The organism is Sporomusa acidovorans, assembly GCF_900101845.1.
Taxonomy (GTDB): Bacteria; Bacillota; Negativicutes; order Sporomusales; family Sporomusaceae; genus Sporomusa; species Sporomusa acidovorans.
Map to the genome: position 1 here is coordinate 1 of NZ_FNAM01000006.1, position 57671 is coordinate 57671.

Consider the following 57671-nt stretch of genomic DNA (forward strand, 5'->3'; position numbering starts at 1 on the left):
GTAAAAAGTATTATGGGGAGTGTTTTCATAAAAAAAGTCCTAGAAAAGGCATTTTCAGGCGATACTCCCCATAATCTAGGACTCCACATAATGCCGTTTATGTTGAGCTCCCCATAAGAGGCATACGCACGCCAGCCATTTATTAGCTAGTGGTGAAGACATTAGCTTTGTATCGCGGCGATTAGGCCATAGGATATCGCTATCACTTACAACACCTACTTCCACTTAATACCACAAGAAAAAAGAAAAGCCCTCGAAGAGTTCGAGAAGCGTCTTAAAAAATAATTTTGTTTTCCTGTATAAACCCCGTGTTTTTACGTGTGTAAAATATGTAAAAACTTTAATTTTACCTTGTTTTGGATACAACTTTGGATACAAGTTAACCATAATTAAGAAAATTAAAGCGGCTCTAGATATGCTTTAGAGCCGCGGTTTCTCTGGCGGAGAGGGTGGGATTCGAACCCACGGTCCCTTTGACAGGACACTTGATTTCGAGTCAAGCACCTTCGACCACTCGGACACCTCTCCGTGGTTTATTTTCTTCGAGATCGAAAAAAGTCTTTCATTAATGTGGTACATTCATCGGCACGTACACCGGCAGTCACTGCCAGACGATGATTAAGCGCCGGGTTCTGAACAATATTAAAGAGCGATTCGACTGCCCCTGCTTTATAATCCGGGCTGCCGTATACCAGCCTGTCAACACGGCTCATAACCAGCGCACCCGCGCACATGGGACACGGTTCTATCGTAACATAAAGTGTAGCTCCCGTCAACCGCCAGCGATTCAGCTTTTGGCAGGCTTCCCGAATGGCGATGACTTCCGCGTGCGCTGTGGAGTCGTGCCAGGTTTCGCGCCTATTATGGCCTCGGGCAACGACCTGGTTGTCCATGATCAGTACAGCCCCAATCGGGACTTCCCCCAATGCAAAGGCTTTTTGCGCCTCAGCCAGCGCCAGACCCATATAGTAGTTATCATCCATTCATCTCACCGTCACAAGGGCCTTAAAAGTTACTTTGATATTATATCCCGCCAACGAAAAAAAATCAACATTTTATCAGGCGGAGATTATTGGTAAAAGACATCTGCAAAACGAGAACCGGCTGACTATCCTATTGGAGCCGCCGCAACTGCTGTCGCGGCTGGAGTTGTTAAACCCGAAACAAAAGTAAAAATCCGCAGACAAAAGACCGTCTACGGATAATGTTCATGAATAACAACTGTTATAACCCAGTGTCACGCCGATAATTAATGATGTCTTCCACAGTCACTACCGGCATATGATTCTTACAGGCAAAATCCACGATTTCCGCAAGCCGGGCCATTGTCCCATCAGGATTTGTGAGTTCGCACAAAACCCCGTAAGGTTTCAAGCCAGCCAGTCGCATTAAATCCACATTGGCTTCCGTATGTCCCCCGCGCTCTAAAACACCGCCGGAACGCGCACGCAAAGGAAATACATGTCCGGGATAACAAAGATGCTCCGGACAAGCTCCATCCGCAGTGGCGGCTTTAACAGTAGTCACCCGGTCGGCAGCCGAAACACCGGTCGTAACTCCGCAGGCAGCCTCAATCGATACTGTAAATGCCGTCTGAAAATGACTGGTATTGTTCTCCACCATCATGGGCAACCCTAACATAGCCACTTTTTCTTCCGGTAAACACAAGCAGACAATCCCGCTTCCTTCGCGAATTAACATGGCCATTTGCTGTTCGGTCAACGATTCTGCCGCAAAGAAAATATCGCCTTCATTTTCTCGCTGCTCATCATCTGTCACCAAAACCCCTTGTCCCTTTCTAAGTGCGGCTAAAGCCTGTTCCACTCTTTCCCGCGAATTGCCAAACTGAGTGAGTAAATTCTGATTCAAAGTAGTCGCCTCCTCATAATAGTCGACTTACAAGAATCAGGGCGTTCGGATAGACAGCGATTGACAACAATGAGTCCAAGAAAGCTTCTGATCAACTGTATTATCCTCTCTCGTCCGGACTATACCGTCGGCTCTGGCATTTCACCAGATCTGCTGACCTCCTGTTAAAAGGAGCGCTCGCGGGCTTCCCGAATGTTCCGGGTTACCGCCGGTGGGGACTTGCACCCCGCCCTGAGAATAAGTCTAGTTATAGAATACTCCTTTACCTATTTTTGTCAAGTAAAATTTTGTAAAATGCCAAGAGCAACATTTTATAACCTTATCCTGCTTCGACCTTTATTCCTCTATATTGCGGGCAAATTTTCCGGCATAGATTGCAGGTATAGACTCCACCGCCGCCTTCGCTATACTTTGCGGAAACCGCACGGCATTGGCGCTGCTCAATAGTGATACCGTCCAGCGCCTTGGCCGGACAAGCCTCAAGACAAATGTTACAATTTGGCAAGCATGCCTGATAGTCGGCGACCTGGTCAGGCTCCAGGTCGGCGTCGGCAAGAACCGCTCCCAGCCACAGCATGTTACCCAACTGGTCATTGATTAACAGCGTATTTTTTCCCATTTTCCCCAGTCCGGCCCGCACGGCAGCATGTTTTAGCGATACTATGCCTTGTCCGTGCCGCCTGCTTTCATCCCAGAACTCATAAGGCTCTGATGAGGGCACGGGAACGGCACAACAGCCAAGTTGCTCCAGCTCTGAAGATATTTGAAAAGTGAGAGTATCAATTTTTCCGCATAATTGATTGCGAACAAAAGTGTAGGCCGCCGGGGACGAACTTGAAAGGGTACTTAACGGAAAACGCAAAGCAACTACAATAATACTTTTGCACTCCTTCAGAACATCAGTTGGCTGAAAGCCTTGCGGCGCATCTTCAAAGCGTGCCGCAGGCGCGATTCCACATAAATCGGCCCCCAGTTCCCGTACCCGCCGTTTTATTTCCATGGCATTAACAGCATTAATCATTCTTCTCCCCCTACCCTATCCATATTTTTCTGGACCTCTGTCAAAAATTATATTATCATAGGATTATTAATAGGTAAAATTGATAATAACGATGATATCTTTCACCAAATTCGATGGATTAGAGGGAAATTATGGAACTCCGTCAATTAAAAACCTTTGCCACAACTGCACAATTTCTCAACTTCACCAAGGCCGCCCATCATCTTGGCTATGCGCAGTCTACCGTAACCAGCCAGATCCAGGGACTTGAAAGCGAATTGGGGACCATGCTGTTTGAACGGTTAGGCAAACAAATAAAGCTAACTAAAGATGGTGAGAATTTAGCTATCTACGCCACACAAATTCTTAAACTGGCCGCTGAAGCCAAAGACGTAATCTCCAGTTCCCTTACTCCCAAAGGAACCCTTACCATCGGCACAGCGGAGTCCCTTTGTACCTACCGCCTGCCTGACGTGTTTAAAGCCTTCCGTTCCCAATATCCAAACGTTGAACTCAACATTCGGTTTGATATCTGCAACGATTATCGCACCCATCTCCGGAAAAATACTGTCGATATTGTTTTTTTCCTTGATGTTCCCTGCAATGAGGCCGACCTCATTACTCATATCCTCAATGATGAACCAATGGCCGTTATTGCAGCACCCAACCATCCTTTGTCGCAAAAACAGTTCATTATGCCCGCAGACTTGAGCGGCCAGGCCCTTATACTCACCGAAACAGGCTGCAGCTATCGCCGGCTTTTCGAAAGCATTCTTACCCAAGCCGGTGTCAAACCGTCATCAGTGTTAGGCGTAAGCAGTAATGAGGTGATCAAAAAATTTGTCAGCGACGGCTGGGGAATCGGCTTTCTGCCTCATATTACAATCAGCAATGAACTGGCCGGCGGTCAATTAGCGGCATTGCCCTGGGGCGGCCCGCCTTTCGTAATTAAGGCGCAATTGATCTATCATAAGGAAAAGTGGCTTTCACCCGCTTTACGGGCTTTCATTGACATAGCTGTTAAAACATTGCAGCATGCCGCAATATAAAAGGGTCTGTGGAAACATAGCGTTGTTTCCCACAGGCCCTTTTTACCATCTTCGAACTTTATTTACTGACACAGTTCCGTCCTTTCTTCTTCGCACGATAGAGCGCTGTGTCGGCAGCTTTGATAACCTCATCGGTTTGCTTATTTTTCTCGCTGCGTTCGGCTACCCCCACGCTAATTGTGACAAAGAGCTTTTTACCGCCTGACGTTTTCTTAGTTCTTCCCCCGTTTTTTCCGCGATAGGCGTAGGGTGTTTGTTCCACGGCCTGCCGTAACTGTTCCAGGCAGGGAATGGCCTCTTCCATTGCAGTGTGGGGAAATAATACGGTAAACTCCTCCCCGCCATAACGAAACGCCTTGCCGCCTCCCGTCACGGTTTTAAGCACAGATGCCACCAGGCGCAGCACCTCATCACCGGTGTCATGTCCATAGGTATCGTTAAACTTTTTGAAAAAGTCAATATCAATCATTGCAATCGTATAATCGCCGCTTAATTTCATTAAATCTTCTTTAAGCGCACGCCGGGCGGGCAAACCTGTCAATTCATCCAGATAGGCCATAGAATAGGAATCCTGCATGACTGCTATGATGAGCATAATCCCGCCGGTCCCCAGAAAAAGCGGCACAGCAGTTAGCTGCGGCTTCAGATAGAAGGCAAACAGAGATGCGAGTAATAAGACGGGTATGGCGTTTTCAAGGTGTGGCTGATTGCTTTTTCGCCGTCTTGCCAATAACAGGCCGGTAATTCCATAGAACAAAACAGCCTGTACGGAGAATGCCGTGCCGGCTGCCCCATTTTCATTATAAAAAAAAGCAAGCAATGAATAGTCGTTGGCTGCAATCGCAAGCGCAAGATAAAACATTTGACCGGCAATAATACTAAAACGGCCTATACCCCAGACGGTAAAAATGCCGCGTTCCTTGAGACGCGAAAAAATAAATAAATTGACCGGAAACAACGTACAAATAACGGGGTATAGAGTTTCAGAAAAGGCCGGAACACCAAAGATAGCGCCTGCCGCTTCACTTAATGCAAACTGGGAACAGGCCAGTATCACCATAATAAAAAAGACCCGGCTGCGGTTAAACCACCAGCTCAATATCATGCCTAAGCCATAGACAGCAAAGGATAAGTACCCGATTATTACGGCAGTTATCGAAAGAGTTGTCGGCAACTGCGTATAGGCCAACCCCGCTGCCAGCAATACCCCAAACGGAATGGTTGTCATGTAGGATTTAAACTGAGACATTAGTTCGGTCAATGTCCTTTCGTCGGTTTGTGAGCGATGATTTTTTCTTTTTCTCATGATTGTAAGGAAAAAGGCTCCTATCCGTCAGGCCAGCCTTCTCGCAAGATATCCCTCCGTATATACTACCAATTATTGTTCATCCGCGTGTTCCCCGAACAGCTTGCTCTATATCAACTTCGGCTATAAGCCTTGAGGCTTAACCTGCATACCTTATTTATTAACAATGCTGCCGATGTTTTTTAGTTGTATGGACAACGTACCATCCTGATTATTAATAAACTCAATATAATCTTTATTTTGGAAGTAATCTACCGGAAATGTAATTTCAATGCCGGTATCGGTTTTGATTTTATGGCTTTTTCCTGTTTTAATAGCTAATGCCTTATCAATTTTTACCGTTTCCGGTATACCGGCTTTTTGTACTTCCTGGATATATTCCTGCTGCATGATTGGCGAAGCTTGAAACACCGCCTTGCCCAATTCGACCGGATCGAGGTATTCTGACACTTCCGTGTTATCAACAATAAAGCTTTTGCTTTTGGAAACAGCTTCTAGCGCACTTTTTCCGTGATTTTCGGCTACTGTACGGGTTATGGAATTAACTAACTCAAGGGTACTCTTGGGAGAAATGACAGAGCTGCATTCCAGAATATGCTCGGCGATCATATAGGTTTCCTGCCCATTCACCGACCGTTTTTTATCAATAAACTTAATGGCCAGCGAGACCGCATCGATGAAGGCATATTCATCAATTTTTTGCGAAACGCCGGGCAGAATGGCATAGTGGTTAATAATATCATTTTTAATCTTCTCATTTTCCTGCACCACTTGATGAATAAAGCCCACCCGGTTGGCACATTTTAAGATGCCAATCACCCGCTCACCGTCAACCGTAAAGTCGCATACCACCACATCGGTAGGGTCTAAGGCATCAGATTGCGAAATGGCTGTATACATTGCTTCCGCCACATAGACCGAAAAACTGATGAAATCCAGTGTTCCCGCAAGGTACTCTTCGATCTGGCTTTTAAATTTGCTGTGAGGATAGAATGCGCCTGTTTTGGCATTTTGGCCGCTATAAGACTTCTCAATATGTTTGGTTAAAAAAGTTATAACACTGTTGCTTTCTCTGTCAAGTTCCTGCTCGGAAAAAACCGTAACGCCGGAATTAAAGTCCAGTATATGTAAGATCGCTCTATTGATTGTTATTACCATGGGTTGATCCTCTTCTCTTTTGATTGGTATTGTAATTGTATTTCGGTTTCCAAAACAAAATCAGTGAGGCAGGTTTACAGCCTTACCCCACTAATTAAAATTCGACAAAAAACTGTTTTATACCTTTCTTGCCGCCAGAGCGATCCAGTCGCTATCTTTGGTATAGGGTTCCCCTGTCAAGCCCTCCCGCATCCTCAGCTTACGGGTGGAAACATCAAAAATAAATAATCCGTTATCCTTCAAAGCTTTATGAATGATGCGCAATAACCGGTTCCTCGCCTGATCGAAAAAAGTGCACAATTCTCCGTAGACCTGCAACACCCGGTCATACTCACGATCATACGCCAGATCAAAGAAATTGCCGCAAATATAAGTAGATGACAACTCCTGTTCCCGGGCTGTCTGCCGGGCATAGGCAATTGACCTGTCCGATATATCGATACCGGTCATCTTCATACCCTGGCGGCACAGCCGGTTGCTGTATAAACCGGGACCACAGCCCAGATCAAGCACGCAGCCGCCTGCTTGCAACAGCGAAGGCCGGATAAGATGAACCACCGTCCGCTCGATGGTCTCCCGGCGTCGGCTGGCACCGTCGGCATCGCAGGCTAAATGAGCGGCAAGCATGCTCTGGGAAATGTGCGGATCATCCCAAAACAAAGGTTCTCCCTGTTCAAATTTCTCAGGCTTCCGGCCAGCGCAAACCAGTTGATCAAACCAAACTCCGGCGCAGTCATTGTTTTTCATGATATCAATCCCCACTTTCCAGCTTCCTTTGTCGTTTCTAAAAATCTTTATTTGCCTACTCAGAGCATTGGTTTTTATTCCCGCTTCTGCCTCTCGGCAAAAGCCAGGCAATCCCGGCCGGAGGATTCCCGCACAACTGCCGATGGGATTTTATACGTCTTAAAACCCATAGCTCTGCAGCCATAAGGAAAGACCTTATCCCAGGTAACATAGTAATGTTCGCATTTTATACATTTGGGTGAATCTTTCATGTTAGCCCCTTAATCATGAATTGTTCCCTATTTAAATTTTACCAAAAATACCTTTTCCCGAAAAGGCAGCGTGCGGCAGACATAACAAAGAGATCTGTAAGCCACCGCCTACAGATCCCTTTATTATCGCTATTTCATTGCCAGCTGTCTGTTATTTAAGGATTTATTCTTTCTTTAAACGTTTGCTTGCCGTTTACATATTCAAGAATGACAACACTTTTGACGGCGTTATGGTTTTCGTCAATCGACAGCTTGCCGGTGGCAAGCTCAATGTCTTTAGTCGCGGCAAGAGCCTGGCGGATTTTCTCCGGGTCCGTACTGTTGGCCCGCTTGATGGCGTCAACAAGGATATAGGCGGCATCATAAGCAAGCACAGCGGTTGAATCCGGCAATATGCCATAAGCCTTTTGGTATGCCTCTACAAAGGACTTGCATCTGGGGCTGGTGTCCTCAACCGTAAAGCTATTTGTAATGTAGGTATGATTTAACGCTTCCGGACCGGCCAGTTCAATCAGTTTAGGTGAATCCCAGCCGTCTCCGCCCAGGAATGGTGCGGTAATACCGAGTTCGCGGGCTTGTTTAATCAGTTTGCCCACTTCTTCATAATAGGCCGGTAGGTAAACCATATCAGGATTGGCTGCTTTTACCTTAGTCAAAATGCTTTTAAAATCTTGGTCTTTTTGCAAAAATGCTTCTTTAGCAATAATGGCGCCGCCGCCTTGGGTAAATGACTCTTCAAACACTTGCGTCAGGCCTTTGCTGTAGTCGGCACTTGAGTCGGTCAAAATAACAACGTTCTTCGCCTTCAGTGTGTTCAGGGCAAAGTTTGCGGCTACCTTCCCTTGGAGGGGATCGATAAAACAGGCGCGAAACACCCAATCCTTGGCCTTGCCTGTGCTTTCATTAAGAGTAACTCTGGGGTTGGTCGTAGAAGCAGCCACTAACGGAATCTTATTGGCTTCCGCTACGGCACCGCCGGCAATACCACAGGAGCTGACACTAAAGCCGGTAACGGCAACAACCTTATCCTGAGTAATCAGTTTTGTCATGGCATTGGCCGCCTCCGACGGCTCGCCTTTATTATCGGCTACAACCAGTTCAATCTGCTTGCCAAGCACACCGCCGTTAGCGTTAATTTCCTTAAAGGCTAATTCGGCTCCATTCATGGAAGTCTTACCATAAGAAGCCGTGTTCCCTGTCAATTCATAAACCACACCGATCTTAAGCTTCTGGCTCGCATTGGAGTTGCTGCTGGTACTGCTGCCGCCACAGCCGGCAAGTAAAATACTCAGCATAAGGACAGCAACAAAAACGCTTACTGTTTTTACATATTTACGCAATTCCCTTCCCCCCCATAATAGTAAATTTGTATTTTGCAACTAGATTCTATTACATTATGGGTTAAATAACAAGCATAAACATGCATGTTTTACAATGTATGTCTGTATACATTAGACTATCGTAAATGTCCATTGTAAAAATACACCTAGAAAACCGTTTGTTCCGTCCTCGCAATAATTTCATCCTGAAGCTCTTTGGACAAATTATGGAAATGGTCGCTATAGCCGGCGACCCGTACAATTAAATCTTTATAATCCTCAGGATGCTGTTGTGCTTGCAGCAGCGTTTTCTTTTCAATAACATTAAATTGAATGTGATGACCATCCAAACTGAAATACGTCCGAATTAAAGCCGCCATATTTTCCAGGCCCTGTTCACCGGCTACGACTGACGGCGTGAACTTCTGATTCAACAGCGTTCCCCCGGTACGTAGGTGGTCCATTTTAGCGGCCGATTTTACAACCGCTGTCGGTCCTTTCCGGTCAGCTCCCTTCTCCGGGGAAATGCCTTCCGATACCGGTTTTTCCGCCAGTCTACCGTTGGCACTGGCTCCCATCACCGAACCAAAGTACACATGGCAGGTAGTCGGCAGCATATCAATGCGGTATTGGCCGCCTTTCATGGTTTTTCTCCCCGTAACTTCATCATGGAAAGCCTCAAAGGCGTCAACCATAAGGCGGTCGGCATACTCATCGTCATTGCCATATTTGGGAGTTTTGTTTCTCACCAGATTGGCGATCTGTTCATGTCCGTCAAAGTTATCGTCAAGGGCTTGTAACAGCGCGGCCATAGTAAATTTTTTATGGTCATAGACATTATATTTAACGGCGGCAAGGCAGTCAGTCAGCGTGCCAATGCCCACACCCTGAATATAATTGGTGTTGTATCTTGCGCCACCGGCATTGTAATCCATACCTTTTTTAATGCAGTCATTGGTTACCACCGACAAAAAGGGGACTGGCATTTGCGTGGCATAGATCTTCTCGATGACGTTATTCCCTTGCACTTTAACATTAACAAAATAATGAAGCTGTTCTCTAAATGCTGCAAATAACTCCTCATAGGTTGCAAACTGAGTGGCGTCACCGGTTTTCAAACCCAATTGCCTGCCGGTATTTTTATCAAAGCCGTTACCAAGCGTAAGTTCGAAAATCTTCGGCAGATTTAAATAACCGGTCAGAATATAAGCTTCATTGCCAAAGGCGCCTGTCTCTACACAGCCGCTGGCGCCGCCTTCACGCGCGTCGGTGATATCCTTACCAGCTCTTAATAATTCCTGAATAATGGCATCCGTATTATAAAACGCCGGCTGCCCCCACCCTTTACGGGAAATTTCGCAGGCCTTCTTCACGAAGAAATGGGGCGTTTTCTTGCTGATTTGCACATTGGAACTTGGCTGAAGCAGCTTTAACTCATCCATTGTTTCTAAAATGAGATAAGAAACATCATTGACTCCATCCGACCCGTCAGGTTTAACCCCGCCGGTGTTGATATTGGCAAAATCGGTATATGTGCCGCTCTCCTTCAGGGTAATACCTACTTTGGGAGGCGCGGGCTGGTTGTTAAACTTAATCCATAGGCACTGCAGCAATTCTTTCGCCTTGTCGCGGGTAAGCGTACCGTCCTCAATCCCTTGCTGATAGAACGGGTACAGATGCTGGTCCAGCCGTCCGGGGCTCAAAGAATCCCAGGGATTGATTTCACTGGTTACACCAATATGGATAAACCAGTACATCTGAATGGCCTGGGCAAAAGTCTCCGGTTTGTGTGCCGGCACAACCTCACAGTTAGCGGCAATGCCAAGCAGGTCCTGTTTTCTGACGGGATCCGGCTGCTGTCCAGCCAATTTTCTGGCATACTCGGCATACCGCCGGCCATAGGCAATAATGGCATCACAGCAAATTTGCATCGCTGTCAATTGGGTCTTTTTCTCGTAGGCCTGTGGATCACTCAAAAAATTCAAAGCAGCAATCGCTTGTTCAATGTCAGCCTTAAAATCAAGAAACCCCTTCTTATAGAATTTTCCGCCTGCCACCGTATGGCCAGGGCCTCTTTGCTCCATAAATTCGGTAAAGATGCCGCTTTCATAACAAGCCAGCCACTCCGGCGTCATTCGGTCCAAAATCAGTTTACGGATCGACCGGTTTTGCCAATAGGGTATAATTTTTTCCGCTTGAATTTTTTTGTCATTGTCGCTTACTTTAAAATAAATTTTGTCACGACGGTCCATGACATCCAAATCTTCCATTGTATGGCAGCATAATTCAGGAAAACTTGGCGAGTATTGCGGCAATTCGCCTTTTTCGCCGACAATGAGTTCCCCTTCATCAATACACAGCGTTTTGTTCTCCATAAGATGCTTAAAGGTCAACGCCCGTAAAATGGGCGTTTCTACTGTACCGGCATATTTTTGATAAGCCTCCGTAACCAGCACCGCTCTTTCCATCGATAAGTGCGGCTCGGCTGTCACACTTTGTTTTCTTAGTTTTTTAATCCTTTCATTCATTCCTCTTGCTTCCATACTGCTACCCCCCTATTTTCACATTAAAATTAGCCTTTTCAAACATCGTTTTGATTTCGTTCATGCGCTGCTCTAACGGCGGCAGCATCTGCCCCTCGTCATACCTCATGCCCAGCTTCGCATATTTTCCCTTGCCAATATCGTGATAGGGCAAAAGGTTCACGGCCTCCAAATGAATAGTTTTAACAAAATCAATCATGTCCCGGATATTGCGGTCATCGGCATTAACCCCTTCAATCAAGGGTACCCGCAGATTAATCCGGGCGTTGTTTTGCGCAAGTTTCTGCAAATTATCCAGAATGACGGCATTATCCTTGCCTGTATACCGCAGGTGCAAGCCAGTATCCATGATTTTAAGGTCATACAGAAACAGATCCACATGATCCATAATTTTTTCGAAACTGCTAAAAGGCGCATACCCGCACGTGTCAACGGCAACCGAAATTCCCCTGTTCTTACAGGCCTGGGCAAGCTCTGCCACAAAATCGATCTGGCTCATCACTTCCCCGCCTGACAACGTAACCCCGCCGCGAGACTGATCATAGAACGGCCGGTCTTTTTCAATTTCAGCCAATAACTGGCTGACCGTGTACTCCGTGCCGGCAATCTCCCGCGCATTGTTGATGCAGGCGTCAATACACGCTTCACATAACACACACTGTTCACAGTCGGTAGTAACACCCCGGCGTCCAACATGAACGGCCTGTTGCGGACACGCTCTTGCGCACAGGCCGCAGCCAGTGCACTTTTCCTGTGTCCATAAGATTTGTTTGGCAAAAGCCTGGCTTTCGGGATTATGGCACCATAAGCAATGCAGCGGGCAGCCTTTAAAAAACAGTGTGGTCCGGATCCCCGGCCCGTCATGCACACAAAATTTCTGGATATTAAATATCAGTGCGGTCTTCACCGTTATCCCCTCGGTTCTGAAACGGATTCGGAACACTTGTTACAATTAAGCGAACCATCTTGTTGGTATAGTTAGCCCAGTTGTGGGTCTGCGAAGAACTGTAATGGGCTGAGTCACCGGGAAACAGCTCAAATTGTTCATTATTGAGAAAAAGTGTTAATGTGCCTTCCAACACATAAACGAACTCTTCCCCTTCATGAGCGTACGGGGAAATATCCTCATCACTGTTAATGGGCAACAGTTCAATCAATCTCGGCAACATCGCCTTATCCCCTGAATTATCTGTCAGGTGGTAATGGATAAAGCGTCCGCTAATAATCTGAAACACTTCTTTTTCATAACTACGAATAATCGAGTTCCGGTTTTTCGTACACCCCGCGAAAAAAAAGGACGAATCGACATCTAATGTCTCAGCGACTTTTTCCAGAGAATCGGTCGCAATTGACGTTAAGCCTCTTTCCAATTGTGATAAAAAGCCAGTTGATAAACCGGTTTTTTCGCTTAAATCCTTTAGCGTCATTTTTTTCCTGGTTCTTAAGTTTTTAACTTTGCTGCCAATATCTTTGTTCACAAAAATCCCTCATGTCTCATCATATTATTAAATATTAATTTAATAATAATCTATATACCCTAAAAAATCCAGTATTATTTTCACCATCATGAACATTTTTTCATTTTTATAAATTTATAGGTATGTCGTAATTAAAAGGCCTATCAGCACTCCGGCTAATAGGCCTACTAGTGGTCTGTAAACTCTAAGGCTATAGGATGAATTACGAGAGGTTTTTCGTCCTGCGAGGCGGAGGAGGTGCGCATATCGGAAATATGTAAGCCGACGACAACAAAGCAGGGCGGAAAAGAGCTCGTAAGAACACTATAGAATTAGGGTTTACAGACCACGAGGTATAGCAAATTCAGTTTAACCTACAATCGTAAGATTTTTCTCGAAACTGTTTAATATTTCACATCCATGTTCTGTCACCAGCACCAAGTCTTCAACCCGCACTCCGACTTCTCCCGGCAAATAGATCCCCGGTTCAATGGAAAATGTCATCCCCGGTTCAACTTGAGCGGTATTCACCGAAGAAACATCACCAAATTCATGTACCTCAAGACCAATAGAGTGCCCTGTACGATGGGTAAAATACTTACCGTAACCAGCAGCTTCAATATGATTTCTGGCCGCGGCATCAATATCACAAAATCTGACACCAGGTTTTACCATATCAATCGCTCGTTTATTAGCCTCAAAAACTATATCATATATTTTTTTTGCAAAATCAGGCGCATATTTATAAAAGACCGTCCGGGTCATATCCGCGCAATAGCCATTCATTTTGCAGCCGATATCAAGGATAACACTTTCACCTTCCTGCAGCATGGAAGCATCCGGTTCATGGTGGGGATCTGTCGCATTGGCACCATAGGCAATAATCGGGGCAAACGAGCAGCCAACTCCTAACTCGTCATAAATAACGGTCAATCGCTGAGCAAGCCTTTGTTCAGAATAGCCACCCGGTATAAGCCGCACCAGTTGTCCCATCGCCACATCATTAACCCGTGAAGCATCCCGCATCAAAGCTCTCTCCTGCCCATCTTTACACATCCTGACCTGATCTAAAATGACTGAGCCGTTTACAAACCGACTGCCGCCAGCTTGCTCCATCAGCCTTAATAAAAAGTGAGCCGGCCAGTTTTTATCAATGCCAACAGGACTTTCCTTATTAATATACTGAGAAAGTATAGCCACCGCATCCTGTGTATCATTGAACCAAACTTTATCTACGCCCAGATCGTCATATACCGGAAAGAGCTCATTAATAAATAGTTTGTGATTTCCTTTTACAGAAAGGTATAACACCAGCATCCGTTCTCCCGGCTGAATCCATTTCCCTGTCAGATAAAAGATAGCGGCCGGATCGGCAATCACCAATTGAGGAATACCTCTCTCAGCCAGTACTTCTAAGATTTTATTCACTCGTTCCTGCTTCATAGCTACTGTCCTCCTATTCACTTATTCCTGCATAGTCTTCCTTTTATTTTCCATATATTTATGCCAGGCATGTAGCAGCAAGGAAATACCGATAATGCCATAGGCAATAAAAACCCGGAAAAATTCGCCGATCTGCGCATCGCCAAACAAATTGTTGCCAGCCTGAGGAGACACAATAAACAACGTATGAAAGAGCAGCGTCCCGATGACAGCATCAGTAATTGTTGCTTTTGCAACAGTGGCGCCACCAATTAACAACGCGGCAATAGCGAACATGCCTACTTGCTCATGACTGTTATAGGTATTTAAGGTACCGATATTCTGTAAAAATATGATCTGCCCCCATGCTGCCAAAACTGTGGAAATCACTATGGCAATCAGGCGGACTTTATCTGTTGGAATTCCTGCGACTTCTGCGATGTGCAAGCCCTGACCCAATGCTCTAAATTCTTGTCCTATTTTTGTCGTGACAATAAACCGGGTAAACCAGCATACGGCAATGACGGTTACAAAAGTCATTACCGGTATGGTAATGCCGCTTATTTTAAAATAAATCAATTTATCCAAAGAATACTGGATAAACTTGAGGTCAATCGCGTTCTTGAGTCCCACCCCGCCTTTCAAAACGATTTCCGGGTTATAAACCGGGATGAGCGTGCCAATAAACAGCAGAAACACCAGCTGCCAAAGACCGTTAGAAAAAAAACCCAGTATCATGCTGGTAATCATTTCACGCCCTTTTGTCTTGTTTAAGGTAACACCAGTCAGATAACCAAACAAAACTGCAAAAGGCGTAGCTACCAATACCGCTGTGGCAAACCCCGCTAGTCCGCCAACGTCCCAGATTTTTACCGCAATCAAGCCAATTTGGCCGGCCATCGCACCGATAACCAAAGCAAAGTTAAGTCCCATACCTGCAAGTACCGGAATAATTAGGGAGATAACTAAAAACAGATTTCTTGACAAGCGAACTACCAATTCATTAATAACAAATTGCAATGATAATTGTGACGCAATCGTTGTGGCAATACACAGCGCCAGGAAAATCAGCGGCACAGTATTGGCCCTGAGAAAATTTTTCAACCAGTCAAGCGAAAATACTTGTTTAACGTTAGTGACTAATCCAGTATTCATGAGTGATTACCTCCCACTTTTGTCAAAGCGTAGAGGATAACTCCGTTGCTGACAATGATGCGGGTTACCTCGGACAGATTTCCTACATTTACCGCTGAATTTATAACCGGCAGGGATATGGTCAAAAGTGTCTGAAACAGGATTGTACCGGCAACAACATGGGAAATAGTTGCTTTTTTATCTGACGCTCCACCGATTAAGATGGCTGCCGTCGCTGCAAACGGCATCATCAGCGGCGCTTGGTATAGCTGCAAAAAGCCAAAGCTTTGGGCATATACCAGCATGCCGATTCCACCGAGTATTGTAGAGATTACCGTTCCAAGCATCCTCTGCCGGTCGACATCGATCCCCGAGGCCACGGCAAAATTAGGATTATCGCCTGCTGCCATCATGGCAATACCGGTCTTTGATCTCATAAACAACCACATGAGCAGACAGAAAACAGCAAAAAACAGGATCGCACCAGTTGGAATCTTCGAGCCAAAAAACGGAATAGCCAGCAAATCATCCAATACTTTAGCATATCTGCCGCTGAGAGCAATGGTAGTCCTCAAACCATGGCCGCCAATTGCCCAGATCATCTCCGGACTTTTAAACGGAATAAGCAGCCAGCCAATAGACATAAGCGATACCATCGCAAAGCCCATATAGGTGCCTACCGTCATTTCATCACCTTTTACCTTATTCAGTATCCAGCCATAGCCATAGCCCATAACCGCCGAAAGCGGAATCGATATAACGACAGCCCAGATAAACGCCGCCATCCCGCGCATGTCCATCTCAATGCTGATACAGCCAGCCAGCAGTCCGGTAATAATACCTAAAGACAAGCCAAAGTTTAGTCCTGTCCCCGACATAATACTTGGCACCATGGCCAATACCAGGATACCGTTCATCGCTGTTCTTACCAGCGAATCGCCAAGCATAGCCGCCACATTCTGTTTTTGCAGAAACGCTGCAATAACCAGAATTACTAAGAAAATTGAAATACAAACTTTAGGATAGCCATATTTATCAGTCATCTTTTGCCAAAGTACCATTATACAGTCTCCTCTCGGTCACTGTATTTACCGGCCATGGCTAAACCGTAATCAACATCGGGTGCCGTCGGACTCAATATAGTTTCAATTTTTCCGCCATAAACAACTGCAATCCGATCACAGATTGATCTGAGTTCACCAAGTTCGCTGGAAGTAACGACAATCGTCATCCCCCACTCCCGGTTCAATTTGACCAGTAAATCCAGCAATAACTTTTTGGCACCAATATCAATCCCTCTTGTTGGCTCAGAAACAAATAAAATATTGGGTTCCAGTGTCAAGGCCCGTGCTACGCATACCTTTTGTTGATTTCCGCCACTAAGCCTTCTAGTGATTTGCGTCGGATCGGTGCAGCGAATATCCAGCTCCTTAATCATCTTGAGAGCATGTTCGCGAATTTTTTTGTTATCGGCCATCTGAATGGCTTTAATTCCTAAGAATGCTTTAAGAAACTTCCCCTGAATCTGCATGCTTGTCATCATAATATTTAATTCAATCGAAGTATCCAAAAGTAAGCCTACGCCTCTTCTATCTTCCGAAACAAAAGCAAGTTTGTTTTGAATGGCTTTTTTAGGATTGTTGAGTTCCAGTCGACTTTCCCCCTTGAAAACTTCCCCGGTGGCAGGATACAACCCCATCACGCCGTTAGCCACGCCAATCTTGCCCTGCCCGGCCAATCCGGCCAGTCCTAAAACTTCACCCTTTTTCACATCCAAATCTATGTTTTTTACCATTTCCCCCGGCATAGTCACACTCAGATTTCTAATAGAAAGGGCTACTTCCTGACTTTGTACGTCCTTGGCGGTTGGCACTAGCCTTTCAACATTTTTACCAATCATCATTTCCGCGATATTTTCGAGATTTGCCTCTTCATGGGTCATACAGCCAACATTTGTCCCATCACGCAAAACGGTAATGGCATCAGCAACCGCTAAAACTTCATCCAAGCGGTGGGTTATAAAGAGAATGGCTATACCTTGGGCGGCGAGTATTTTCATTGTCTCAAGCAACTTGTCAGCTTCACTTTCAGCAAGCACGGCTGTCGGTTCGTCAAACACCAGCAATCTGATATTCTCTTTGTCTATTTCTCTGGCGATTTCAACAAATTGCATATACCCTACCGGCAGCCCGGCGATTGGCAGCCAGTCATCCACGTTCATCCCTAATGTCTTGAGTGCCTTCTGCGCATCTTTTCGCATCGAAAGTATGTCCAAAGATTTGAGACTGTTTCCCAAGACTTTGCTAACCGGATTATGCTTGGTCGTTTCCCTGTTTAATTTGATATTCTCCGTAATAGTAAATCCAGGCAGCAACATAAATTCTTGATGCACCATGCCAATTCCTAAGTTCATCGCCGTTTTGGGAGATTCGATTGTCACCGGTTTTCCCTCCAAAACGACCTCGCCTTTAATCCCGCCAGTACTATAGATAACAGGCATGCCAAACAGAATATTCATCAGTGTGGATTTTCCTGCCCCATTTTCCCCTACCAGCGCATGAATTTCGCCTGCTCTTACCTTGATTGTTACCCCTTTCAACACCTTATTGCCAAAATAGTCTTTGACAATATTATTCATCTCAAGCAAATACTCTGCAGCCATTTGTCATCCCCCTGCGGCTATACATTCAAATCCGTCTTATGCATAGCAAGGTTGCTTATTGAACAGCAACCTTACCATACACAAAACATTCAATTTTTCCACGAATCAGCGGCCGCCACTATTCCCGCTGAATCTTAAGTACCGCTTATAACGTTACATAATCAATAAGAATGAGGTAGAAGTTGTCCAGGGTAGTCTCTTTGCCTGATTTATCAGTAGTCTTAAGAAGTTGTGCTTCAATCTTGGTGCCAGCGGCTTCCGATAACTTCTTCATGAGAACTTCCTTGTTGTTTTTCTCTTTGAATTTACCTTCAGCCCAGTCTTTCGAATATTCTACACCGGCTTCAATGAAAGACATATTAACAGGTACCGGCCAAGTGGAGAATCTGCCTGTTCCGTTTTTCTCAGCAATCTTTGCTTTGATTTGTTCTAAAACATAGGAAACATCGCCGGCCTTTTCTGGAGGAATTTGAATGCCAAGAGCTCCCGGATAGCCGTGGAACGGGCTGGGACAGCACTGCTGCGCGTCAAGGCCGCCGGCATCCAGCGTAGCTTTAATCAACGGCTCCTGCATGGCGCAATTGGTATTAAAGAAGTTAGTATTTTTACCAAATTCGTTAACCTTTCTCGGAACATCTTCCAAGATAAATTGCTGCGCTCCCGGCACACCGGCATCACCTAAAGGATCAGGAGCGGTTGCGTCAATAAACTTTAACCCTAATTTTTCAGATTCAACTCTCATGATATCTCTTCTTTGTGCAAGCAACGGATATGACATATGCCGCGGGAAAGAATAATGCACTAATGTCGTTGCCCCCAGCTTTTTAGCTTGAGCCGGTATGGTTTTGCCCATAGCCAGTTCATCAACATTGAGAATAACGTCCGCTTTTTTCGCAACCATATCCGGATCTTCATTGGGGGCACCGGCAATCAAAAGCATGTCCGGCCTAACTTCTCTTACTTTTTCAAAGGCGGCCGCACAACCCGGAACAGCCGGACACATGATGATGGCTTTACAATCAGGATCGGCAGCAAAAGCCAGCATATTGGCAATGGTCGTCTCTTGCTCTTTCATAAAGTTGTCAGGCGTAGTCTTAAATAAGATTACATCCTTTCCATACTTCTTAACCATTTTTTCTGCGGCACGGTACTCCTCCTCATTTTGAGCAACAGTAGTTGTCATAATACCAATTTTAATCTTTTGGGGAGCATCTGCTTTGGCAGCGTCTCCCGCTGTCGTTGACTTACCACATCCCGTAAACACAACAAGCAGCAGCATTGTGAAAAGTAGTAAGAAACCCTTTTTCACCATCAAATCTCTCCACCTTTTCATATTAAATTTAGTAAAAGAAGTTTCCCCCTTGAACTACCAAGTATTCCATATTTATCCAGTTATTACCTAATATTAACATGGAAATATTAGGTTGGTCAACTATCAATTTTATAACCATGAACAAAAATTGCCATTTTTAGCAATTTTATTTTATATAACGACCGTATTTTTCATATATATAAAATCTTGAATTAATGCATTTTTTTGTTTAATGTATGCTGTATTTATAATAGAAAAGAGCCAGAGCTCCACCTAGGGGATCACTCTGGCTCAGAGAATTGACTTGCTTTAATTATACTCAATTTGTTCTTTGTACACATTCACAAACAACCAATTGGACCTGCCTGCTTCACCACTAATGCTTTATCTTATAGCCAATATATAAAATCAACAGCCATACCGGCGCAACATACAACGAGTAGCGCATATCAGGCATAAATGCCATGATAATGACAACTAAGACTAAAAAGGCCAAACTCAGGTAAGATGCAAGCGGGTATAACGGCATTTTGAACAATACCGGCTCCTTTACCCGCTCCTGATACTGCCGAAACTTAAGCTGCACAATTAAAATAGTTGCCCAGTTGATCACAATAGAAATCGTTGCCAGGGCCATAAAATACAGAAAAACCTTTTCCGGATCGAGGTAACTGATTAACACCGTAAGCAGGGTAATAACCGTTGAAACCAGGACTGCATTGACAGGCGCACCCGCTCCATTCAGCTTACCTAAAAATTTAGGCGCATTTCCCTGTTTAGCCAAACCGTACAACATTCTGCCGTTGCTATATAAGGCGCTGTTGTATGCTGACAAAGCGGCCGTAAGAACTACAAAATTCAGCAAGTTGGCGGCAGCCGGAATACCCACATACGAAAATATCTGTACAAACGGACTGCCTGCGGTCCCGATTTCATCCCAGGGGAATATCGACAGAATAACCGTCATCGCCCCAACATAAAAAAGTAAAATTCGCCAAACCACCTGGTTAATCGCTTGCGGAATGGATTTATTGGGCTCTTCGGCTTCGCCGGCGGTAATCCCTACAAGTTCCACACCACCAAAAGAAAACATAACCAAAACCAGTGACAGGACCACCCCATGCAAACCGACGGGAAAAAAGCCGCCATGTGTCCATAAATTGCTGATGCCAACAGGCTGACCCCCATTGCCGACACCAAACACAATCATAGCAATTCCAAATAGAATCATGCCGATAATGGCCAGCACCTTGATAATAGCAAACCAAAATTCAAATTCGCCGTAGGCTTTTACATTAATCACATTAATTAAAGTAACAACAATCAGGCAGACCAGTGCCGAAACCCAAGTAGGAATATCCGGAAGCCAATAATTAATATAAGTACCAATTACCGATAGTTCCGCCATACCAACTACCACATAGTTAAACCAGTAATTCCAGCCGGCAATAAATCCCGGAAGATCTCCCCAGTACTGATACGCATACTGGCTAAACGAGCCTGATACCGGATGAGCAACAGCCATCTCTCCCAGTGCCCGCATAATAAAGAAGATGACAATACCACCAATTAAATAAGACAGTGTAATGGCCGGCCCGGCCATTTTTACCACACTGGCAGACCCATAAAACAAGCCTGTACCAATGGCGCCTCCCAGCGCAATCATTTGGATATGGCGATTTTTAAGGCCGCGCTGGATGTGCTGATCCGGATTACGAGTATTCATACCTTTCCCCCTTTTCACATACAAGTAGTGTTAAACAGTTTTGCCATTTTATTCTTTCCCTGGTTTGCCCAATACTATCTCACTATTATGTGTGCAATCCGAAAACTCCTGCAAAATTTATACTAATAATAAACACAAAGATAATCTATAGCGTATCCAACTACAGCTTTCCTTGCAGGGTGTTAGGCTTTTAGCCGGTTATCCTTCGTAAAAAATGTCTTGTATCCCAGCATAACAAACAAAATCGTCGTTAATGCCGTGCCACCTAAGATTGCCAGCATAATCCCAATCTGATACTTAATAGCTGTAAGCGGGAAAGTTCCTGAAAGAATCTGACCGGTCATCATCCCCGGAATGGATACGATTCCCATAGTGAGCATATTATTCATCGTCGGCAGAAGAGCGCTGTCAAAAGCATCATTAAGAATTTCTCTTACCGCCTGAGCCGGTGCTGCCCCAAGCATAAGCGAGCTTTCAATCACGACCCGTTTTTCCTCTATAGCGCTACACAATTTATTAGCTCCCAACGCAACACCTGTCATACAATTACCCACAATCATGCCGGAAATGGGGATAACATACTGAGGATTAAACCATGGCTGCACTTGCAATACAACGATAATAAAAAAAGCGGCCGTGGCCAGGGAGCCACACACCATTGATACCGCAATCATTCTTTGCAGTTCTGTCGACATGGTAATCTTTACACGCTTGACTACGTTATAAATCGCAAAAGCAACCATGATGGCAATCATGATGAATGTGAACCACCAACTGGCATTCTCAAACACAAACATCAGAACATAGCCCATGATCGTAAGTTGCAGCGTCATGCGCACAGCAGCAATTATGATTTGCCTTTCGCGTTTAATTCCCCTTGTTTTAAATATCACCAGGATAACAAGAATAAAGATATAAGCAATTAAAAGTTGTATAATGGACAAATCCATAATAGAATTATTCATGGTAAGCCTCCGTAACCCGCCCGCCTTCCATGCGAATAATCGTCTGCGGAAAGCTTTGGGCAATTTGCTCGGAATGAGTAACCATGACCATTTGCTTATTTTTACGTAAGACAAATTCTGTTAAATGTTCAATAATAAAACGTTCTGTATTTTTATCCAAGGCGGCGGAGGGCTCATCCAAAAGATACGTGTCAGCATCCATAAGCATAATGCGTGCAAGGCATAAGCGTTGTTTTTCGCCGCCGGAAAAATTATGGCAACTATCGGCTAACTCTTTATCCAATTCCACCCATGCCAGACTTTTTCTCAGGTCTTCATCACTCGCCGGCGGTCTTTGCGAAAACTGCAAACCAATTTGCAGATTGTCGGCAACGGTCCCACTGTAAATCACCGGCATTTGTCCCAGCATAACAACATTACGACGTAATTTTATCGTATCCATTAAGGCAATATCCTGCCCATTATATAAAATCCGCCCCTCATCCGGCGCATTCAGACGGTTCAGCATCCTCAGCAAAGTGGTTTTGCCGCTGCCTGACGGACCCATAATACAACTTATAGGTCTACTAATTGTCAAAGAGACAATCTCCAGTATTCTCTTATATCTCAGATTTTCCACTATGAACATAGATTCCCTCACTTCTTCCTTTCCAACACTAATTTACCGGAGGTAGTTATGGTAGTCAGCAAGCTGTCCCCCCTATTATAGCACGTTGACAACAAGCCTTGCTTTCCGAAAGTGATTTCTAGGTCGTTACAGGCAAAACAGCAATTCGGAATGCCGCCCGCTTAGTTATCCCGTCTAACAGAGATCGAAATAAGAAAACTGCCGACAAAAAATTTGTCGACAGTTTTTTATGTGCGATTAATACCAACATGTTGCCGTCAAGGCAGTATATAACCTTGCTTGCAGCTATCAGCAAGGAAAGCTTATGATGAACGTCGTTCCCTTTGAGCTTGTTTTAGCCTCGATACCGGCTCCATGTCTCGCGGCAATTTGATAACAGATTGACAAACCTAAACCGGTGCCACACTCCTTTGTCGTCACAAAGGGAGTACCAAGTTTGCCCAGAACTTCTGCGGGTATACCCGAACCAGTATCGCTAATCGTCAACATTATCGTATCTTTGGCAAAATAAGTTCCGATAGTCAATACCCCATTTCGCTCCATTGCATCCAAACCATTTCCTACCATGTTTAAAACTAGCTGCCGTATTTCCTTCTCATCAAACACACTATTCGGTATTTCACCTAACTTTATCTCAAGCTGATGTCCCTTACGAAATGCTTCTGCCTGCAATATGGGGAACAGAATTTGTACTACATCGTTTAAATTACCCTGTTGCTTTTCCATTGATTTATTTTTGGCAAGCGATAGAAATTCCGTAATGATCGAGTTTGCCCGGTCAAGTTCCTCAATCATTGTATTGAAATGGTCATAATACCGGGAAAATGCTTCCTTTTTCTGAAAAAACTGCAGATACCCCCGTACTGTCGTCATGGGATTCCGTACTTCATGGGCGATGCCGGCTGCTACCTCCCCAATTGCGTTCAGGCGGTCCAAATGTGCCATTTTGCTTTCAATAACTTTACGTTCCGTAATATCGTTCAAATAGCCATGATAATGCGTCACCGTGCCTGCTTCATTGCGCTTTATAACTGTAAAATCCAGAAACCAGCGGGGTTCGCCTTTGGCGGTAATGAGGCGATATTCCTGTTCGAAACAGGTGTCTTTCTTTTTAACATGCATTAAAATTTCCGTCTCGGTCTGTTCAAGATCGTCGGAATGAATGATTGATTTATAACTAATTTTTCCTGAAAGAAAGCTAGCTGTCGAATATCCTAGAATCTGAACGACATTGGGAGATATGTATTCAACAGGCCAGTCCCCGACATTCTTCCATAGCAGGACAATGGTAGGCCCCCCTATAAAGAGACTGCGTTCCGCCCGCAAAGTCTCTTCTATATGCTTTCGTTCTGCAATCTCCCGCTGCAAGGCCTGATTGGTTTCAGCCAAGGCTGCGGTGCGCTCCTCTACTCGCAGTTCCAGTTCGTCGTAAGCCTTATTAAGAGCTTCTTCCGTTTGTTTGCGTTTCGTAATATCCTGCATACTGCCATCATAAAACAAAATCTGGGCATCGCCATTCAAAACCGGCCGGCAACTCACTCTCACCCAAAGGACCGTACCGTCATAGCACCGCAACTGGATCTCAAAATACTCCTGCCCCACCTGCGCTGCGGCAGACTGCCATTGTTCGGGTGACAAATAAAAAGAACGGGAGTTGGCTCTCAACAGCGTTTTCTGGTCAGGAAAGCGCAGCATTCGGGTACAGGTCAGATTGGCATCCAGTATTTCCCCGTCTATACCAACACGAAAGAGTCCTGTGGGCACACGCTCAAACAAACTCCGGTAGCGTTCTTCACTTTCCTGCAAAGCAGCTTGCCGCGCCTGCAATGCGCCGCTCATGCGCTGAAAGTCATTGGCCAGCTTGTCCACTTCCGCAAAAGCGTTCGTCATAGCCGTGACGCTCTTAGCCCTGTTATAGTCACCGATTGCCAAATCATGTGTGCTTTGACTCAACTGAACCAACGGAACAACGACATGCCGCCGCAGTTGCTTGCGCAAATTCCAGACCAGAGTCAGCCATATACCAAGAGTTACCAGAATAGTCAGAAAAAAAGTAATCATATACGGTCTCAGCAGGGCAGCTAACGAAATTTGATCAATAATCGCCCAGCCGACCCGTTTTACCCTGGTGGCACTGCTCATAAACTTAGTTCCCATATCGTCATAAACCAGTGTTGTGTCCCGTTCCAGACCACGGCGAAATATTTCCAGATACCCCATGTTAGTTTGCTGCTTAACTAATTCTGTGTCAGGGTGAGCCAGTAGTGTTCCTGATTGATCCAGGACAAAAAAAGAAGCCTCGCCATAGGTCCCCTTTTCACCCGCTATTTCCTGTTGAATCGCTCCAAGGCTCAATTCGCCAACAACGCACCTGTTCCGGGAAAGATGCCTGATGAGGTAGACGGTTGGGTTCCCGGTGCGCAGCGAAATAAACGGTCGGGAAATTACAACTCCATTCAGACTGGTTTCCTGAAATTCCGGTAAACTGGACATATCTAAATCTATATACATGGGGTCGGAAGGTACCATCAGCACAACCTTGTGTTTTTCATCTAAATAGTAAATGGTATCAAAATGCTTGTATGCTTCCCAGGAACTCTTCAATAAACTACTCACTCCCAGCGGCCCGGCAGGCTCGGCTACCCGGGCTACGGCATCCAGTATTTGGGTACCTTGTTCCAAATGCCGGTCAACCATTCTTGCCATAGCCTTCACTACTTGCTGTTGCTGATAAATAAGAGTTTGCATTAAAAAATAACCCACCCCACCAATTGCAACAATCCACGCGATTAGGAGCGGAAAAAATAGTCTCCTTCTGACAAGCTTCAATAACATATGGTTAAGGGTGGGCAATTCTTTCTTTTTCACTGAACATCCCTCAATGCATAAGCAATTAAATGCACCTTCATTTATATTCCTTTTAATCCAGAAAAATCCTGCTTTTATGACAATATAAGGCCTCCTCGCAAAGGAATTATCTGTGAAAAATCGAATAGTACAACAAAATAGCGCAAAAGGAGGGGATAGCGATCAAGTTCAGCCACCAAACCGTATTGTCATGGCTGCGAATTGGCTTTGTACTTTTACTACTTGGTACATGGGTTTTTTATTTGGCAGGCTATATAAAAAAAGAACCTGTCCGTCTGGGACTTGTGGCTACCTTATCAGGTACCCATGCCGAACTGGGAGTACAAATCCGCAATGGAGCCCAACTGGCGGTAGAAAAAATTAATGAAACCGGCGGCATAGCCGTACGGCCTGTTGAACTGGTCATCTGTGATGATCTTGGTACGCGCGAGGGTGCTTTAGCCGCTGATGAAAAATTAATCACTGCCGGAGTAGCTGCCATTATCGGACATAGTACAAGTGCCCAAACCCTGACTGGTCTTACAATAACCGGTCCGGCCCACATCATAATGCTGGGACCGTCCATCTCCAGTCCCATTTTTACCGGCAAATCCGAGTATTTTTTCAGAGTACATCCCTCTTTTCTTGATGGCATGCAAGGATTTGCCCAACACATTTACAATCGCCAATTGACGAAAATAGCTATTCTATATGACATGAATAATGCCGCTTATACGGAAACCTATCGTACCGCCTTTACTGATAAGTATCAGCAGTTGGGTGGTACTATCGCGGGTGAAGCCGCTTTTTCATCAACAGTTAAACCAGACTTTAACCCGCTGCTCGTAAAATTGCACGAAAAAAATGCCGACGCCCTGTTAATCATTGCGGCTGATATCGACACAGCGATGATTGCCCAACACGCCCGGCTAATGGGCTGGAAAATACCCCTGTTTGCCGCAGCCTGGGCGCAAACAGAGACCCTTATCTATCATGGCGGTCAGGCTGTGGAAGGAATGGAAATCGAGCAAGCTTATACCCTGACCAGTCAAGACCCCGACTACCTGGATTTCAAGCAGCGCTATCAGGACCGTTTTGGACGCTTTCCCAGTTTTGGTGCGGCCTACGGCTATGAAGCCACCATGGTATTAGCTGCCGCCCTGCACAAGACGGGCGGCAAAACCAAGGGATTAAGGCAAGCCCTGCTGGAAATCCGGGATTTTAAAGGCTTAACCAACAACTTCTCTTTTAATCAATACGGCGATGTGGTGCGGCCAATTTACTTAAACGTTATCCGCAATGGCAAGTTCACCTATCTTGATACCCTGACGCAGGGACAATAACCACCACAATCTAGAGAACCGCGTCCAAAAGGATTTCCATTGCACCTTTTGGACGCGGTCTCTAGATTAATGACTATTCCACTTAATTGTAGTAAAAATATGGACCAGCGCAGGATCAAATTGAGTACCGGCATACCTTTTCAATTCTTCGATTGCCTCCGCATGGCCCACTGCCTGCCGGTAAGGACGGTCACTGATCATGGCATCATAGGCGTCGGCGATAGCCACAATACGGCATTCCAAAGGTATTGCTTCACCCTTAATTCCCAGCGGATAGCCCCTGCCGTCCCACCATTCATGATGTTTTAAAATCCAATCCGCAATCGGCAAAAGATCAGTCGATGTCTGCGCAATCCGGTAACCGATTTCACAGTGTCTTTGTATCTGTTCCCGTTCTTCCCGGGTCAACGGTCCGGGCTTATGCAGTATGTGATCGGGAATGCCAACTTTTCCAACATCATGAAACTCGGCAAATAACTGAATATCGGCAATCGCCGATCCGGGTATGCCTGCTTTACGTGCAAAATTAGCTATCATATTATGCAGCCGTTCACCATGAATACCGGTATCGTAATCGCGCGCCAGCAACATCTTTTTAAGAGTCTGGATAATCGATCCTTCTGTGGCAGACTGGCGATAAAGTTTTTCCCGGTACATTTTATTGTCAGCTTCCCGCAGAAGATCACGTTGCGGCCTGTTGGCATCTAAGGAATACGCGTAACCAACCGACATTTCCAAGGGGATGATTACTTCCGCCGTTTTTTCGTTCTCCACGCGGATATTTTTACGAATACGCCGGTAGATGACCTCCATATCATTTCTGGCAACTCCGCGCACGATTACGGCAAATTCATCGCCGCCAATTCTGGCAATTATGCTATTTTCGCCAAACGATGCCTGCAGAACTCTGGTGGCATGAATCAGCGTCGCATCTCCCTGTTCATGGCCCAATGTGTCATTTATGAATTTTAACCGGTCAATATCTACCACAAATATGCCGATGCCTTCTTCCTTCTGTTCAATACAAGTGACTTCCCGCTCGAAATAAGCCCGGTTATAAACCCCTGTCAAAGCGTCATGATAACTAAAGTACACCAGATTTTCCTGTGCCTGCCGGCTTTCAGCCAGATAACATTTGGCTTTTTCATGTTCTTGATTGTAATGTTTCAGAATAAGGACGATGATGATGGTATTAGCCATAATGGTAGTTATCAGCCCGACAAAGATGTCAATATATCTCTCGGCGATGCCGGAATAGCCGGTAATAAGGCCGGGGTTGTTAAACTCAAGAAATATAAGAGTACTGGCTATTACAATAAAATACGCTATTAGCAGCAATCTGCGCAATCCCCAAAATACGGTTGCTCCCACCGTAGAAAACAGTATGATATAGAAAGGAATGCTCCCCGAAATCCCACCATTAAAAATCCAGGATGCCGGAATAATGAGAAAGACCGCACCAATCAAAAGCCATGTTGTCATGGCGTATTGTTGCCTCACAACAGACAAATAGTAAAGACCTGCCATTACAACCGCACTGATGACACAAGTTAGCACCAGAAAGCAGTCCAGACCAAGAAAATAATTGGTAACAGCACTCCATAGAGCGATAATAAATCCAAAAATCAGGGCAATGTTAAGCAATCTATGTTCCATTGAAAATTCTTTTTTAGCACCAATGAACTTATAGAACTCAATTCCCACTAAAAACACCTGCCTGAATATTACTTACCAATTCAGAGTACGCTGCAGTTCGACATACGCGTTGCATTCCCCTGCCACGATTTCGGCGCGCGACCTGTCATCCGGACCCTATTGCCAATCAGAATACGGCTAGTCAAAATAAAGGTCTTTTAGTAACCATGCTTTTAGACGGCGGCTTGTCCACCGCAGTGCGCTCCATAAGCAAGTATAATCTTCACTGCCGCCAATATTCCCGGTGGGTAAAACCTCTGTAAGCGAACCGGTTTGCTATTCATATTCTCTGTTCCGGACAAAAAAAGCCAAAGTAAAATGTAGTGTTTTAATCGCCCGGTGTGGTCATACTAGCTTTAGGAGGTGATTTTGTGAAAAGTTCCGGCAGCTATGGTGAAAAGTATGGTAAAACGTTACCCCGCGCAGAAGCTAAATTTATTACCGGTAATGTTGGCGTTCAGGAAAACCCTGACGCACCACCGGAAAAAAAAGAAAACCACACCATCGAACCGCCTAAAAATTCAACGCAGCATTTTTAAGTCGGCATCAGCCGGTCTTTTTTAGTTAAACAATATATCAATGAAGTTCATTGATATAAACTAATAATCCAGGAGATGTTTTTATGGTGAATAAAAATACCGGTCATCCAAATGTGGAAAATTCGGATAAGGTTTTTGATACCGACGGTATGGAAGCATCGCTTACGCAAAGCAACCTTACACAATCCTTTGACAATGCCCAAGAAAACTCAGCCCAGAATAACAAAAGTTCATCAGATGCCAGTCTGGATCATAAAGCTGACGCGATTATTAATTTAAACGGAACACCGGAATCGGCGTCAACAGGCACTGCCAGAACGGCATTGATGCAAAGCGACCAGCAAGGTCATACCTTCCAGGTAGATAAAGATTCTCGAATTACTACCTACCGATAGCTGGCCAACAGCTTACAGCCGGGAACGGCTGTCCTTACCATGATCCTTTTCAAGCCAATTTATTCGGCCAGCACGGTTTTCTGCCGGCATATAACATAGTAAAGCCCAGTGGCAACACAGAGAACCGCAGCAGCAAACATATACATGCCACGGTAGCCGGCGTGGGCAGCCACTACACTAAGCAAAAAAGAGCCAAGCCCCACACTAATATCCAAAGCTAAAAAATAAGTGGCCGTAGCTACCCCTGCCCGCTGTCCGGGCGAATTCTGGATAGCGAGCGTTTGAAAAGCGGGACTGAGCGCCCCAAAACCCATGCCGACAATAATCCCCGCTGTTAAAAAGCCCGGCAGTCCCTGAATATGGCTTAAGCTAAATAAGCCAAACAGAAACAAGCCAAAACCCGGGTAAATGACAGCACTTGCGCCAATTTGGTCAAATACCCTCCCCACAATTGGCCGGGTCACCACAATCGCTAACGCAAACACAGCAAAAAAGGCACTGGTGTATTCTGCGAAGCCAAGTTGTTTGGCATATAAAGGACTAAATACCAGCACCCCCGCATAGGCAAAAAATACAAGCCCCCCCATTAAGGCCATCGGTATAGCCTGGGGTTCTACGAAACTATTGCCCGCGGGAGGTTCTTTTTTTGTTTCTGCTACCTTGCTAATTTCAGCTGACAATTTGTTCTTAGTCCCGCACCAGAATGATAATATTGCCAGAATAACACAGCCTGCAAAAACTGCGTTAAATGAATAGTGACCAATGATAATTAATCCAAAAAAAGGCCCCACTACCATCGCTAAATTAGAAAATACGGCAAAATACCCAATACCTTCTCCTTTACGTTGCTGCGGAAGCACAAGCGCCGCTATCGCCGCTACTGTTGTGGTGCCGGTTGCAAATACAGCCCCGTGGAGTAAACGTATCGCTAATAAAAATTTCAGGTCTCGTACCGCTAAATACATGACACTAACCAATAAAAATAATCCTGACGACACTAACAGCATTTTCCTTTTATTAAATTGGTCGATCCACCTGCCGGCAAGGGGACGGCAAAGGACAGCGCCGATCTGAAAAAAGGTCATCGCCAAGCCTGCTTGCCAGGCATTACCCTGCAAGTTGTCGAAAACAAAGACCGGCAGAACGGCAATAAGGGCATAGTGCGTCATATACTGAAAAAAACTGCTGAAGCTCATTCCCAGGAATTCCTGAGTCCAAAGTGGTTGTTTTTGCATACTGTCACCTATTCTTTAAAAGCAATAAGGCCCGTAAACTAACGTCTACGAAGCCTGTTGGCATTATTGTATAATATTATTATCATAACAACTATTCGCCTGCTTGTCAAAGAATTGGACAAAAAACAGTCATGCCGCCGCTTTACTATGCCCGGATTCTATCTGTTCGCTTGGCTCTATTTATGGTATAGTAATAAGCAAATACTATCCATTATTAAGCTTAATTACTATACTCGTGTCAACAGGAGCAATCATACTGTGGAAAAAAATGAAATTCATATTATTTATGGTACTAACCCCCGTAACATGGTCTATGACGTCCTTACCCAAGCTCACATAGCGGCTAAACTCAGGCCAGGTATGCATATTGGCATTAAGCCTAATCTTGTAGTAGCCAAACCGGCCGATTCTGGCGCTACCACTTCCCCCCAGGCCGTCGAAGGCGTAATTCAATACCTTCAGGATAATGGGATAGAAAACATTACGATTATGGAAGGTTCCTGGGTAGGCGATAGCACCAAACAAGCCTACAAAGTGTGCGGCTACGCTGCGATTGCCAAAAAATATAACGTTCATTTAGTTGATCTAAAAGATGATCAGTTTAGCAAAAAAACAGTGGGCGACTTGGAGCTAAAAATATGCAATCAGGCACTTTCAGTCGATTTTCTTATCAGTATGCCTGTGTTAAAAGCGCATTGCCAAACCTTAATCACCTGTGCCCTAAAAAATATGAAGGGCTGCATCCCTGACAGTGAAAAACGGCGTTTCCATAGCTTGGGCTTACATAAGCCGATTGCCTATATAAATAAAGCCCTTGCCCCGGATCTCATTGTTGTCGACGGAATGTGCGGCGACCTTACTTTCGAAGAAGGCGGCAGCCCCGTACAAATGGACCGCATTTTTCTCGCTATGGATCCTGTGTTAATGGATACTTACGCCGCGTCGCTGCTAGGCTACGCGAAAGAAGAAATTGATTATATTGCTATTGCCGAAAACATAGGTGTAGGCTCCGGCGATCTTTCTCAGGCCAAAATCTATGAACATCATGTGGAAGCTAAAAATAATCACACGTTTCGGCCATCCAACCGGGCCAGGCAGCTGGCAGCAGGAAGAGTAACCGCGCAGGCAGCTTGCTCTGCTTGTTACGGCAGTTTAATTCATGCCTTGCAGCGTATGTCGGAGAACAAGACACTGCCGGCAGTCAAACAGCCAATATATATCGGCCAGGGCTTTCGGGGAAAAGCACGGAACGGCCTGGGTATTGGCCAATGTACAAGTAAATGCCGCCAATTTGTGAAAGGCTGCCCGCCTGCCGCCAAAGATATTGTTGATTTTTTAGAAAATCCCCATTTTACACCAAACTGACTGTTTGGTGTTTTTTACTTTCTAAATTACTTCTTCTTTTTCTCTTCATCTGCCCATTTAATAGCGGCTTCATAAATACAGTCATGCAGATACTGTTCACTTATTTTCTTTTGACTATACGTCCATACCCAGCGAGTATTATCCGTCATTTGCAACTTTCCGGCTGCATCATATAAATTATTTTCCACCAGAGTAATCGTTTTTTGGTGCCGGGCTATCTTATAAGTTTTTATATTATAGGGATGCCCCTCATGGTCCTGAACTTTCACTTTGGCAACAATATTGGAATAACCCTCAACCGAAATAATCGTATTATACGTCCCAACATCAACAGGATCATGAGCAGAAACAGGCAAAATGCCGACTAAAGCCACCAATAATAATCCTAATAAAATTTTTCTCATAACTTCATGCCCTCCTTAGCTGACTTTATTACCAGTATTCTCCACACCCAAACCATATCCTGCAAATAAATAAAGCCCCGCAAAAAAACCTTACTTATGCACTCCAATGTTTGACATGCTACAATAATTATGGTATTCAGAAAAAGTCAGCCGGGACGGCTGGCTTTTTCATTTACTAATTGCCCCGGCATTTCATAATCTAATTCCGCTTCTTTTCTTCGCTTCACACAAATGAGATTTTGCCGCATAGTAACAACTTCATAGTCTTAATTTCGTATATCTTTCAGATTTAAAGTTCAACCTAAAAATAAATCGTATAGTAAGGAGTGAATACTTTGAGTAATACCGTATTACTATGGTTAATGTTTATTGCTGCCTGGCTAACTCTCTTTTTTATGAAAAAGGAAGAAATTAAACGATGGTTTCCGGTTGCTTTGGCCGCCGTAGTAACAACAACAATAATTCATGACGCCGGGACAGCTTTGGGGTTATGGGCGACAATCCAAGCGATTTTTCCGTTCAACGAAATGCTGCCATATTATTACGGTACAATGCCGGTACTAACCATGTGGGTTTTCAAATTTACATATGAGCGATTTTGGATATATATGCTGGCAAATCTAGTTCTGGATATAGGCTTTAACTTCTTCTTACTCAATTATTTCCTGCCAATTAGAGGGATATTCGAATTTTATATTCACCCTTTATACTCACTGCCCATTACTCTCGGGCACGCCGTTATTCTCTATATCTATCAAGTCTGGCAAGACGACGCTCTACTGAATTCCAAAACTATAAAAAATATGAACTTACAACCCTCTGCGGCCAAGCCGTTGCTTTATGACGATAAGAAGCAAAAATAAAGAAGTAAGAAAAAGAGACGCGCACGCTTCACACCCTTTCTCTTGGCTAACAGTAGGTCCTAGCCCGTTCGGGCTTTCTTCCTATAGATGCGTCCATGCTGGGCACACGCAGAAAAATACGCTAAGTCAACGCAACCTTTGGCTTAGCGTATTTTTTTGGTCCAGTTTCCATTTGTACTGATTGCGTAATAATGATCGAAGGTTGTCCTGTGGCGCGACTTAAATGGCATCACTAATATGCGATTTCCGGTCCTTGATTGTATCCAGAAAAAACTTCCTGTCTGCTAAATTATCACCAATAAATTTTTCCTCATAAGGTACAATCGCAATTCTTTTCCCTGCCGTGTCAATAAAATTTAATCGATCTATCCCCCATGATGTCCCAAAATAAGAAGCAATTTTTGACTGTATACGAGATGGATCACCAGATTGAAAATCATTGTCCATGTTATATACTTTTCCGCTTTTCTCGAAAGAATCCAAGAGATCTCTAACCTGACCAACTAACTGTAATTTCTGATTATGCATAGTCAATTCCGTACTGTGCAAAGTTTGTTGATATAGTATAAAAATTCCAGCGCCGCCAATAATTATTCCCGAAACAACTAGATATACAACGAGTAAACTGACAATTTTGGCCTTTATTGACATAATTATTCCTCCAAGTATCCTAAATGATTGTCAAAATATAAAATCCAATTTTCAAAAAAATGCCTGGCTGCATCACAAAACTATTTGTGAAAGCAACCAGGCAGTCATAGATTTTCTTTCCTTAGACCCACGGCTTTGCGTCCTTATTTTTCAATAAATTAGCTAATTATTTACAATTAATATTGCTATAATTATTCTCCATTAACTATCTAACAGAAAGCAGTAACAAGCACCATCATACGCCAAGGACCGAATTTATTATCACCTACTTATAAGTAATGCTTAGAAGATCTATGACTTACCAATCTTTCATCATTTTCTTGTTCAAGCTGTAATAAAATACTTGGCAATTGATCTAGTAGTTCTTTTAATTCTTCTTCCGTCATATTGAAATTAAAATTATCAGTACTCTTCATTGGTTTCCATCCTTTTAATCAAATACTGGTGGCTATAAATACCCCCAAAAATGGCATGTATCTCACGTTATACCGCAACGTCTCTTTCAAAAATGTTAACTTTTTCTATCATATTACAGCAACCGTCATAATCAGTCAAGACTTTCAACCTAATTAGATAGGACTAAAGCACTAATATGTACCTTGTTTATTTTTTAATAATAATTATTCTAATAACACAAAAAAAGGCTCATATCAAATTCTGCCCCCTAACTAATAACTATTTACCGAACTACGATTCATGTGTGTCTATTGATTCTGTTCTGGAAAAATATTAATAGTGAGAACGGGTATGCTCCTGTTTCAGTACTAAATAAATCGCTACCCCCAGTCGCTGGCTGAGAGATAGGCTAATATCGTCAAAATAAAAGCACCCAGCAGTATGGCGGTTGCTGGGTGCTTTTCATAGGAAGAGGAATATTGTGAAGAATATTTCATGTAAGAGAGATAGGTTTAACTAAATAATACAACTAAACGCTAATTCCATTGTTAAAGATTTGTAAAAATATTATTAAAGAAAAAAATGCCCACAGCGAACGACCATTTACTTAGCGGTGTAACACAGAATGAGGCATCCTTGTTATGTAATGCCTCATTCTGTGTTTCTTAATATCTCGATGTGGTTTGGCTTTAAGGAAAACTACTTAACAGGTCGGGCTACACTCATCTTCACAACAGCAGAACAGCAAAAGAATAATGATAATTATTATAAAGCAACCAAAGCCGCCTCGACCTCCAAAGCCGCCGAATCTGCTAAATCCCATATGTGTGCCTCCCATCCATAAAGTAAGGGGTATATTATAATCTATGAATAGTTGAGCAATTTTGCTACAAAAAAACGTTCATTTCGTTATTGTCACTGCAAGTTTTCCTAAATTTGTTTTTTGTCACATTTTTGACATATTTATCAAGTATAGTTATGTCAAAAATTAATATGGAGGAATTCTTATGCTTTCAAAACCTGAAAGAAACTATTATTTAAATATCACATTACTATTACTTGGAGCAGTAAGTGTCCTTACAGGAATTGCAATGTCGATCAATCTATCATACTTCCTGCCATTTTTATTGGCCATGCACATCAAGCTCTTACATGAATGGGCAAGCTATTCCTTAACGGTTTTAGTCATTCTTCATCTCATATTTCATCTAGACTGGTTCAAAGCAATGGCGAAAAAAGAATTCGATATATCCAAACATCAGTAACCTGAGAGCAGCATGAGGCTGTTCTCTTTTTGTTTCATATCTCAATTATTTGTCGGTTTCCATGTGCGAATTACATCGTTCCCTAAACTTCTCCTGATCCTCCGACAGTCTGCCAGTCAGCGTCTTGATCTCAATATACACTGTCCATCCTTCTTTCAACGCCGTTAGTAAAAAGGATAATGATGATCCAGAAAAAAAATAGCAGGCTCGAATTTATCGAACCTGCTAACAAAATTTCGCATGTTGCTCCGGGGTTGTCCCACCCCTTAGACGCGGTTGTGATTGCTCCAACCCGTCGATCCTAATTTTATGGTGCGCCCGGAGGGACTCGAACCCCCGCAAGACGCGGTTTAGGAAACCACCGCTCTATCCACCTGAGCTACGGGCGCATATATTGTACACTATAAAATATCTGTATCTTGGTCCAATTTCCTACCTACATATTATATCATGTCTGCCGTTAGAAAATCATCTTATTAATTTGCAATATTAATGACAGATCGGATAGGCAGAAAACTAACACTATTGCTTGAGATAACGATAAATAGTATAGCATTTCGGATGTAGCGTGTCAATTGTAAGGTAGTGGAAGCAACCGAGTAGGCAGTATGGTTTTCCAAACATTTTATTACTATATTTAGTATAATAACTTATTTTTTACATTAATGGAATAATTTTAAAGGGATTGTTCTGTTCCTCGTAGAACATACTCCATATATTTTATGCGAGGATTTTGTTATGCGCTCAATAGAGACTTTGGATGAATTATTCTTAAAAGTTTTTATGTTCAACCCATGTCCTATGGCAATTAGTAATATAGATGATGGTAAATATATCGCAGTAAATGATGCTTTACTATACATACTTGGTTACAATAAAGAGGATGTCATCGGAAAAACATCGCTGGAATTAGGTATTATGGATAATAGCGATCGAAAAAAAGCGATCCGGCTAATGAAAAGCCAGGGTCGCTTGCGAGATTTCGAAATTCTGATTAGGTGCAAAAACAACAAGCCCATTCATGGCATCTTCAACGCGGAGTTCATCACCATTCAGGGTCAACCCTATCTGTTATCCGTAATGACCGATATTACAGTCAAAAAACAGCTTGAACAGGATTTCATCTACCTGGAAAAACTAAATTTAATCAGTCAGATGTCGGCAGGAATAAGCCATGAAATTAGAAACCCAATGACAACCGTGAGAGGCTTTTTACAGTTTTTTATGCAAAAACCGGCCTATGCGTATCACAGAAATTATTTTGAGTTAATGATCAGCGAATTAGATCGAGTAAATGCCATTATTTCGGATTTTTTATCAATAACAACAAGTGACCCGTTAAATTCGGCCTATACATTGCAAGATTTGCAAGAATTATTAGAACAATTAAGACCAATAATCGAAGCCAATGCATTGGAAAAACGCAATCGAATGCTCTATTGTCTTGCGAACACACCCAAAATAATGATTAATGAAAAAGAAATTCAACAAATAATCCTTAATCTTGTTCGCAACGGCTTTGACTCCATGCCGGTTGGCGGCACGCTTATCATAAAAACCTTTCTTCAGGAAAATCATGTTGTTTTAGCCATTCAGGATCAGGGCAAAGGCATTGACAAAGCGATCTTACAAAAGCTCGGCACTCCCTTTCTAACGACCAAGGACTATGGGACAGGCTTAGGGTTGGCCGTATGTTATGGAATAGCCCATCGCCACAGAGCTAAAATTAACGTAACCACAAGCCCGCAGGGAACAACTTTTGAAGTTCACTTTCCCCTGGCTCAGTCTGACGAATAAATTGCCACGGTGTTCAGACATTGTTAACTCGGTTTCAAATCAGCCAAGGCAGCAGCTACTAAAAAAAGCTGCGGCCTTGGCTAAAAAAAGGAGTTTCTTGTTGCCGTAACCGTGGTGAGTCGACCGGAAAGGATTTTTAACAGCCATCGTATAATAATTCTACTATATGCTACTAAAGGAGCTGCGATCTATGCGAAAAAAAGTTATACTGTCTCCGGGAATTATTGTATTACTCCTATCGTTTCTATTCTCTGCAGGCAATATTGCCCACGCCGAAATCAAGACCATCTTTGCGGAGGGAATAGCGCGCGTCGGCGAAACTGAAACCGAGGTTCAGGCAAAGCAACGTGCTTGGCTGGATGCACAACGGCAGGCACTGGAAGAAGCCGGAGTTGTCATTGCCGGCAGTACAACGGTTACTAATCATGAATTGGTTGATGATTGGATTCAGAGTGTGACCATGGCCAAAGTGGAAACCAAGTTATTATCAGAAACCAGGTCCTTTGAAAATAACCTGGTTGTCTACCGCGTTAAGCTGGCCTGCAGAATTAATACCGACGATATTGCCAGCTTAAATGCCGAGCTCGAAAATATCGCAATCGGAAAACATAGGCCGTATGAACCCGGCAAGCCACCTGCGACACGCTCCTCGGCACCAGTGGCTGAGCGTGTAAAAGATTTTGCGCTGAAAAACGGTTCTCTCTACACAGGCACATTAGCAGACGGACTGCCTGACGGCCAGGGCGTAATGCTTTATCCTGACGGTGGAAAATATGAAGGTGCTTTCCGTAAAGGTCTGCGGCAGGGCGAAGGGGTTATGACCTGGGCCAACGGTGACTGTTACCGCGGCCATTGGCTAAAAGACATGCGCACAGGAAGAGGGGAGTTTGTCAGTGCCCAAGGCAACCGGCAAACAGGTCGCTGGCTGAATGATCTTTTTTATGAAGAATAACAACTTTTCATACAAATACGAATTGAACTAAGGCCATATAGAGTATTGTACCGCCGCCAATACTAAGGAGTACGCTGCCTTTTCGCAAATGCAGCAATACAATACAGCCGATGGCAATTAATTCGGGAATACCATAAGGAGCCGCCTGCGCCGAGACATTTTTTAAGCAGTAGACAATAAGCAAACCAATCGCTGCAAAAGGCAGCACTTTGCCCAAATAGAGTATATATTTGGGCGTTTTTTTATTGTCCGGAAACAAGATAAACGGTAAAAATCTAGTTAAAACGGTTCCCAGAGCAACTACCGCAATGATAATTAAAGACTGCTGTATCGTTAACGTCATTGCACGGCTCTCCTTTCCAGCGATTTTTTACATACACTCAAAACCAAGACAATGGCAAGCATTGCCGGAATAATAAAATTATTGGCTCCGAAAACCAGTAAACAAACCGCTGAAGAAGCTATGCCGATGATTGCCGGACCGTGGTATTGTTGAGATTTCCATTGCTCGATGAATATCACCACAAATAAAGCCGTCATAACAAAGTCAATTCCCTTGGCATTAAAATCCACCAGCGTACCCAACAAAACTCCTAAGACTGAACCGGCTACCCAGTATACATGATCAAGCAATGCAATAAAAAAGGCAAACCAGCTTCGGTCCACCCCCTTAGGCGGTTCTGCCGAACAAAGAATAGAAAAGGTTTCGTCCGTCAGTCCAAAAGCCACATAAGACTTTTTCCGGCCGATTCCGTTCAGCCGGTTTAGCAAAGAAATACCGTAGAATAAATGTCTGGCATTTACCACCAGGGTAATGATAAACGCATACAGCGGATTAAAAGCAGAAGTCAGCAGGCTGATGGCTACGAACTGCCCCGCCCCTGCGTAAATGATCGTACTCATTAAAATAGCCCAGCCGAGTGAATATCCTTTACTGCTCAACAATACCCCAAAAGCCGTGCCTAAAAAAATATACCCCGTCAACACCGGCAGGGTATGTGGAAATGCCGCCTGTAAAGCTGCCCGTTTTATCCCCATTGTAGCCCTCCGTTATTCCTGTTCAACTGGTATGGATATCGTCCTTTTTTCCGTACTCATGACAATACTGGTCTCTACCCGGTTGACTCCCGGTATCGCCATCAGCGAATCGATAACAAAGTCCCGGTAAGTCTTCATATCTTTAGCGACAATTTTTAAAAGATAGTCGTGATTGCCTGTAACCGTATAGCACTCCAGTACCTGGGGCAAGCGATTAATCTGCGCAACAAAAAAATTCGCGGTTTCCCGATTAAGCGGTGACAAATTTACTAGAATAAACGCCAGTGTTTCTATCCCCAGTTTTTTTTCGTCAACAACTGTGGTAAATTGCTTGATAACACCAAGCTCCTTTAGATTCCTCGTTCTTGCCAGACAAGCCGAAGGAGATAAACCAATTAATTTCGATAAATCTAAATTAGATATTGAAGAATCCTCTTGTAATGCCTTAAGGATAGCTTTATCATAATTATCTAATACAATCATAATATAATTCTCCATTTTAGCATAATAGCAAAATAAAATAACGTTATATATATATAATGCTACATTTTATACTGTTCTGTCAAATATTTTATCCACATAGTTAACATGAACAGTTATCCACAGTTATAATGCTGATATTTAGGGTATTTTTTACCCCCGTTTTCCGTTTTCCCCACAGCAATCCACTAGTTTATCCACATTTTAAGGTGTTTTGGGGATAACTTTGTGGATAACTTTGCGGGGTAGTACCTAAAAAAAGAAAAAGCGTGACAAATTGTCACGCTACCGGTCGACTCCAGTCGACATGTACACCTGTTTTTTCCCAGATGCGGGTAAGTGCTGTCTTAAAGTTCTCTACACTTTCACTTGGCCGAATCGTTACTTCTTTGAAATCCAGCAACCCCTCACCAGGTATCCGTATGACGTGTTCAGACGCCATATAGTTTTCGATAATTTGGCGAGTTGCCGGATCATCAAAAACGACCTTTATCGTTTTATTTGCCTGATCATATTCGATATACCCGCACTTATTATTATGCTGCACCGCTACTTTGTAGTTTTCTTGCATCCTGTCGCCTCTTTTCCTAGAAACAAATTATTACCACTACCGTGAATATTATACGGCCATTGTCAAAATCCTGCCAGGGTTGTTTTTTTACTCTGCCCGCCGATAGAGAGGCTTAAGACGCTGCTCGATAGAGATGTCCGGTTCCCGAGCCGCTGTTTGGGCCTCAGCATAAAATTCCATTTGTGAATTGACCGCTTTGCCACGTTTATCCACCCGGCGATATGTACCATCCTTTTTCATTATATAAGCTTTTTGGTTATCTTCCAGCGTAATATCCAAAATATCCTTGATGCGTGCAATCTGTCTCGTGTCCTCAATCGGGAAAAAGAGTTCCACTCGTTCGTTGAGATTGCGCGGCATCCAATCGGCACTGGATAAAAATACCCGCTCATCACCACCGTTGCTAAAATAAAAGATACGGTGATGTTCCAAAAAACGGCCAACAATACTACGCACAGAGATGTTCTCACTGACGCCGGGCACTCCTGGCCTAAGTACACAGATTCCGCGAATAATCAGGTCTATTTTAACTCCTTGGCAAGAAGCCTCATACAGTTTAAGCACGATATCCCGATCCACAAGGGAGTTCATTTTGGCGATGATGCGCCCTTTTTTACCGGCTTTGACAAACTCCATTTCCCGGTCGATCAGTTCTTTTATTTTTTCCCTCAGCCCCAGCGGCGCCACAACAATTTTATTCCAGACCGGCGGGTCCGAGTAACCTGACAGTACATTAAAGAAAGCTGATGCATCCGCTCCGAACTGATCGTTGGCCGTAAACAGGCCCATATCGGTGTAAATCTTGGCGGTAGCGTCATTATAATTGCCGGTTCCCATGTGGATATACCGTTTGATGCCGTCCTGCTCCTGCCGGACCACCAATATCATTTTCGCGTGAGTTTTGAGGCCTACCAGGCCATAGATGACATGGCAGCCTGCTTCTTCCAGCTGTTTGGCCCAAAGGATATTATTTTCCTCATCAAAACGGGCCTTTAATTCCACAAGCACGGTAACCTGCTTGCCATTTTCCGCAGCCTGTGCCAGCGATTTCACAATCGGCGAATTGCCACTGACCCGGTATAACGTCTGCTTGATAGCCAAAACATCAGGATCACAGGCCGCCTGCCGCACAAATTCCACCACCGGCTGAAATGATTCATAAGGGTGGTGCAGGAGGATATCCCGCTCCCGGATAGTGTCAAACAGATTGGTCACGCCGATTAGCTCCCGGGGTATTTGAGCAGCCACCGGACAATGCAGTAAGTATTCAAGACCAGGTATGTCGCTGAACTTAAAAAAGCAGGTAGTATCCAGCGGTCCGTTTATCTCGTAAATATCCTGCTCTTCAATGTTGAGATTATGAACTAACAACTCCCGTAGCGGCCGGTTGTTGGTTTTACCGATTTCCAGCCTTACCGCCTGACCGTGTTTCCGCTGACGCAGGGATTTTTCAATCTCTGCCAGCAAATCTTCGGCATCTTCCTCATCAATGGACAAGTCGGCGTTGCGGGTAATACGAAACGGCACAACATCCTTTATCGTATAGCCATGAAAAAGTTTTCCACAATAGCGTTTAATAATATCCTCCAGAAAAACAAACTGGCGCTTAGTGCCATTGGACGGCGCTTCAATAATACGCGGCAGTACGGCTGGCACCTGAATAACCGCCGCATGGTCGTCGCTCCGGTCCTGACACAAAAGTACGGCAAGATTCAAACTGCGATTGGTCAAAAAGGGAAACGGGTGGCCGGCATCCACTGCCATCGGCGTAATAACCGGAAAGATCGTATTGTCAAAAAAGTTTTCTATCCACTCCTGCGCCCACTCATCCAGGCTGTTACTATCACAAAAACAAATATCGGCCTCTTCCAGTTCAGCCTGGATATTTTTTAAAAACCGGTATTCGAGTTTCACTAATTCGTGTGTATCCTCGGCAATGCACACAAGCTGCTGCCGTACCGACAAACCGGCGGCATCCACTTTATTTACACCGCTCTCCAATTGGTGTTTAAGACCGGCTACCCGGATCATAAAAAACTCATCCAGATTGGAACTGCTAATGGCAATAAATTTTAACCGTTCCAGGAGGGGCTTATGCTTGACATCGGCCTCTCCCAATACACGCCGGTTAAACTTAAGCCAGCTCAGTTCCCGGTTAAAAAAGTAGTCTGGATCATCAAATCTATGGTTGTTTTTGGCGTTTGCCATGATGTTCACCCCACCCGTCTGATTAGTATCGCCTTTATTCCGAAAACATCTTCAAAAAAATCAGCCTTATCAGCAAAGGTCCAGCCTTCCAACGAAAGATCTTCCCTGCTGGTAACGGTAATGATTAATTCATCACCGCGCAAAACAACTTCTGCCTGACTGACCTTTTGGCGATGGCTGCGGTCGATAGCATCAGCCAGCCGGATAATCGCCGAAAGCTTTGAGACGGTAACCTTTTGGTTTGGTGTCAAATAGGCAAAATTGGCATCATTGTCAGAGGGTGTTCCTTTGGAATGATAAAAGGCAATGTTGGCGATTACATCTCTTTCTGCTTTAGAAAAGCCCAACATGTCTGAAGAAATGATTAACCGGTAAGAATAGAAATAGTGCCGCCGCAAATTAACATGCTTACCAATATCATGCAGAATGGCGGCTACTTTTAACAGCAGCCGGTGACGCTCACCCAAACCGTGAATACGCCCCAGCTTATCAAATAACAGCATCGCCCAATGCTTTACGGCGGCTGCATGCTTAGGATCATAATAGTATTTTTTACTAATCTCCCAACACAGACTGATCATCTGGTCCTCGATAAGCTCATTATGCTTATCTGCGGTCTTTTCAGCAATATGTTTAATCACAATACCATCGGAAAATTGGTCACTCAAAATAACAATTTCCTTAGGATTTGTCAGTGACAATATCTGCTTGTAGAGTACGATAGTCGGCAAGACAATCTCAGCCTTATGTTCGGTTAATTTATATGTCGTTATGATCTGCGGCAAATTCAAGGAACGTACTGTTTTATAAAGGCTGTCAAATTCGGATAAACTGACAAAAGTAATTCGCTCTTGCTCTTTGCCAAGCATTTTTAGCAGCAGTCTGGTTTCAGCGCCAGATAGTACCAGCCGCTTGATATCATGCTGCCGCATTTCTTTTTCCACAGGCTCAATGGTACTGCTTATATATTCCGACAAAGCCTGCTGAAAATGAACCGAATCCCGCTGATTCTTTTCGAAACTTTCTTTGATGCGCAGTGCGCCGATATGGATATTTTGCTGATAGCGAAGATTGCCTTCCTTATAGAGAGTAAAACCAAGAGCACCGGAAGAGATATCAACAAACAGCATACCTTCCTGGGAATTCAGCAGACCGTGGTCATTTACGGTTTTCACCAGGGATACATATTTGTAAAAAATCTCCTGCGGCATATCGACTACTTCCACATTTAAGCCGGTTTTTACCTTAATCTGGTCAATAATGTACGGTTGATTCTCCGCTTCCCGAATCGCCGTCGTAGCCACCAGCCGATAGTCCCGCACACCGTATTCGGAAAGCATCCGGCGGTATCCCTTTAACAGTTCGCAGATTTCGCTTACGGCCCCAAAACTAATCCGTCCGGTTTTAAATGTCTCTTCACCCAACATTACCTGGCAGTAGCTCTGTTCAATAACCTTCACATCATCAAGTTTCGTATATTCTACTATTTGTACCCCAATCTGTTCTGAGCCGACATGAATGGCGGCAAACCTGTCAGGCGCATGTTTGGCCATTTAGATCCCCCTAAAATAGTGGCATGATTTATTACTTATTCATTTAGTTCTACGGTTAGAACCAAAAGTCCTGTGTTTATTATTAGGACTTAATACTAAATTAACAGCAAATTAACGCAATTTTAAATTTGGTCCACTATGATTAAAATATCATGGATATCAGCCAGGCGAGAAGGATTTTAGCAAGAATAGCGAATAATTACTAGTGGAGCGTCTACGTTGAAAGCGTAAAAGAATTCGCGGGAATTTTTTCGCAAGGCGAGGCGGAGGAGGTGCACATATCGGGAATATGTAAACCGACGACAACGAAGCATTGCGGAAAAAGGCCCGCGAAGTAATTATGATTTCAGCGTAGACGCTCCACTAGTAGTCTTATTGCATAAACGCAGTTAGGAGTTGAACGTTTTGACCGAACGGGTAGCAATCATTGATCTTGGATCGAACTCAGCCCGCCTTATTGTTATGACTATTTATCACAACGGAGCCTACAATTTAGTATATAACCAGAAAGAATCCGTGCGTATGAGTGAAGGTATGCTGGAATCGGGAGTACTCACCCGCGATGCGATGTGGCGGGCTATCGGCACGCTCAAGGTCTTTGCCCATATGTGTGAACTGATCAAAGTGGATAAAATTCTGGCGGTAGCCACCGCCGCTGTACGCAATGCCAAAAATGGTGCTGAATTTATTGACCTGGTCCATCAGCATACCGGTATTCCCTTACGCGTTATTAGCGGAGAGGCTGAGGCTCGGCTCGGCTATACCGGTATTATCAACACGATTGATGTAGAGAATGCACTGCTTTTTGACTTAGGTGGCGGCAGTACCGAGATCACCTTAGTGAAAAACAGGCGGCCGGTTGAGGTTTTTAGTCTCCCGTTCGGAGCAGTCAATCTTACGGAAAAATTTGACTCACAGGATAAAATCAGTGATTGTCAGCTAACTGCCATGCGTGATTATATAATGAAACGCCTGGAACGGCTACCCTGGCTTAAGCGATTAGGGCTGCCTCTTGTCGGCGTGGGCGGTACGGCGCGCAATATTGCTAAGATGGATCAAAAGTACAAACATTATCCCTTTCCCAAGGTACATAATTACCGTTTCGGGGCAATGGCCTTTGAGGAGTTGTGGCGGGAATTAAATAGGACGAATTTGAGCCAACGCCGTAAGTATCCGGGACTCAGTAGTGAACGTGCTGATATTATTATCGCCGGAACTACGATCGTCAAATCGCTGCTGGAGCTGTCGCAGGCTTCTCAGATCATTGTCAGTGGCTGCGGTGTCAGGGAAGGGATGTTTTTGGAATACTATCTTTCCAAGCAACAATCGTCAGTCATTATCCCCGATATTCTGTTGCACTCCACCCGCAACATGCTGCTATTTTATAAAGGGAATGAAGCCCATGCCGAACATGTGGCCAAACTGGCGGAAACCATGTTTGACAAATGGCAGTCCATATTACGCTTATCCGTTAGGGACCGGCGCCTTCTCCGGGTAGCCGCTTTACTGCATGACATCGGCATTACCATCAACTACTATGATCATGCCCGCCACAGCGCCTATCTTGTTGAAAACGCCCGGCTATTCGGTCTTACTCACCGTGAACAAATGCTGGCAGCCGTAGTGGCCGGCTGGCATAACGGCCCGGCCGCCAAGTATGTCCGCAACAAAATATACAGCGAGTTTCTTGATCAAAACAACTGGCAAACAGCCCGTAAGCTGTCTCTCTTGCTGGCCTTGGCTGAGAGTCTGGAAACAACTGAACTTGGCTTAGTACAAGATGTTGAGCCAACCATTACCGGCAATCAGGCCACTCTTAAACTAATCACCAGGGATCCTGTAAGTATTGAACGTCAGGCGGCTGTACAGCACCGCAAATGGTTTAAAAAAGAACTTGGCTTTGAATTGATTATCGAATAATTAGCTAAAGGCACAAACAAGGAGGGCACTATGGGATTATCCTTGGCTACTACTACCACACGCCTTACCCTGTTAATTAAGTTTGTCTATACCGTATTCCCGCTTGTTAACAAGGAGCTTTCCCACTGGCAGGCTTATGCGGCTGCGCACGGTATGCGTGAACTAGCCGATCAGGCACTTGCCAGCATTACGAGCAAAAGTTTTCACTGCAAGGGCGGCAGCATATACAGCCTGTATAAAAATGTGCCTACCGCTGATTTTGTCCGGCTGGTAGTAGCTCTGCAGACCATCAGTGATTATCTTGACAACCTTTGTGACCGGGCCGGTGTTGTTGATGAGGATGCCTTTCGTCAACTCCATCTTGCCGTCACCGATGCTCTTGATCCGGATAGACCAATGAACGATTACTATGCCGCCTATCCTTATAAAGATGACGGCGGCTATTTACATAACCTTGTTGCTGTCTGCCGTCAGGAGATTAACAAACTTCCTGCTTACCACTTGGTTAAAACGGAAGCCTTGCGGCAAGCCGGGTTGTATAGCGAGCTCCAAACATTAAAACATCTGCATCCCAAAGTGCGCGAACAAAAACTGCTTTCCTGGATTCATGGCCATCTGCCCGACTATCCGGGAATTACCGCCTGGGAATTCGCCGCAGCTACCGGATCCACCCTCGGAATGTTTATGCTGTGTGCAATCGCCCATAATCCCGAACTGACCGCCGAGGAAGCCGAAAAAACTGCTGATGCCTATTTCCCCTGGATTAACGGCCTGCATATTCTGCTTGACTACTTTATAGACGAAGCGGAAGACCGCCAGGGCGGCGACCTAAACTTTGTAGCGTATTATGAAAATAGCCAGCTTACCCTTGCACGTCTCACGTTTTTTATTAAACAGGCCTACGCTCAGGCCGGACAACTGCCGGAAACAACCTTTGCCCGCACGGTAGTGGACGGATTACTGGCCATGTATCTGTCTGATCCAAAAACCGAGCAGCCGGCGGAACAGACCATCCGGCAAAGCCTGCTGCAAACGGTCGGCGGCTTTACCCGGTTGATGTACTTACTCTGCCGGCTGCTGCGAAAGAAACATATATTATAAAAATAAAAGCGAGCTTGCTTGGTAACCTGCTTGTGATGCGGAATAGATCCGCCGGCAAGCAGTACGCAGCAAACTCGCTTTTTCATATTCTGCGAAAAAGTATTATCAATATCCAGGATTCTCTACTTGTTAGCCTGTCCGGCAGCCTTGACGATTGCCAGCGTAAACGCACAAATATTATAGAGATCCTCTTCTTTGATAAATTCATCAGTAGTATGCACTTTGGACATACCCGTGCCGAGTACGACCGTGGGAACACCATAGCTATTAAAGAAGTTGGCGTCGCTGCCACCGCCGGTCGCCTTAATTACCGGTGTGAGTCCGATACTTTCCGCAGCTTGGCGGGCAAGCTGCACAACAGGTGCTGTTTCTGGCAGTACATAGGCATCATATTTTTTCGAGATGCTGACTTCGGCTCTGCCACCACTGGCTTTAACCGTTTCTTCAAATACTTGCCGCATATGCTCTGTCTGGGCAGTCAGTTTTTCCATATTGCGGCTGCGGGCTTCAGCCACAATCTTAACTTTGTCGGGCACAATGTTAGTCGCTGTTCCCCCTTCAATGATACCGATATTGGCCGTGGTCTCCTGGTCTATCCGGCCGTCACGGATGCCGGCCAGCGCCTTGCCGGCCAAGACTATGGCATTGATACCCTCCTCAGGCGCAACACCCGCGTGGGCTTTCTTCCCGTGAACGATAATTTCCAATTGATTCTGGCCAGGCGCCATATTGACAATTTCCCCCGGTGAACCGCTGGAATCCAACGCATACCCGAAATCAGCCTTGAGTAAAGACGGATCGATATTTTTAGAGCCATTGAGACCGCCTTCCTCGGCTACCGTGAAAACGACCTGGATATTGCCATGAGGAATATTTTGCTCTTTGATCACACGTAGAACTTCCAGGATCGCTACTACACCGGATTTGTCATCAGAACCAAGGATCGTATCCCCGGCTGACGTAATGATGCCATCTTTTAGAACAGGCTGAATGTTGCCGCAGGGTTCCACACAATCAAGATGGGCCGTAAAAAGTATTCCGGGAGCCCCGGCTGCCGTACCGGGTAAAAAGGCTATCACATTGCCGCAATTGCCGCCAATTTTACCACCGGTGTCATCTTCCGTTACTTCTGTATGTAAGTTGACCAGTTTCTGTTTAATAACATCAGCCACCTGCCGTTCTGCACGGGTAGAGCATTTAATCTGTACCAGTTCATAAAATTCGTCAAGTATCCGCTTTCTGTTAATCATTTGATTCCCTCCTACATATTTAATGCCGCACCCTGTCATATTAAAAACAGTAGCTGGCCTGCTGACATAAAAAGCGGCCTGGCCTATGCCATCCCCTTGCGGACAGGTAAGAAATACAGCCGGTTCCTTAAGGGTATTTGGAGTATTTTATTTAGCATTTGTAGAAAGGGTGCTCATCATGCCAAAAACAATTGCATTAGCCCACTATAATCAAAAACTGGCTAATGAACTTACCCACCAGGGGTTCCTGGTTGTAGACGGCACTTATTCTTCCCGCCCAGGCCAAACGGCGGATGCCTACCTGTATACCAGTTACCGTCCGGACACCGATGATGGTTGCCTATGCCGGCACGAACCTGCCGATATTTGTCTTGGCAATTATCATTATACCATAATTGACCATCCTGCCACTATTTATCTCAATATAACCGGCCTAACAACCGACCAGATAGCTGACAGGCTGCACCGGGAATTGGCCCGCAGCGCCAGACCGTAGGCCTGTTTACCGCTTCCGGGCTATCATTGTCGGCCCGCGCATAACGGTCCCTTCTCCAAAACGCTCCTTGAGTTTATCAACGGCCTTGGCGACAGCCTCCGCCTTTTTATCTTCCTGCTCAAAAAGGGATAGCTGACTGCCGCTTGTCACCAAACCACTGACGGCAACCCCCAGCAGCCTAACGCCCTCATTTAACGAAACCCTGCCTAACAATTCTTCGGCAACATGATAAATTGATTCATCGAGATTAACAGCAACCCCCAGCGTGTGACTGCGGGTAGTCGTGCGAAATGAGGCAAAGCGTACTTTGACGGTTACTGTCCGCCCGCTTAGCCCCTGCCTTCTAAGCCGCCAGCCTACCTTTTCTACCTGAGCCCATAATTCGGTCTTAAGCTCTTCAATGCCAAACAAATCCGTCGAGAAAGTAGTTTCCTTACCAATCGATTTTGGCTGGCAGTCAGATTCAACCTGACGGTCATCCTGTCCGTTGGCCAGCTGATGCAACGTATGCCCGAACTGGCCGCAATATTTGACAAGCAAGCTAGGATCAGCCGCAGCCACCTGGCCAATTGTTTTCAGCCCTATTTTAAGCAGTATTTCCGTTGTGTTTTTGCCTACACCCCATAACCGGCTGACCGGTATATCGGCCAATATCCTGTCGATTTCATCAGGACGGATGACCATTAATCCATCCGGCTTATTCATATCAGAAGCAAGCTTTGCCAGAAATTTATTGGGAGCTACCCCTGCCGAAGCGGTAAGGGCAAGTTCGGTTTGGATGCGTTTTTTTATTGTAACGGCAATATCGACAGGACTGGTAAATAGCCCCTCCATACCGGTCACATCAAGGAAAGCCTCATCCAAAGACAAAGGTTCCACCAAGGGCGAATATTCGCTAAATATCCTTAGAAGCTCGCTGGAAACTTTACTGTATTTTGCGTGATCAGTCGCTAAAAAAATTCCCTGCGGGCATCGCCGCCGGGCTTCTAGCGTTGACATAGCCGAATGAACCCCGTATTTACGAGCTTCATAGGAGGCAGTAGATACAACGCCGCGTGTCCCCGTTCCTCCAATAATTACCGGGCAACCCCGCAATTGGGGATTATCCCGCTGTTCAACAGCGGCAAAAAAAGCATCCATATCCACGTGAATAATCCAGCGTTGCATTGACTCACCTCAGTGTTCTTATTTTAAGAACATGTGTTCTATTTAATTATATACCCATTTCTAAAAATAATCAATCTGGGGACCATTTACAAATTCAGGACCAAAGTTACTTTAAAAATCGAATAAAAACGATTGTCCTGCGCCCGGATAATACGGATAGCTCTTATTTTGATAAAAAAACATTTCTGTTCAGCATTGAGCTGTCGGAAAAAGTATTCCCTTTGGCCAACATTCATTTAATTAAAATAAAAAGTCCTGACAGTTCATTGGGATGAACTGCCAGGACTTTTATTTTTACAAAAAAACTTATAACTGAAGTCTGAGCCAGCGCCGAGTCTTTTCTAGCGGCGGAAATAATGCAATATGCTGTCTAAAATATCAGCTAGCATCTCTTTGCCATGAATTTGATTCATATTCGCTAATTCAACATCAAACGTTATATTATCCAGTTTAATAAACGGCACCAGTTCATGGTTTGTCTGTAAAAAAGCAGAATCGTTAAAAGTATGTACAATGGTTTGCGGCCCGCCGGCAGTGGCTTGCAATTGTTTGCCATATTGGTCGAAAATTCGTTGCACAGTAGTCACGCAATTGCCATTTTCATCATAAATAAAACTATATCTGGGATCGGCACTTACAGCCACCGGCTCGTTACCCAATCCGGCTTTTTCCTTGGCCTCTTTGACCCATGCCTTATCTACATTAACCCGGATATTGCTGACAACCGGTTCCCATACCTCGCCGGCGGCCGGTGCTGCCAGTTCGCAGAGGAGAATACCCGCAGTAGCCGCCATCTCTTTGATATCTTTCTGGTACACCGGTGAAGTTACAATGATTCCCATAACCTGACCGGGTACATCCCTGACAATACGCAGGAATTTGGATAACTCTTCCAGCGTTGTCCGTTCTGTGGCTTGAATAACTGTTTTATAAGTAATATCGCCATCAGTAAATTCCCAGTACACATCGGCTTCATGGGTCGTTGTCCGGCCTTCAATCACAGCATGGTACTTTTCTTGCAGCGTTTTTACCGTATCCACATCAGCAATGGCCTCATAGATCTCGCGGACAGCCTGCTGATAAATACTTGGACTTGTCAATATAACACCACCATACTTATTTTTGCCTATATTATATATTACCGCTAATTGCCTTCAAATACAATTTTTACCCGGTTATTTCCCGTTTACTCCCAACCCGGACGATATATCTCCCGCCGCAGTGTTGCGCTTTTGTTAAAACCTCCGGGCTCCGCCCGCTCGGCTTCACGGTAAAATTGTTCTGTCTTAGCACTGAGATTATCCAGATAATGCAGCAGTTCTGCCTCTAAAAACATGGGTTCTACCGGACTTCCCCACTCAGCTTGCCCGTGATGAGAGAGAATACAATGCTTGAGCATTAAACTGATTTCTGCCTCCAGTCCTACCGACTGACAGGCACTCTCCAGCATTTCCAAGCCAAGCGAAATATGCCGCAGCAATTTCCCCTCCCGGGTGAAACCTATACCCATACCCAGCATATCTACTTCGATTTCCCGTACCTTGCCGATATCATGAACCAAAGCCGCTGCCAAAAGAATGTCCCTTTTTATCTTATCATTGCGCTTGCAGTAATCGAGAGCTCCCACCGCAACCTCAAGTGTATGCTCAAGCAAGCCGCCAATATAGGCATGATGATTTTTGACGGCACCCGGATGACGCTTAAACTTTTCAGCAAATTGCCGGTCATCAACAAAAATACCTGTTAACAGCTTTCTCAGGCCTTCATGCCCGACATTGGCAATTATGCTTTTGAGTTCAACATACATATCGTCTATCGGCCTCGGTGCCATCATCCCCAGGCTGCTCAAAGACTGGTCGACTTCCGCCGGCAACGGCAGAAAAACACTCTCAATTGTCAATTGCGGGCTGTCTTTAAAATAATCCAGCGTAGCGTCAATTCGCAGTACACCATTCTTCTGAAATAATGCGACTCGTTCAGTGGGTATATCCCAGTACTTAGCCGGCACCTCAAAGCTATGATCGCTTATCAGGCAATCGCCATATGCTTTACCGTTTCTCGCGGTTTTAACCTCAAACCGTGAAATCCGGTATATCCCTGTTATTTTAAATCCTTTTGGATTCTTAACCAATTCCCCAAGTTTCACTCTATGTTCTCCTCCAATACCCCTTCTCATTCGCATTTATCGGCAAATACTCTATCAAATTCTCTTTGCCTTCGAAAAAATCCTTTATCGTACTCACCTTTCAGGATCACAGCAATATAATATATCAGAAAATATAAGGGGGGTTTTATGTTGGCATCTTATGACAAAATTATAAAATACATTGTAGAAAAAATTCAGTCCGCACTCCTGCCACTTGAGCAAATAGCCAAGTCCCAGGAAATTATTATAGCGCAAAATAAACAAATCATTGATTTACTGACACAACTAAATACCGGCAGGCAAAACGGCAGTGAACCATGCGAAGAAAATACTCCTGCGCCCGTTGTAGTCGTCGAAACTGATCTAAGAGAATAGATAGCAACTATTAAAAATTGTTCGTAAGGGCTTGTTTTTTACAAGTATACCTTATATAATGAAATTACTATAATTTACAAATTTAACCAAATATATTTTGTTAACTAACTCGCTCTCCGTCGCAGCAAAAAAACACGGCACATGAATGGCCGTGTTTTTATTTTCAGCTAATATATCTGGGAAATAGCCGACCATGCCTCTAAAGAATTGCAAGTGGCTTTAACATCAGTATTTTTTATTAACATAGTTTTCTTATCCACCTGGCAGCTTACATAGTAGAAAGGTGATTCTTATGCCTTTGACTCGAAAAGAAAAACGAAGGATTTATGAGGAAGAGCTCGAGCGTATGAAGGCCCGCGAACGTATTAAGGTTGTGTTAAAAAACCGGTCCCAATCTTCCTGGGCCATGAATTGGGTTATTATTGCCGGCTTTTTGATCATGCTGTATATTGTTTTGGGTGGAAAATAATATGGATTTCAGCAACAACATATTGACAGGATCACCAGATTATGAGAAATTTTAATTAAAAAACTAAGGAGTTTATCCATGGGCACTAACCTAACATTGGAAGAGACTTGTACTGCCTGTAAAGGCTTAGGCAAAATTGGCACTAAGCCTTGTCAAAACTGCCAGGGTACGGGAACGGTTTTAAACGAAGCCGGGAAAAAAATCCTCAATTACTTGCGTAACAGCATACGTACTTCCGAACATTAAACTTTTATGGTACGGTAACTGCTTTAAACAGAAAAACAGCATTCCCCGTGGAATAGCTGTTTTTCTGTTTCTTAACAACACACATTTTTTCCCTTACTTAAAAATAGCCGAAAGGGAATTACACACTGTGTAAATTGTTAGCAAAGCTGTAAAAATTACAATAGGATTATTGCGGAACCGTAGCAAACCAGCTTTCACCTCACTTTTTGCTAAGCTAGTTTATACTATTCCCAATTTCTCGCTATGTTAAACAACACATTCTCGTAATCAATGGTTAACAGAAAAAGAAATAACCGCGCTGACTCCAGCGCGGCTTCCATGCAACACCACTGTTGTTGTGATTTGCATTTTCCAGGCGGTTTAACAAGTACTGGTACCATCATCTCCAAAAGCCGGGAATAGCAAAACAAATAAACTAATAACTAAGAGGACAAACCAAAGTTCCCTGTTAGCACCCCACCAAAACACCCCAATTCCTCCTTTGTCGATAAAGATAGTTAATCTACTGTATACTATTCGAAAATCAATAATCGTGTTACCATCGCCAAAATTACTAGCTTTCGCATAAGAAAAGACTTGGCTTGTGCCAAAGCCGCCTGTACCCCTTTAGGAGGTATAGGGTGAGTGTATTCCCGCTTGTTGAAACCTAGGCTTTACTCTGACCAGAAAGCATTGCCAATAAATAAGAAGACCAGACTAAGAATGATAATAATAATCCAAATAAAGCTATCTCTAAAAAAAAATTCACCAGTACAAAATTGTCGATTATCCATGACAATTTCCTCCTTTGAATCCATCACTTATCTTATTGTATGCCGGAAACAATGAATGTGCGCTAGGCCTTCGCTAAGGAAATTATTCGCCCAGCCGCCACAAACTGATATTCTGAACGCCCTGTTCTTTAGCGATAGCTATCCAATAATTTATTGTCTTCCCGTCAGCATACCACACTTCATAGGCGGCACCCTGATCGTTATACGCAAACACCAGGCATTGACTGCTTTCATCTCTCCTGGTAGTAACGCCATGCTGCACCGCGAGATCTTTGGCTTCGTTCTCTGTTAAAAACCGGCGTTCGCCGTTATCACCCCATTGGCCTCCCCCTGTTGCCAAGGCAACTGACTTCTTCCCGGGTAAGGATTTCATGCGGGTCAGCGTTTTTTGAATGAACTCCTTATTAGCCTTTGGTCCCGGTCCGCTATGAGTTCCATAAAGGTTATACAGCATGACTATATACTCCGGTCCGGGGGTGAAGGCAACTGTGGAAAACGGTGTACCCGGTTCTAATACAATCCTTACTTTGAGGTTATTTTTCCGGGCTTGTTCATAGAGTTCATCAGTAAATTTAGGAAAACACCGCGCGATTTCCTTGTCTCTCCAGATTCGCTCATAATCAAGCTCAATGCCGTCATATCCACCTCGCAAAGTTAGGGCAATAATTTCATCAATATGCTTTCTTCTGGCTGTTTCATCGGCTAATAACCTGCGCAGAACTTCCAGATCCTTTAGTTCCGACGACCCGTCCGGGTTTTGCCTATCATTAACAAAGGTAAGATATGATTCATAATTTCCCTTTTTCGCTGCTAATTCCCGGTGCCGCTCACTCAGTTCCCGGGGAATGACAGGATGGTCATCCGCGTCAAAATAAGCTGCAAAGTAAGAAAGTTTATCGAGTTTTTCCCCCATTCTCTGCAGATCCTTTTCACCGGCATCCAAATCCCAATAAGCGAGCCAGGCCGACCTGCTGATCGGTTCCTGCGCGTCTGCTCTGCCGGCCAACTGATTACCGTAGTTGCAGCCCGTCAAAAGAACAAACACAGCCGCTAATAACACCACTTTGCCAAACTTACATGCTAAGCTAATCATCATACTGCACCCCATTACATTGCTTACAAGCTATCGAACAAAAAAGCTAAGAATGGCTTCCCACATCCGGTTTAACTTAAACTTTACGGCATCCAGACCTTCCAGGCTGCTGTCAAACAAAATTCTTTCTTGAGCCTCTCCGGTATTTTCGGTAATAACCAGTTTCTCAAATACACCGTCATATACATCATCGACCAAATTAGGCTGATTCTGACCATAGCCACCCCAGGCACTTTCTAAAAAAACAGCGCCTGCCGCGGTATCTGCTACCGGCAAATCACTGACTGCTTCCTTATCATCTACAACAATACGTAACCGGTCGCCTTTAAGAGATATGATCAGTTTGTGGTCGCCCGGGGTGTGAAGGCTAATTTCCGGTATATATTCCACAGCCCCGTCCGCCACCGTGGGCGCCGTTTCCTGCTCTTTTGCCCGCAACTGCTCTTCGTACAGTTTCGCTTTTTCCGGCGATGCGGCATACTGGCGGAAGGTTTCTAATTCTGACACCTCAGCCGCTTTCCTATCCTCGGGAACAGATAATCGTTTCTTACCGGCATGCTGATTTAAATCTAAGGTAAATAATTTTTTCTCGGCACCGCTATTTTTTTCGGTAACATATAAAACATTGTTGAGAACATAAACGGATAAAAACCTGCTTAAATTCTCATCTGCCCGGAAATACATTCTTTGCAAGCCAACTTTATTACCCCTTAGTCTTACAGAAACTTGTATATCGCCAAAGTCATTTCTGTTTTTTAAACGCGCCAAGCCCGTTTTTTGAGGTAAAGACGTTAAAACTATGGTGTCATTTTGAATTTCCAATGCACCAGTAAGCGTGTCCCAATTTTCTTGCTGGCGTAAATTACCCTGAACAAAATCCAGGTCTTGATTACTATCATATTGTATCCGCATTAACAAATGATTGGTATACCAATAGGGCTGAGGTTGCATGCGCGTTAAATCATAGATACTGCTATTTCTCTGGTTGAGGGCAAATCCTTCCCGGTTAAAATTCATTTTGAACAAATTTTTAATCCAATACTCGTTTACAGCACTTACCTTGTCATTGTTGCCAAACGCACCGGTATTGGCGTGCATCAGAATATAGGTGGCGGGAACATAGCCAATAGCCTTAATATAGCTATCGTGCAGCGTTTCGTAATCATGTGAGATCCGTTCTTTCATCCGGGCGTGGCTTTCTTTGGGAATCCCATATTCATCACGGATATAGTCCATTACATAGTGATTGTATCTGCGTCCTAAAAATGGCGCGACACCGGCCTGCTCGAGTTGATCCAATTCCCCGAGATAATTGTCATAACGGTCAAAGACATTAATAAATGCCAGTCTGTAGCCATTAGTACCCGTTTCCCAGTACGTTGTTCTCTCCATGTCCTTTAGCTCTTCCGGTATTAAGAATTTGGGATCTTTACTGGCAAATTTTTCAGGATAGGTGAGAATTGTGGCTTTAAAATTTAAGTTTTCCAAAATCTTTTGGGAGAAAGCGGCTGTATCTCTTCTACCGTCCTCAAACATTAAAAACAATGATTTTTCCGGCAGTTCTTTTCCCGCTTGATAGTAGTCCATAAGATCTTGCTGGGTAATCGTTACATAACCTAGATTTTTAAGAGCCTGTAAATGCTCCTGCAAGCGCCCTGCACCGATGATATCCTGCTGACCTACCCGCTCCACCCCAAAATAGGAAAGTGCGATAAAACCTCTGTCGCCTGAAAATTTTGCAGTCTGTTCCGTATAAGGTTGATACGTTTTTACGGTAGTCAACGTGAACACCGCAATAACGGCAACGACAGCAATGACCATAAGCTGCAGCACGACACTCACTATTTTTCTTCTGTCCTTGCGCTCGGTAAAGCGTGCATATTGCGCTTGTTTTCTGTCTCTGCGCGCTATAAACTTCTGCGGTGGCATTGTCATAGTGTCAATCCTCTACATTGTTCTGTGGTTTTTTTTTGCTACTTCCAAAAGATCGGCCGGCGTCATGCGGGTACCCCAGGTGGTTTTCCAAAAGGTAACCCAGGCAATGGGCATTTGCCATAAAAGTACGGCTTCATAATATAAACAAAACCATAATCCGTAGATCCAGGTTGAACTTTTTCTAAGAAATAACTGGGCCATACTCATGAGCAGAGCCATTAACAACAGGCCAAGAATAAAGGTAAGGGGAAATACCTTGTGAATAAGCGGAATGTAGACCAAATTGTAAACAACAATAATAGGCGCGAATAAAGGTACGAGCATTCCCATGTAAAAGGACAATGACATAAAAGGTTCTTTCTTCCACATAAACCTAGCCGCAATCAGCGATTCTCTCAGCCAGGACCGTTTCCAACGCATTTGCTGTTTCAAAAAAACCTTATACTTATTGGGCACAATGGTCGTACAGATTGCTGTATCCTGATAACCGGTCCGGTTGTGCCTTAAGATGAAATTCGTCATGCTCCGGTCATCGCCAAACGTAGCCTTCTCCCC

At 44.3% G+C, this 57671-nt stretch carries 53 protein-coding genes, 2 tRNA genes and 2 riboswitches (1 of these 57 running past the window's edge); of the genes, 15 read left to right on the forward strand and 40 right to left on the reverse strand.

Going from position 1 to position 57671, the window contains the following annotated elements:
* Positions 1-438: 438 nt before the first annotated feature.
* The 4 genes from BLR65_RS06205 to BLR65_RS06220 all read right to left on the reverse strand — a co-directional run bounded on the left by BLR65_RS06205 (position 439) and on the right by BLR65_RS06220 (position 2890).
* Positions 439-528 (reverse strand) — tRNA-Ser (locus tag BLR65_RS06205).
* A gap of 5 nt (positions 529-533) precedes the next feature.
* On the reverse strand, positions 534-983 hold the full coding sequence (tadA, locus tag BLR65_RS06210) for a tRNA adenosine(34) deaminase TadA (RefSeq protein WP_245692503.1): 450 nt from the start codon (positions 981-983) through the stop codon (positions 534-536).
* A 241-nt stretch (positions 984-1224) separates the two neighbouring features.
* Positions 1225-1869, reverse strand: a complete 645-nt coding sequence (ribB, locus tag BLR65_RS06215) for a 3,4-dihydroxy-2-butanone-4-phosphate synthase (protein ID WP_093793331.1) — start codon at positions 1867-1869, stop codon at positions 1225-1227.
* Positions 1870-1967: 98 nt separating this feature from the next.
* Positions 1968-2112, reverse strand: a riboswitch (FMN riboswitch).
* A gap of 76 nt (positions 2113-2188) precedes the next feature.
* Positions 2189-2890, reverse strand: coding sequence for an epoxyqueuosine reductase (locus BLR65_RS06220; RefSeq protein ID WP_093793332.1), 702 nt, complete (start codon positions 2888-2890; stop codon positions 2189-2191).
* 131 nt (positions 2891-3021) lie between these two features.
* Between BLR65_RS06220 and BLR65_RS06225 the strand changes: the two genes are divergently transcribed.
* Positions 3022-3918 carry a LysR family transcriptional regulator gene (locus BLR65_RS06225; RefSeq protein WP_093793333.1) on the forward strand — a complete coding sequence of 299 codons (897 nt, stop codon included), beginning with the start codon at positions 3022-3024 and terminating at the stop codon, positions 3916-3918.
* Positions 3919-3976: 58 nt separating this feature from the next.
* Here BLR65_RS06225 and BLR65_RS06230 read toward each other — a convergent pair whose 3' ends face one another.
* From BLR65_RS06230 to BLR65_RS06310, 17 genes are all read right to left on the reverse strand, one after another.
* Positions 3977-5224 (reverse strand): GGDEF domain-containing protein, encoded by a 1248-nt coding sequence (locus BLR65_RS06230; RefSeq protein WP_093793334.1) that lies wholly within the window; start codon positions 5222-5224, stop codon positions 3977-3979.
* Between the two features lie 153 nt (positions 5225-5377).
* Positions 5378-6382 carry a nucleoid-associated protein gene (locus BLR65_RS06235; protein WP_093793335.1) on the reverse strand — a complete coding sequence of 335 codons (1005 nt, stop codon included), beginning with the start codon at positions 6380-6382 and terminating at the stop codon, positions 5378-5380.
* A gap of 117 nt (positions 6383-6499) precedes the next feature.
* Positions 6500-7144 carry a class I SAM-dependent methyltransferase gene (locus BLR65_RS06240; RefSeq protein WP_245692505.1) on the reverse strand — a complete coding sequence of 215 codons (645 nt, stop codon included), beginning with the start codon at positions 7142-7144 and terminating at the stop codon, positions 6500-6502.
* 59 nt (positions 7145-7203) lie between these two features.
* Positions 7204-7380, reverse strand: coding sequence for a uracil-DNA glycosylase (locus BLR65_RS06245; RefSeq protein ID WP_093793336.1), 177 nt, complete (start codon positions 7378-7380; stop codon positions 7204-7206).
* Between the two features lie 155 nt (positions 7381-7535).
* Positions 7536-8720, reverse strand: coding sequence for an ABC transporter substrate-binding protein (locus BLR65_RS06250; RefSeq protein ID WP_245692508.1), 1185 nt, complete (start codon positions 8718-8720; stop codon positions 7536-7538).
* Positions 8721-8866: 146 nt separating this feature from the next.
* On the reverse strand, positions 8867-11242 hold the full coding sequence (hypD, locus tag BLR65_RS06255) for a trans-4-hydroxy-L-proline dehydratase (protein WP_093793337.1): 2376 nt from the start codon (positions 11240-11242) through the stop codon (positions 8867-8869).
* A gap of 4 nt (positions 11243-11246) precedes the next feature.
* Positions 11247-12149 carry a trans-4-hydroxy-L-proline dehydratase activase gene (locus BLR65_RS06260; RefSeq protein ID WP_093793338.1) on the reverse strand — a complete coding sequence of 301 codons (903 nt, stop codon included), beginning with the start codon at positions 12147-12149 and terminating at the stop codon, positions 11247-11249.
* The gene (locus BLR65_RS06265; RefSeq protein WP_093793339.1) at positions 12127-12720 is read right to left on the reverse strand and encodes a helix-turn-helix domain-containing protein; all 594 of its coding nucleotides are present in this window, start codon (positions 12718-12720) and stop codon (positions 12127-12129) included. Before BLR65_RS06265 ends, BLR65_RS06260 begins: the two co-directional genes overlap by 23 nt.
* Before the next feature lie 348 nt (positions 12721-13068).
* Positions 13069-14142 carry a M24 family metallopeptidase gene (locus tag BLR65_RS06270; protein ID WP_093793340.1) on the reverse strand — a complete coding sequence of 358 codons (1074 nt, stop codon included), beginning with the start codon at positions 14140-14142 and terminating at the stop codon, positions 13069-13071.
* A gap of 21 nt (positions 14143-14163) precedes the next feature.
* Positions 14164-15276 carry an ABC transporter permease subunit gene (locus BLR65_RS06275; RefSeq protein WP_093793341.1) on the reverse strand — a complete coding sequence of 371 codons (1113 nt, stop codon included), beginning with the start codon at positions 15274-15276 and terminating at the stop codon, positions 14164-14166.
* Positions 15273-16316 (reverse strand): ABC transporter permease subunit, encoded by a 1044-nt coding sequence (locus BLR65_RS06280; protein ID WP_169717086.1) that lies wholly within the window; start codon positions 16314-16316, stop codon positions 15273-15275. Before BLR65_RS06280 ends, BLR65_RS06275 begins: the two co-directional genes overlap by 4 nt.
* Positions 16316-17917, reverse strand: coding sequence for a sugar ABC transporter ATP-binding protein (locus tag BLR65_RS06285; protein ID WP_093793343.1), 1602 nt, complete (start codon positions 17915-17917; stop codon positions 16316-16318). Before BLR65_RS06285 ends, BLR65_RS06280 begins: the two co-directional genes overlap by 1 nt.
* Before the next feature lie 145 nt (positions 17918-18062).
* A complete protein-coding gene (locus BLR65_RS06290; RefSeq protein ID WP_093793344.1) occupies positions 18063-19229 on the reverse strand; it encodes a DUF3798 domain-containing protein in 1167 nt (388 codons plus the stop codon).
* A gap of 376 nt (positions 19230-19605) precedes the next feature.
* The gene (locus BLR65_RS06295; protein ID WP_093793345.1) at positions 19606-20955 is read right to left on the reverse strand and encodes an amino acid permease; all 1350 of its coding nucleotides are present in this window, start codon (positions 20953-20955) and stop codon (positions 19606-19608) included.
* A gap of 182 nt (positions 20956-21137) precedes the next feature.
* The gene (locus tag BLR65_RS06300; protein ID WP_093793346.1) at positions 21138-21920 is read right to left on the reverse strand and encodes an ABC transporter permease; all 783 of its coding nucleotides are present in this window, start codon (positions 21918-21920) and stop codon (positions 21138-21140) included.
* Positions 21913-22497, reverse strand: a complete 585-nt coding sequence (locus BLR65_RS06305; protein ID WP_211285288.1) for an ABC transporter ATP-binding protein — start codon at positions 22495-22497, stop codon at positions 21913-21915. Before BLR65_RS06305 ends, BLR65_RS06300 begins: the two co-directional genes overlap by 8 nt.
* Before the next feature lie 339 nt (positions 22498-22836).
* Positions 22837-25296, reverse strand: a complete 2460-nt coding sequence (locus BLR65_RS06310; RefSeq protein WP_169717085.1) for a PAS domain S-box protein — start codon at positions 25294-25296, stop codon at positions 22837-22839.
* Between the two features lie 305 nt (positions 25297-25601).
* On the opposite strand from BLR65_RS06310, the gene BLR65_RS06315 reads away from it, so the two are divergent.
* Positions 25602-26738 carry an ABC transporter substrate-binding protein gene (locus tag BLR65_RS06315; RefSeq protein WP_176772703.1) on the forward strand — a complete coding sequence of 379 codons (1137 nt, stop codon included), beginning with the start codon at positions 25602-25604 and terminating at the stop codon, positions 26736-26738.
* 66 nt (positions 26739-26804) lie between these two features.
* Here the strand turns inward: BLR65_RS06315 and BLR65_RS06320 are convergent, their stop codons facing one another.
* A complete protein-coding gene (locus BLR65_RS06320) occupies positions 26805-28442 on the reverse strand; it encodes a bifunctional diguanylate cyclase/phosphohydrolase (RefSeq protein ID WP_093793350.1) in 1638 nt (545 codons plus the stop codon).
* A 362-nt stretch (positions 28443-28804) separates the two neighbouring features.
* On the opposite strand from BLR65_RS06320, the gene BLR65_RS29550 reads away from it, so the two are divergent.
* Positions 28805-28972, forward strand: a complete 168-nt coding sequence (locus BLR65_RS29550) for a hypothetical protein (protein ID WP_169717083.1) — start codon at positions 28805-28807, stop codon at positions 28970-28972.
* Positions 28973-29055: 83 nt separating this feature from the next.
* A complete protein-coding gene (locus BLR65_RS06325; protein WP_093793351.1) occupies positions 29056-29367 on the forward strand; it encodes a hypothetical protein in 312 nt (103 codons plus the stop codon).
* A gap of 59 nt (positions 29368-29426) precedes the next feature.
* Here BLR65_RS06325 and BLR65_RS06330 read toward each other — a convergent pair whose 3' ends face one another.
* Positions 29427-30602, reverse strand: coding sequence for an MFS transporter (locus BLR65_RS06330; RefSeq protein WP_093793352.1), 1176 nt, complete (start codon positions 30600-30602; stop codon positions 29427-29429).
* Between the two features lie 258 nt (positions 30603-30860).
* Here BLR65_RS06330 and BLR65_RS06335 point away from each other — a divergent pair, with 258 nt between their 5' ends.
* Positions 30861-31967, forward strand: coding sequence for a DUF362 domain-containing protein (locus tag BLR65_RS06335; protein ID WP_093793353.1), 1107 nt, complete (start codon positions 30861-30863; stop codon positions 31965-31967).
* A 26-nt stretch (positions 31968-31993) separates the two neighbouring features.
* Here the strand turns inward: BLR65_RS06335 and BLR65_RS06340 are convergent, their stop codons facing one another.
* On the reverse strand, positions 31994-32371 hold the full coding sequence (locus tag BLR65_RS06340) for a hypothetical protein (protein ID WP_093793354.1): 378 nt from the start codon (positions 32369-32371) through the stop codon (positions 31994-31996).
* A 335-nt stretch (positions 32372-32706) separates the two neighbouring features.
* Here BLR65_RS06340 and BLR65_RS06345 point away from each other — a divergent pair, with 335 nt between their 5' ends.
* Entirely contained in the window at positions 32707-33234 is a 528-nt protein-coding gene (locus BLR65_RS06345; RefSeq protein WP_093793355.1) for a hypothetical protein, read from the forward strand.
* Between the two features lie 219 nt (positions 33235-33453).
* Here BLR65_RS06345 and BLR65_RS06350 read toward each other — a convergent pair whose 3' ends face one another.
* Both BLR65_RS06350 and BLR65_RS29555 read right to left on the reverse strand, forming a co-directional pair.
* Positions 33454-33885, reverse strand: a complete 432-nt coding sequence (locus BLR65_RS06350; protein ID WP_093793356.1) for a hypothetical protein — start codon at positions 33883-33885, stop codon at positions 33454-33456.
* An 88-nt stretch (positions 33886-33973) separates the two neighbouring features.
* A riboswitch (cyclic di-GMP riboswitch) is annotated at positions 33974-34059 on the reverse strand.
* A 95-nt stretch (positions 34060-34154) separates the two neighbouring features.
* Positions 34155-34301 (reverse strand): hypothetical protein, encoded by a 147-nt coding sequence (locus tag BLR65_RS29555; protein ID WP_169717082.1) that lies wholly within the window; start codon positions 34299-34301, stop codon positions 34155-34157.
* A gap of 987 nt (positions 34302-35288) precedes the next feature.
* On the opposite strand from BLR65_RS29555, the gene BLR65_RS06355 reads away from it, so the two are divergent.
* Positions 35289-35546, forward strand: coding sequence for a DUF4405 domain-containing protein (locus BLR65_RS06355; RefSeq protein WP_093793357.1), 258 nt, complete (start codon positions 35289-35291; stop codon positions 35544-35546).
* Positions 35547-35856: 310 nt separating this feature from the next.
* Here the strand turns inward: BLR65_RS06355 and BLR65_RS06360 are convergent.
* A tRNA-Arg gene (locus BLR65_RS06360) sits at positions 35857-35935 on the reverse strand.
* A 349-nt stretch (positions 35936-36284) separates the two neighbouring features.
* On the opposite strand from BLR65_RS06360, the gene BLR65_RS06365 reads away from it, so the two are divergent.
* Entirely contained in the window at positions 36285-37343 is a 1059-nt protein-coding gene (locus BLR65_RS06365) for a two-component system sensor histidine kinase NtrB (protein ID WP_093793358.1), read from the forward strand.
* A gap of 190 nt (positions 37344-37533) precedes the next feature.
* Positions 37534-38295 carry an MORN repeat-containing protein gene (locus BLR65_RS06370; protein ID WP_169717081.1) on the forward strand — a complete coding sequence of 254 codons (762 nt, stop codon included), beginning with the start codon at positions 37534-37536 and terminating at the stop codon, positions 38293-38295.
* 7 nt (positions 38296-38302) lie between these two features.
* Here BLR65_RS06370 and BLR65_RS06375 read toward each other — a convergent pair whose 3' ends face one another.
* The 6 genes from BLR65_RS06375 to BLR65_RS06400 form a co-directional block, all read right to left on the reverse strand.
* A complete protein-coding gene (locus BLR65_RS06375) occupies positions 38303-38638 on the reverse strand; it encodes a branched-chain amino acid transporter permease (RefSeq protein ID WP_093793360.1) in 336 nt (111 codons plus the stop codon).
* Complete coding sequence (locus BLR65_RS06380) at positions 38635-39333, reverse strand: AzlC family ABC transporter permease (RefSeq protein ID WP_093793361.1); 699 nt, start codon at positions 39331-39333, stop codon at positions 38635-38637. Before BLR65_RS06380 ends, BLR65_RS06375 begins: the two co-directional genes overlap by 4 nt.
* A gap of 12 nt (positions 39334-39345) precedes the next feature.
* Entirely contained in the window at positions 39346-39816 is a 471-nt protein-coding gene (locus BLR65_RS06385; RefSeq protein WP_281241500.1) for an Lrp/AsnC family transcriptional regulator, read from the reverse strand.
* A 277-nt stretch (positions 39817-40093) separates the two neighbouring features.
* Entirely contained in the window at positions 40094-40384 is a 291-nt protein-coding gene (locus tag BLR65_RS06390) for a hypothetical protein (protein WP_093793362.1), read from the reverse strand.
* Between the two features lie 87 nt (positions 40385-40471).
* Positions 40472-42592, reverse strand: coding sequence for an RNA degradosome polyphosphate kinase (locus tag BLR65_RS06395; RefSeq protein ID WP_093793363.1), 2121 nt, complete (start codon positions 42590-42592; stop codon positions 40472-40474).
* 5 nt (positions 42593-42597) lie between these two features.
* Positions 42598-44145 (reverse strand): Ppx/GppA phosphatase family protein, encoded by a 1548-nt coding sequence (locus BLR65_RS06400; protein WP_093793364.1) that lies wholly within the window; start codon positions 44143-44145, stop codon positions 42598-42600.
* A gap of 405 nt (positions 44146-44550) precedes the next feature.
* Between BLR65_RS06400 and BLR65_RS06405 the strand changes: the two genes are divergently transcribed.
* Complete coding sequence (locus BLR65_RS06405) at positions 44551-46065, forward strand: Ppx/GppA phosphatase family protein (protein ID WP_093793365.1); 1515 nt, start codon at positions 44551-44553, stop codon at positions 46063-46065.
* Positions 46066-46095: 30 nt separating this feature from the next.
* Entirely contained in the window at positions 46096-47166 is a 1071-nt protein-coding gene (locus tag BLR65_RS06410; protein ID WP_093793366.1) for a tetraprenyl-beta-curcumene synthase family protein, read from the forward strand.
* 122 nt (positions 47167-47288) lie between these two features.
* On the opposite strand, the gene BLR65_RS06415 is transcribed toward BLR65_RS06410, so the two are convergent.
* The gene (locus tag BLR65_RS06415) at positions 47289-48416 is read right to left on the reverse strand and encodes a M20/M25/M40 family metallo-hydrolase (protein WP_093793367.1); all 1128 of its coding nucleotides are present in this window, start codon (positions 48414-48416) and stop codon (positions 47289-47291) included.
* 178 nt (positions 48417-48594) lie between these two features.
* Between BLR65_RS06415 and BLR65_RS06420 the strand changes: the two genes are divergently transcribed.
* Positions 48595-48912 carry a hypothetical protein gene (locus BLR65_RS06420; RefSeq protein ID WP_143122514.1) on the forward strand — a complete coding sequence of 106 codons (318 nt, stop codon included), beginning with the start codon at positions 48595-48597 and terminating at the stop codon, positions 48910-48912.
* Between the two features lie 6 nt (positions 48913-48918).
* Here BLR65_RS06420 and dinB read toward each other — a convergent pair whose 3' ends face one another.
* From dinB to BLR65_RS06440, 3 genes are all read right to left on the reverse strand, one after another.
* Complete coding sequence (gene dinB, locus BLR65_RS06425; RefSeq protein ID WP_093793369.1) at positions 48919-50079, reverse strand: DNA polymerase IV; 1161 nt, start codon at positions 50077-50079, stop codon at positions 48919-48921.
* A 341-nt stretch (positions 50080-50420) separates the two neighbouring features.
* Positions 50421-51179: a hypothetical protein gene (locus BLR65_RS06435; protein ID WP_093793371.1), complete on the reverse strand. Its 759-nt coding sequence runs from the start codon at positions 51177-51179 to the stop codon at positions 50421-50423.
* Positions 51180-51265: 86 nt separating this feature from the next.
* Complete coding sequence (locus BLR65_RS06440) at positions 51266-52225, reverse strand: 3'-5' exoribonuclease YhaM family protein (RefSeq protein WP_169717080.1); 960 nt, start codon at positions 52223-52225, stop codon at positions 51266-51268.
* A 147-nt stretch (positions 52226-52372) separates the two neighbouring features.
* Here BLR65_RS06440 and BLR65_RS06445 point away from each other — a divergent pair, with 147 nt between their 5' ends.
* The 3 genes from BLR65_RS06445 to BLR65_RS06450 all read left to right on the forward strand — a co-directional run bounded on the left by BLR65_RS06445 (position 52373) and on the right by BLR65_RS06450 (position 53315).
* Positions 52373-52600: a hypothetical protein gene (locus BLR65_RS06445; protein WP_093793373.1), complete on the forward strand. Its 228-nt coding sequence runs from the start codon at positions 52373-52375 to the stop codon at positions 52598-52600.
* A gap of 292 nt (positions 52601-52892) precedes the next feature.
* A complete protein-coding gene (locus BLR65_RS29560) occupies positions 52893-53069 on the forward strand; it encodes a hypothetical protein (RefSeq protein WP_169717079.1) in 177 nt (58 codons plus the stop codon).
* 78 nt (positions 53070-53147) lie between these two features.
* On the forward strand, positions 53148-53315 hold the full coding sequence (locus BLR65_RS06450) for a hypothetical protein (RefSeq protein ID WP_093793374.1): 168 nt from the start codon (positions 53148-53150) through the stop codon (positions 53313-53315).
* A gap of 855 nt (positions 53316-54170) precedes the next feature.
* Here BLR65_RS06450 and BLR65_RS06455 read toward each other — a convergent pair.
* The 3 genes in view from BLR65_RS06455 to BLR65_RS06465 are tightly spaced (at most 27 nt apart) and all read right to left on the reverse strand, a layout consistent with a single transcriptional unit that may run on beyond the window.
* A complete protein-coding gene (locus BLR65_RS06455; RefSeq protein WP_245692512.1) occupies positions 54171-55184 on the reverse strand; it encodes a glycosyl hydrolase family 18 protein in 1014 nt (337 codons plus the stop codon).
* 27 nt (positions 55185-55211) lie between these two features.
* Positions 55212-57116 (reverse strand): polysaccharide deacetylase family protein, encoded by a 1905-nt coding sequence (locus BLR65_RS06460; protein WP_169717078.1) that lies wholly within the window; start codon positions 57114-57116, stop codon positions 55212-55214.
* Positions 57117-57128: 12 nt separating this feature from the next.
* On the reverse strand, positions 57129-57671 hold the 3' end of the coding sequence (locus BLR65_RS06465; RefSeq protein WP_093793376.1) for a glycosyltransferase family 2 protein. The gene runs 1290 nt beyond the window's last position; the window shows 543 of its 1833 coding nt (coding positions 1291-1833); its start codon lies off the right edge, out of view; its stop codon occupies positions 57129-57131.

Excerpts from the sequence above, each read along its gene's own strand:
- tadA (WP_245692503.1), bottom strand. The coding sequence starts at position 983 with ATGGATGATAACTACTATATGGGTCTGGCGCTGGCTGAGGCGCAAAAA.
- BLR65_RS06220 (WP_093793332.1), bottom strand. The coding sequence starts at position 2,890 with ATGATTAATGCTGTTAATGCCATGGAAATAAAACGGCGGGTACGGGAA.
- BLR65_RS06225 (WP_093793333.1), top strand. The coding sequence starts at position 3,022 with ATGGAACTCCGTCAATTAAAAACCTTTGCCACAACTGCACAATTTCTC.
- BLR65_RS06230 (WP_093793334.1), bottom strand. The coding sequence starts at position 5,224 with ATGAGAAAAAGAAAAAATCATCGCTCACAAACCGACGAAAGGACATTG.
- BLR65_RS06235 (WP_093793335.1), bottom strand. The coding sequence starts at position 6,382 with ATGGTAATAACAATCAATAGAGCGATCTTACATATACTGGACTTTAAT.
- BLR65_RS06245 (WP_093793336.1), bottom strand. The coding sequence starts at position 7,380 with ATGAAAGATTCACCCAAATGTATAAAATGCGAACATTACTATGTTACC.
- hypD (WP_093793337.1), bottom strand. The coding sequence starts at position 11,242 with ATGGAAGCAAGAGGAATGAATGAAAGGATTAAAAAACTAAGAAAACAA.
- BLR65_RS06270 (WP_093793340.1), bottom strand. The coding sequence starts at position 14,142 with ATGAAGCAGGAACGAGTGAATAAAATCTTAGAAGTACTGGCTGAGAGA.
- BLR65_RS06275 (WP_093793341.1), bottom strand. The coding sequence starts at position 15,276 with ATGAATACTGGATTAGTCACTAACGTTAAACAAGTATTTTCGCTTGAC.
- BLR65_RS06280 (WP_169717086.1), bottom strand. The coding sequence starts at position 16,316 with ATGGTACTTTGGCAAAAGATGACTGATAAATATGGCTATCCTAAAGTT.
- BLR65_RS06285 (WP_093793343.1), bottom strand. The coding sequence starts at position 17,917 with ATGGCTGCAGAGTATTTGCTTGAGATGAATAATATTGTCAAAGACTAT.
- BLR65_RS06290 (WP_093793344.1), bottom strand. The coding sequence starts at position 19,229 with ATGGTGAAAAAGGGTTTCTTACTACTTTTCACAATGCTGCTGCTTGTT.
- BLR65_RS06295 (WP_093793345.1), bottom strand. The coding sequence starts at position 20,955 with ATGAATACTCGTAATCCGGATCAGCACATCCAGCGCGGCCTTAAAAAT.
- BLR65_RS06300 (WP_093793346.1), bottom strand. The coding sequence starts at position 21,920 with ATGAATAATTCTATTATGGATTTGTCCATTATACAACTTTTAATTGCT.
- BLR65_RS06310 (WP_169717085.1), bottom strand. The coding sequence starts at position 25,296 with ATGCAAACTCTTATTTATCAGCAACAGCAAGTAGTGAAGGCTATGGCA.
- BLR65_RS06325 (WP_093793351.1), top strand. The coding sequence starts at position 29,056 with ATGGTGAATAAAAATACCGGTCATCCAAATGTGGAAAATTCGGATAAG.
- BLR65_RS06330 (WP_093793352.1), bottom strand. The coding sequence starts at position 30,602 with ATGCAAAAACAACCACTTTGGACTCAGGAATTCCTGGGAATGAGCTTC.
- BLR65_RS06340 (WP_093793354.1), bottom strand. The coding sequence starts at position 32,371 with ATGAGAAAAATTTTATTAGGATTATTATTGGTGGCTTTAGTCGGCATT.
- BLR65_RS06350 (WP_093793356.1), bottom strand. The coding sequence starts at position 33,885 with ATGTCAATAAAGGCCAAAATTGTCAGTTTACTCGTTGTATATCTAGTT.
- BLR65_RS29555 (WP_169717082.1), bottom strand. The coding sequence starts at position 34,301 with ATGAAGAGTACTGATAATTTTAATTTCAATATGACGGAAGAAGAATTA.
- BLR65_RS06355 (WP_093793357.1), top strand. The coding sequence starts at position 35,289 with ATGCTTTCAAAACCTGAAAGAAACTATTATTTAAATATCACATTACTA.
- BLR65_RS06365 (WP_093793358.1), top strand. The coding sequence starts at position 36,285 with ATGCGCTCAATAGAGACTTTGGATGAATTATTCTTAAAAGTTTTTATG.
- BLR65_RS06370 (WP_169717081.1), top strand. The coding sequence starts at position 37,534 with ATGCGAAAAAAAGTTATACTGTCTCCGGGAATTATTGTATTACTCCTA.
- BLR65_RS06375 (WP_093793360.1), bottom strand. The coding sequence starts at position 38,638 with ATGACGTTAACGATACAGCAGTCTTTAATTATCATTGCGGTAGTTGCT.
- BLR65_RS06380 (WP_093793361.1), bottom strand. The coding sequence starts at position 39,333 with ATGGGGATAAAACGGGCAGCTTTACAGGCGGCATTTCCACATACCCTG.
- BLR65_RS06385 (WP_281241500.1), bottom strand. The coding sequence starts at position 39,816 with ATGATTGTATTAGATAATTATGATAAAGCTATCCTTAAGGCATTACAA.
- BLR65_RS06390 (WP_093793362.1), bottom strand. The coding sequence starts at position 40,384 with ATGCAAGAAAACTACAAAGTAGCGGTGCAGCATAATAATAAGTGCGGG.
- BLR65_RS06395 (WP_093793363.1), bottom strand. The coding sequence starts at position 42,592 with ATGGCAAACGCCAAAAACAACCATAGATTTGATGATCCAGACTACTTT.
- BLR65_RS06400 (WP_093793364.1), bottom strand. The coding sequence starts at position 44,145 with ATGGCCAAACATGCGCCTGACAGGTTTGCCGCCATTCATGTCGGCTCA.
- BLR65_RS06410 (WP_093793366.1), top strand. The coding sequence starts at position 46,096 with ATGGGATTATCCTTGGCTACTACTACCACACGCCTTACCCTGTTAATT.
- BLR65_RS06415 (WP_093793367.1), bottom strand. The coding sequence starts at position 48,416 with ATGATTAACAGAAAGCGGATACTTGACGAATTTTATGAACTGGTACAG.
- BLR65_RS06420 (WP_143122514.1), top strand. The coding sequence starts at position 48,595 with ATGCCAAAAACAATTGCATTAGCCCACTATAATCAAAAACTGGCTAAT.
- dinB (WP_093793369.1), bottom strand. The coding sequence starts at position 50,079 with ATGCAACGCTGGATTATTCACGTGGATATGGATGCTTTTTTTGCCGCT.
- BLR65_RS06445 (WP_093793373.1), top strand. The coding sequence starts at position 52,373 with ATGTTGGCATCTTATGACAAAATTATAAAATACATTGTAGAAAAAATT.
- BLR65_RS29560 (WP_169717079.1), top strand. The coding sequence starts at position 52,893 with ATGCCTTTGACTCGAAAAGAAAAACGAAGGATTTATGAGGAAGAGCTC.
- BLR65_RS06450 (WP_093793374.1), top strand. The coding sequence starts at position 53,148 with ATGGGCACTAACCTAACATTGGAAGAGACTTGTACTGCCTGTAAAGGC.
- BLR65_RS06455 (WP_245692512.1), bottom strand. The coding sequence starts at position 55,184 with ATGATGATTAGCTTAGCATGTAAGTTTGGCAAAGTGGTGTTATTAGCG.
- BLR65_RS06460 (WP_169717078.1), bottom strand. The coding sequence starts at position 57,116 with ATGACAATGCCACCGCAGAAGTTTATAGCGCGCAGAGACAGAAAACAA.